This is a genomic window from Anoxybacillus sp. B2M1 (genome assembly GCF_001634265.1).
Classification (GTDB): Bacteria; Bacillota; Bacilli; order Bacillales; family Anoxybacillaceae; genus Anoxybacteroides; species Anoxybacteroides rupiense.
The window spans coordinates 3,483,187-3,540,857 of the sequence record NZ_CP015435.1; the positions used below are offsets into that span (position 1 = coordinate 3,483,187).

Here is a 57,671-nt window from a genome sequence, read left to right on the forward strand (position 1 = left end):
CAGCCTGTTCGTCTTCCTGGATATCAGCCAACCGTTTATCCTAACCATTTGCAAATTCGCAAGCTGGTTGAAGCAGTGAGCCAAGCCAAACGCCCAGTCATTTTAGCGGGAGCGGGCGTATTGCATGCCAATGCATCTCAAGAGCTGCAGCAATATGCGGAGCAGCAAAAAATCCCCGTCATCCATACGTTGCTGGGACTCGGAGGCTTTCCGGCAGACCATCCACTTTTTCTGGGCATGGCGGGGATGCACGGAACGTATACAGCGAATATGGCCTTATACGAATGTGATTTATTAATCAATATCGGCGCCCGTTTTGATGATCGTGTGACTGGAAATTTAAACTGTTTTGCTCCGAAAGCAACGGTGGCGCACATTGATATCGATCCAGCGGAAATCGGCAAAAATGTGCCAACAAAAATCCCGATTGTGAGCGACGCGAAAGAGGCACTAAAAGAGCTGATTCTTCAAGAAGGAAGGCCGGCTGATACAGATGAATGGCTTGCACAGTTAGCAGAATGGAAAAAAGGATTTCCGCTCGTTTATAAAAATGAGCCTAGAACGATGAAGCCGCAGAAGTTAATTGAGATGATTTATGAGCTCACAGATGGAGAAGCCATTGTGACCACGGATGTAGGGCAGCATCAAATGTGGACTGCGCAGTATTACAAGTTCAACCAGCCAAACCGTTGGGTTACTTCAGGAGGGCTCGGCACGATGGGGTTTGGGCTTCCGGCGGCGATTGGGGCACAGTTAGCCGATCGGCAAGCGACTGTTGTTTCGATTGTCGGCGATGGCGGATTTCAAATGACGTTGCAAGAGCTATCGGTTATTCAAGAATTGAAGCTGCCGATTAAAGTGGTGATTGTGAACAATCAATCGCTCGGCATGGTGCGGCAGTGGCAGCAGCTCTTTTACGAAAAGCGATACTCGCACTCGCTCATTCCGAACCAGCCGGATTTTGTCAAACTGGCCGAGGCTTACAATATAAAGGGATTGCGGGCGAAAACAGAAGCGGAAGCTGTCCGCGTATTACAGCAAGCTTTTTCCCTTCACGAACCAGTATTGCTCGATATTCACGTAGCGGCGGATGAAAATGTATATCCAATGGTGGCGCCAGGAAAGGGCCTGCATGAAATGGTGGGGGTGAAATTGTGCGAAGAATCATTACAATGACGGTTCATAATCGTCCAGGCGTGCTCAACCGGATTACGGGTTTATTTACAAAACGCCATTATAATATCGAAAGCATTACAGTCGGACACACAGAAACAGAAGGAATCTCCCGCATGACATTTGTTGTCAATGTGGAGGACGAACGTACAGCGGAACAAATTACGAAACAATTAAACAAGCAAATCGACGTGCTGAAGGTCCATGATATTACGGATCAAGCGATCGTAGCAAGAGAGCTGGCGCTTATTAAAGTAGCGGTCAATCCAGCCGCGCGTCAGGAAATTTATACCCTTATCGAGCCGTTCCGCGCTGCGGTTGTCGATGTGGGCAAGGAGAGCCTCGTCATTCAAGTAACAGGGGAACCAGAGAAAGTAGAGGCGCTTATTGATTTATTAAAGTCTTACGGAATTAAAGAAGTCGCCAGAACTGGTACAACCGCATTTACACGCGGCTCGCAAAAAGCAGCCGCTTCCTATAAAACTGCATTTATCATTTGAAAAAGGAGAGGGATTTAAAATGGCGAAAGTTTACTATAATGGGGATGCAAACGAACAATATTTACAATCGAAAAAAGTAGCGATTATTGGATATGGTTCTCAAGGGCATGCACATGCGCAAAATCTTCGCGACAGCGGGGTAGAAGTTGTTGTCGGTCTTCGTCCAGGAAGATCATGGAATCAAGCGGAGCAGGATGGTTTTCAAGTCCGCACGGTGCGGGAAGCAACACGAGAAGCCGATGTGATTATGATTTTGCTTCCAGATGAGAAACAGCCGTCTGTATATAAAGAAGAAATTGAGCCGGAATTGCAGCCAGGCAATGCTCTCGTATTTGCTCATGGGTTTAACATTCATTTCAATCAAATTGTTCCGCCGCAGGATGTGGATGTTTTCTTAGTGGCTCCAAAAGGTCCTGGACATTTAGTGCGCCGCACATATACAGAAGGAGCTGGAGTGCCAGCGTTGATTGCTGTGTATCAGGATGTCACAGGGGAAGCAAAGGAAACAGCGCTCGCCTATGCGAAAGCGATCGGAGCGGCACGAGCAGGAGTGTTGGAGACGACTTTCAAAGAAGAGACGGAAACCGATCTGTTCGGCGAACAAGCGGTATTATGCGGCGGATTGACATCGCTTGTGAAGGCTGGATTTGAAACGCTTATCGAAGCAGGATATCAGCCAGAAGTGGCCTACTTTGAATGTCTTCACGAGATGAAGCTGATCGTTGACCTTATGTATGAGGGAGGACTTGCATGGATGCGCCATTCCATTTCCGACACCGCGCAATGGGGAGATTTTATTTCTGGGCCGCGCATCATTAATGATTCAGTGAAAGACGAAATGAAAAAGGTGCTTGAAGATATTCAAACAGGAAAATTTGCTAAAGGCTGGATTTTGGAAAATCAAGCGAATCGCCCAGAATTCAATGCGATCAATAGAAGGGAAAATGAGCATCTAATCGAAACAGTCGGGCGCGAGTTGAGAAGCATGATGCCGTTTGTGAAAGCGAAACAGAAAGAAGTGGTGGTCACCAGTGCGAAAAATTAATATTTTTGACACAACCTTGCGTGATGGAGAGCAGTCAGCCGGCGTAAATTTAAATTTACAGGAAAAGCTAGAAATCGCTCGACAATTGGAAAGGCTTAAGGTGGATATTATTGAAGCAGGTTTTCCTGCCGCCTCCAAAGGAGATTTTCAATCGGTTAAACAAATTGCGGAAACGATTAAACATGCTTCTGTGACCGGGCTTTCTCGCTCGGTCCAGAGCGATATTGACACAGCATGGGAGGCATTAAAAGGAGGGGCAGAGCCGCGTTTGCACTTGTTTATTGCCACTTCACCGATTCATATGGCTCATAAACTGAGAATGACGCCGGAACAAGTCATTGAAGCAGCGGTTTCCTCTGTCAAGTATGCTAAACGTTACTTTCCGATTGTGCAATGGTCTGCAGAAGATGCTTGTCGAAGTGAGCTTCCTTTCCTAGCGGAAATTGTGGCCAAAGTCATTGAAGCGGGAGCGAGTGTGATCAACATTCCTGATACGGTAGGATACATCACGCCAAAAGAATATGGGGAGATCTTCGATTTTTTAAGAAAAAATGTTCCGAATATTGAAAAAATATCGTTGTCAGCTCATTGCCACGATGATTTAGGGATGGCTGTAGCAAACTCACTTGCTGCGATTGAGCACGGCGCAACGCAGATCGAAGGAACCATTAATGGCATCGGTGAACGGGCGGGGAATGCGGCATTAGAGGAAATCGCGGTTGCCCTTTATATCCGTAAAGATTATTACAAGGCAGAAACCGGCCTCAATCTTCAAGAAATTAAGCGAACAAGCAATTTAGTGAGCAAACTGACAGGAATGACGCTTCCAGCGAATAAAGCGATTGTCGGAAAAAATGCTTTTGCGCATGAATCTGGCATTCATCAAGACGGGGTGTTAAAAGAAAAGACAACGTATGAAATTATTTCTCCAGAGCTTGTTGGGGTTCAATCGAACTCGATGGTGTTAGGAAAGCATTCGGGCCGCCATGCGCTGCGTAATCGTGTCGTGGAGCTCGGCTACACGCTGTCAGAAGCGGAAATCAATAAGCTGTTTGTCCGTTTTAAAGAGTTGGCCGACAAGAAAAAAGATATTACCGATGATGATTTAGTTGCTTTAATCTTTGAAGAAAAATTTGATCTTTTTAAAGAATTTTATCAGCTGTCCTCCATTCAAGTCCAATATGGAACAAATCAAATTCCGACAGCTGTCGTCGTGTTGATGGATGGGCAAGGCAATGAAATTCAAGAGGCAGCAACAGGAGCCGGCAGTGTAGAATCGTTGTACAACACATTAGAGCGCTGCTTCAAAACAGAGGTCAAGTTGTTGGATTATCGGATTGAATCCGTCAGCGGCGGAAGAGATGCTCTTGCTCAGGTATTCGTAAAAGTTCGCGTCAACGAAATAGAAACAAGCGGGCGCGGGACTGCGCAAGACGTGCTTGAAGCATCCGCGAAAGCTTATATTAACGCGGTGAACAGGGTGTTTATGATTGAAAAAATGAGGGAAGAAAATCAAAAAGTAGTCATTAAAAACTAATCAAATAATATGGAGGGGTTCACTATGGGAACATATCGGATTGCTGTATTGCCAGGAGACGGAGTGGGAAAAGAAGTCACGTCAGGGGCTGTCGAAGTATTACAGGCAATCGCTTCTCGGTTTCATCATCAATTCATCTTTAAATACGGACTTATCGGTGGAGAAGCGATTGATCGGAAAGGCACGCCGCTTCCAGATGAAACGCTTCATATGTGCCGGCAAAGCGATGCCGTTCTTCTTGGGGCGGTTGGCGGTCCAAAGTGGGATAAAAACCCTCCACATTTGCGCCCGGAAAAAGGGTTGTTGGCCATTCGCAAAGAAATGAACTTATTTGCTAATTTGCGCCCGGTAAAGGTGTATCCAAGCTTAGCCGACTCATCCCCATTAAAAGCGCATATCATTCGCGAAGCGGATTTACTTATTGTAAGAGAGCTAACAGGTGGTTTATATTTTGGCAAGCCAAGCGGCCGGCGTGTAGAGAATGGAGAAGAGGCAGCCATTGATACCCTTCTTTATAAGCGAGAAGAGATTAAACGAATTTTAAAAACAGCGTTTGAATTAGCGAGAAAAAGAAGAAAAAAAGTCACATCTGTCGATAAAGCAAATGTGCTTGAATCAAGCAGAATGTGGCGTGAGATTGCCGAAGAGGTCGCTTGCGATTATCCTGATGTAGAGTTAGAGCACATGCTCGTGGACAATGCGGCGATGCAGTTGATTCGAAATCCAAAACAATTTGATGTATTAGTGACGGAAAATATGTTTGGTGATATTTTAAGCGATGAAGCTTCCATGCTAACCGGATCGTTAGGGATGCTCCCATCCGCGAGCTTGTCAACAACAGGCCCTAGCTTATATGAACCGATTCACGGATCAGCGCCTGATCTTGCTGGACAAAACAAAGCGAATCCGATTGCTGCTATTTTATCGGCGGCGATGATGCTTCGTTTATCATTTGGTCTCAACAAAGAAGCTGACGCTATCGAAAAGGCGGTTCAGCAAGTATTAACGTCAGGCTATCGAACAGTAGATGTAGCGAAAAAAGGACAGCATGTCGTTTCTACCAAAGACATGGTGGATGAAATTCGAGCGACCATTTTAGATGATGAAGCCATTTTTAATATTATGGCGGTATATGCCTAATGAACGGCGCTAAAGATGAATGGGTCCGATAGAATCGAAAGAGAATAGGGGATCAACAAGAACGCCAACGGACATATCTTTTTGTCCGTCAGGCGTTCAGCATTTTCATAGATAGCGATAAACGGAGTTGGCTAAGAACAGTTTTATTCCTTAGAGAGGGGGATCGTATGAAACCAAAAACAATTATTGAAAAAGTATGGGAACATCATGTGGTTTATCGGGAAGCGGGGAAGCCGGATTTATTATATATTGATTTACATTTAGTACATGAGGTTACCTCACCCCAAGCATTTGAAGGATTGAGACAGAAAGGGAGAAAAGTACGCCGCCCTGATTTGACTTTTGCGACCATGGATCATAATGTTCCAACTGTTAACCGCTTGGTCATTGAAGATGAGATTGCGAGAAATCAAATTGCTGCCTTGGAAAAAAATTGCCGTGAATTTTCGATTCCACTGGCTGATTTGCATAGTTCTGAGCAAGGAATCGTTCATGTCATCGGTCCGGAGCTAGGGTTGACTCAGCCGGGAAAAACGATTGTATGCGGCGATAGCCATACGTCGACACACGGGGCATTTGGAGCGCTTGCATTTGGAATTGGAACAAGTGAAGTAGAGCATGTTCTCGCGACACAAACTCTATGGCAGCATCGGCCGAAAACGCTTGAAATACGCATTAACGGTCGCTTATCCGATGGGGTGACAGCCAAAGATGTGATTTTAGCGATTATTCATCAATATGGGGTCGACGTAGGAACAGGGTACATTATTGAATTCACAGGAGATGTCATTCGCCAGATGTCGATGGAAGAAAGAATGACCATTTGCAATATGTCCATCGAAGCAGGGGCAAGAGCGGGGTTAATTAGTCCAGATGAAACGACCTTTGAGTATTTGCGAGGACGAAAATATGCTCCAAAAGGAGAGGATTATGAAAAAGCTGTTGAGCAATGGCGAATGCTTGCGACGGATGAGGGAGCAACCTATGATCGCACGTTAGAAATAGACGCTGCTTCGATTGCCCCAATGGTAACATGGGGAACGACACCGGGCATGAGCGCACCGATCGATGGAAAGGTTCCGTACCCAGAGGATTTTGCAGATGAAACAGAGCAAAAAGCGGTTCAGCTTGCCCTGCAATATATGGGATTGGAGCCGGGAACGCCAATCAGTGAAATGAAAATCCAGCACGTATTTATTGGCTCCTGTACGAATTCACGAATGAGCGATTTGCGGGCAGCGGCGGAAATTGTCAAAGGAAAGAGAGTAGCACCAGGCGTCAGAGCGCTTGTGGTTCCCGGTTCCCAGGAAGTGAAGCGGAGAGCGGAAGAAGAGGGATTAGCGCAAATTTTTATCGAGGCTGGATTTGAATGGCGCGATTCTGGCTGCAGCATGTGCTTAGGGATGAATCCGGACATTGTTCCGGAAGGAGAGCATTGTGCTTCAACATCCAATCGAAATTTTGAAGGACGGCAAGGCAAAGGAGCAAGGACTCATTTAGTCAGCCCAAAAATGGCAGCAGCAGCGGCGATTCACGGCCGATTTATCGATATTAGAAAGCTGCAAGCTGAATCGATTGGGGAAAGGAGATGAAAGAAAAGCATGCAGCCATTTACTGTCCATAAAGGAAAGGTTGTCGGAATAGATCGCGCGAACATTGATACCGATCAAATTATTCCAAAACAATTTTTAAAACGAATTGAAAGAACAGGGTTTGGAAAATTTTTATTTTATGATTGGCGCTATCTCGATGGCCAGATTCTCAATCCTCATTTTGAATTAAACCGGCCTGAAAACGAAGGAGCCACCATTCTTGTGGCAAATGAAAACTTCGGCTGCGGCTCCTCCCGCGAGCATGCTCCATGGGCGTTACAGGATTATGGATTTCAAGCGGTGGTGGCTCCTTCGTTTGCCGATATTTTTTATAATAACTGCCTGAAAAATGGATTGCTGCCGATTCGTCTTGCCAAACATGACGTCGAATATCTTTTGCATGAAAGCAAGCGCGCCGATTATGAATTAACCATTTCCTTAGAGGAACAACGCATATATGACGAAAGCGGATTTGATCGTACGTTTGAAATTGATTCGTATCGAAAGCAGCTATTATTAAAGGGATGGGATGAAATTGATTTGACTTTTATGTATGAATCGTATATCGAAGAATATGAAAAAAAAAAACGCTGGTCATTTGAATGAGTAGAGAAGCCGACTCTGTTACAGAGTTGGCTTTTTTGTGGAATATTGGTATACTGATAACCAAATTAAAAAACGGTGAGTGAAGATGGGGAATATTATTCCATTTCCAAATTTAAGAAAAAGGCTGCTAGAGAAGGGTCTAGAAGCATTGAAAGAAGAAAAATATCAGGATGCGCTTTATTTTCTTACTGAGGCTCAAAAATTAGGAACGAAGGAGTCTGAAGTAGAGCTGAGCATCATTCTCTGCCTGTTTGAAATGGGAGAATGGGAGGAAGCCAAGCAAAGATGCCAGCATTTGCTTTGGAAGAAGCAAGAGGTGACGGATATAGAGCTTCTTCAGCTTTATTTATCCATTTTAATTCATTTAGAGCAATATGCAGAGGCTGATGAAATGCTTGAGACAGCTCTGCAAGATAAAAAGCTCCATCCACATGAACGAGAGCAGCTGCTTCAATTATTGCGCTTTAGCCGAAAAATGAGATCATCTTTTTCCGCCAGTTCTAATGAAGAGATTGAGCAGCTGCTTCAATCCAAGCGTATCGAAGATCAGCTCAAAGCGATCCAACGGCTAGAAAACGAACATATCGTTCCGTTGCTCCCGATGTTAAAGCAATATTTAGCAAATGAAGACAATCATCCGATGGCCAAAACGATGTTGCTGCGTTTGCTTACGGCCAAAAAGGTGAGCGAGGAACTAGTCATTCATAAATTCGGAAAAATCATGACGATCATTCCCGAACAGCTAAACGAGGCGATAGAAACACAATTTGCAACCGATATATTGCAAAAGCTAGAACGAACATTAGGAAGCGATAGTCCGAGCTTATATGAGACGGCTTCGCATGTTTGGATGCGCTATATTTACACGCTGTATCCTTTTGCCCCTTTGCCGGTTTCTGAGGAGACGTGGATTGCGGCTTTGCATTTGTCAGCCTGTCGGCTTCAAGGAATCGAAATGACAATAACCGAAATCGCAGAACGTTATCATGTTTGTGAACAAGAAGTGACACAACTATGTGAAAAACTTTATGAAATAGAAGAAATTTCTTTCATTTAATCTATCGTTTATATTGAAACCTTATGATTGTATGTTATAATATAATGGTTGTATTACGTATATCTTTACATCTGTTGCTTACATACATGCTTATTTGATGGTGCTGACTTAGATGATTTTGTGTTGGAGGGAAAAGTATGGTAGCAAAATGGGAAAAATTAGAGGGGAACGAAGGCGTTCTTACTATTGAAGTAGATGCAGAAAAAGTAAACGAAGGATTAGATGCTGCATTTAAAAAAGTAGTGAAAAATGTGAGCATTCCAGGATTCCGCAAAGGCAAAGTTCCGCGTTCTCTATTTGAGAAGCGTTTTGGTGTTGAAGCGTTATATCAAGATGCTCTTGATATTTTATTACCTGAGGCTTATGCGAACGCAGTAGAAGAAACAGGAATTGAGCCTGTTGACTATCCGCATATTGATGTTGAACAAATTGAAAAAGGAAAAAGCTTAATTTTTAAAGCAAAAGTAACAGTAAAGCCGGAAGTGAAGTTAGGAGAATATAAAGGGCTTCAAGTAGAAAAGCAAGATGATACAGTGACAGAGGAAGATGTTGAAAATGAATTAAAACGTCTTCAAGAAAACTATGCTGAGCTTGTGATAAAAGAAGAAGGAAAAGTAGAAGACGGCGATACAGTGGTCATTGATTTTGAAGGATTTGTAAATGGAGAGCCGTTTGAAGGTGGAAAGGCTGAAAACTATTCACTTGTCATCGGTTCTGGCACATTCATTCCTGGTTTTGAAGACCAGTTAATCGGATTGGAAGCAGGAGCGGAAAAAGAAATCGAAGTGACGTTCCCTGAAGAGTATCATGCCGAAGAACTGGCTGGAAAACCAGCAGTCTTCAAAATCAAGGTGCATGAAGTGAAAACAAAGCAATTGCCAGCGTTAGATGATGAATTTGCTAAAGATGTCGATGAGGAAGTAGAAACGCTAGAGCAATTGAAAGAGAAAACACGCAACAGATTAGAGGAAACAAAAAAGAACGAAGCAGAAGCAGCGCTTCGTGACGCAGTGGTCGAAAAGGCAGCAGAAAATGCAGAAATCGACATCCCTGAAGCGATGATTAAAACAGAAACAGATCGCATGTTACGCGAATTTGATCAACGCCTGCAAATGCAAGGATTAAATCTCAACCTTTACTATCAATTCTCTGGACAAGATGAAGCAGCGCTTCGCGAACAAATGAAAGAGGACGCAGAAAAGCGCGTACGCATTTCTTTAACGTTAGAAGCGATTGCGAAAGCTGAAAACATTGAAGCAACGGAAGAAGAAGTAAATGCAGAGCTTGAAAAAATGGCTGAAGCTTATAATTTGACGGTTGACAAAATTAAAGAGCTGCTAGGAAATCTTGAAGTTGTCAAGGAAGATGTGAAATTCCGCAAAGTGGTCGATTTGCTTGTGGAACATAGCACAGCTGCTCAATAAAAAAGCGAAGAAGCCTATTGCTCTCTGCGCATTCATAAGAACAAGGCGCGATGCAGTTCGTGCCTTGTTCTTTCATAAATGAATACGATATATCATAGTTGAGAATTTTCTAATTTTTCAAATATGTAATGATTTTTTATTAGCGTTTGTATAATGATTTATGATAAAATGACGAATACATAAGCTGATAATACAGAATAAATTGTGGAAAGTTAAACAAATGTAGTACATACCAGCGATGTGAATTCTAGAGCAAGGGGTGAAAGCATGTTTAAATTTAATGATGAGAAAGGGCAATTGAAATGTTCTTTCTGCGGAAAGACACAGGATCAAGTCCGCAAGCTAGTAGCAGGTCCTGGAGTATACATATGTGATGAGTGTATTGAGCTTTGCACTGAAATTGTCGAGGAAGAGCTTGGCAATGAAGAGGAATTTGAATTTAAAGATGTTCCGAAGCCAAAAGAAATTCAAGAGATTTTAGACGAGTACGTCATCGGCCAGGATCGAGCGAAAAAATCGCTGGCAGTTGCTGTTTATAATCATTATAAACGGATCAACTCCAACAGCAAGGTCGACGATGTTGAGCTATCAAAAAGCAATATTTTGATGATTGGTCCGACCGGAAGCGGGAAAACATTGCTTGCTCAGACGTTAGCGCGCATCTTAAATGTGCCGTTTGCTATTGCTGATGCCACCTCGTTAACAGAGGCCGGTTATGTCGGTGAAGATGTCGAAAACATTCTTCTAAAATTGATTCAAGCTGCTGACTATGATGTGGAAAAGGCGGAAAAAGGGATCATTTACATTGATGAAATTGACAAAATTGCCCGCAAATCGGAGAATCCATCCATTACGCGTGATGTATCCGGAGAAGGAGTGCAGCAAGCGCTTTTAAAAATTTTAGAAGGCACGATTGCCAGCGTTCCGCCACAAGGCGGCCGGAAGCATCCGCATCAAGAGTTTATTCAAATTGATACAACGAACATTTTATTCATTTGCGGCGGTGCGTTTGACGGAATTGAGCCGATTATTAAACGTCGTCTTGGCAAAAAAGTAATCGGATTTGGCGCAGAAACGCAGCAAAACGATGTAGATGAAAAGAATTTGCTATCAAAAGTATTGCCGGAGGACTTGCTGAAATTTGGATTAATTCCGGAGTTTGTGGGACGCTTGCCTGTTATTACAAGCCTAGAGCCGCTTGATGAGGCGGCGTTAATCGAAATCTTGACGAAGCCGAAAAATGCGATTGTCAAGCAATACCAAAAAATGCTTGAACTTGATAATGTGGAACTTGAATTTGAAAAAGAAGCACTTTCTGAGATTGCGAAAAAAGCGATCGAGCGAAAAACGGGTGCTCGTGGTCTTCGCTCCATCATTGAAGGAATCATGCTTGATGTGATGTTTGAGCTTCCTTCCCGCGAAGATGTGCAAAAATGTGTGATTACAGCAGAGACCGTGCGTGATGCGAAAGCGCCGAAATTAATCCGTCACGATGGTACGGTTGTGGAGCAGGAGCGCAAAACGTCTGCTTAACGGCATATGAAGCGGTTCTTGAGAGAAAACAGCTTCCAAGCTTGTAGCCAAAGTCAAAAGGACTTTGGCTACAAGCGCTTGAATACCATCCACCGAGAAGTCCCCCCTCTCTAAGCGAAGTGGAAGAGAGGAGAGGTTCATGCAACCGTTTATTTCGCGTTTTCTTGCCTCAGGCAGTCGAAAATGCTTGTGGCAGATGAATCGAGCCGAGCGAAAACGCAGATTGAACCAAGGTGTTCATCAGCGCGGATGAGCGAGGACGGTGACGCAGGATCGAAGCGTTTGTGAACAGTCTGAAGCTGTCTTGAGAGAAGGCAGCTTCTTTTTTGTTTATTCCTGCTTCCAAGAGGAGATACTATACGTACTACATACTTATTGGAGCAGGAGGATTTAAGCTAATGAACTGGACAAACATCGCTTTATTTGTGCAACTATTTTTTGGGGTCATTATCGGTCTCTACTTTTGGAATTTGCTCAAAAATCAACGTACCCAGAAGGTTTCGATTGATAAAGAATCGCGAAAAGAAATGGAGCAGCTTCGAAAGCTCCGTTCAATTTCTTTAACAGAACCGCTTGCCGAAAAGGTGAGACCAAAGCATTTCAGCGATATTGTCGGACAAGAGGATGGCATTAAGGCATTGAAAGCGGCATTGTGCGGGCCCAATCCCCAGCATGTCATCATTTACGGGCCTCCGGGAGTTGGAAAAACAGCGGCTGCTCGCCTTGTATTAGAAGAAGCGAAAAAAAATCCGGTTTCGCCGTTTAAAAAAAATGCGGTATTTGTGGAACTAGATGCGACCACCGCTCGATTTGATGAACGAGGCATTGCCGATCCGCTTATCGGCTCTGTCCACGATCCGATTTATCAAGGGGCGGGGGCGATGGGACAAGCTGGCATTCCACAGCCAAAGCAGGGAGCTGTTACACACGCGCATGGAGGAATTCTTTTTATTGATGAAATTGGTGAGCTGCATCCTATTCAGATGAATAAACTGCTTAAAGTGCTTGAGGATCGAAAAGTGTTTTTCGAAAGCGCCTATTATAGTGAAGAAAATCCACAAATCCCGACTCATATTCACGACATTTTCCAAAATGGTCTTCCTGCCGATTTTCGTCTTGTCGGGGCAACGACGAGGACGCCAAATGAAATTCCTCCGGCCATTCGTTCTCGTTGCCTTGAAGTATTTTTCCGTGAGCTTGATCAAGAGGAAGTGGCGCTCATTGCTCGGAAGGCGGCGGAGAAGATTCACTTGAATGTTTCAGAAAACGGCATCCGCCTTTTGGCAACGCATGCGCGAAATGGTCGCGAAGCGGTTAATTTAATGCAAATTGCCGCAGGGATTGCTATTTCTGAAAAACGCGATACGATTCTCGATAAAGATATCGAATGGGTCATTCATTCGAGCCAGCTTTCGCCAAGGTATGAAAAGAAAATTCACGAAACCTCAACGGTCGGCTTCGTCAATGGTCTAGCCGTGTACGGGCCGAATACCGGGGCGTTGTTGGAGATTGAAGTGACCGCCCTGCCGACAAAAGAAAAGGGAACACTCAATATTACAGGGATTGTGGAAGAAGAAAGCATCGGCAGCGGAGAAAAATCGATTCGTCGAAAAAGTATGGCACGCGGCTCGATTGAAAACGTGATTACGGCATTAAGGGCGATGGGGGTCCCAGCCGATCGCTATGATATCCACGTAAATTTCCCAGGCGGTATTCCGGTTGATGGTCCATCCGCAGGAATTGCAATGGCAGTAGGCATTTATTCCGCCATTTATCGTCTGCCGGTAGACCCGACGATCGCCATGACGGGAGAAATTAGCATTCATGGCCATGTTAAGCCCGTGGGGGGAATTTTTCCGAAAGTAAAGGCAGCCAAACAAGCGGGAGCGAAAAAAGTGATCATTCCATTTGAAAACATGCAATCCATGCTCAATGAAATCAACGGTATTGAAATCATCCCTGTCCGCCGTTTAGAAAACGTCCTCTCTGTTCTATTCGGACAGGAAAGAGATGGCTCGATTCCAGCTGCTGCCGATCAATCTGAGACGAAGTTCGTGTAGTGAAATGACGGCTTTGGCGCGCTGTATGTTCGCGGCGTCAAAGTCGGCTTTTCTTTGTTGAAAGAAATTCGCCGCGAAACTCTGATCGATCTTATCACGGTTCATGATTCGGCATTCGATCCATGAGCGAATGGTCTCCCAACAAAAATCGATGCTCATTCAAAAGCAACATTTGCTGCTTTCGGCGGTCGGACCGTCATATACGGAGGAATGTTGGCGCATCCAATGAGAGTTCTATCGTTACGTTGCTTAAATAAACAAGCGCAAGATTCACTCGTTTCTATATCGAGGAAGAATAGCGTTAGTCTATTATAGGGAAAGCGGAGCCTTGCCCATGTAGCTCTGGACTATGCACCGATCGGACGCTTAAACAATGAATCGTTTAGTCTGAAAGAGGCATGGCTCGAAGCTTGGTTACACGCTTGTGCGGTTTATCTGCGACGGTCGGAAGAATTTGTTTTCCTTTCTCCATAAAATCAAGTTGTTCCATCTTTGGGGTGCGCTTGTAGATAGGAGAAATAGGGAGCATGAATTTTATAGATGAATCCATGTACTTCTGATTTTACAAACATATGATGGTGCTATACAATAGACGAATAGAAAGTGAAGTGTGGAGGTGTTTGCCGTGGCGAAAAAGAAAGAGACCATCGTTCCCCTCCTCCCATTGCGGGGATTGCTCGTATTCCCGACGATGGTGTTGCATCTTGATGTCGGCCGAGAAAAGTCGGTTCAAGCGTTGGAAAAGGCAATGGTCGAGGATCATATCGTTTTGCTTACATCACAAAAAGATGTTTCGATTGATGAACCGAGTGTGGACGAGCTATATGAGATGGGAACGCTGGCGCGTGTGAAGCAGCTGTTAAAGCTTCCGAACGGAACGTTCAGAGTATTAGTGGAAGGGATTTGCCGGGCGAAAATCATAGCAACGGTTCATGAAGAGCCTTGCTTTATCGTCAAGGCCGAAAAATTTGTTGATCCCGAAGTGAAAGATTTAGAAGACGAAGCTCTTAAACGGACCATGCTTGAATATTTTGAGCAATACATAAATTTATCGAAAAAACTCTCTGCTGATATTTTTGCTTCTGTAGCTGACATTGATGAACCAGGGCGGATGGCTGATATTATTGCTTCACATTTGCCGCTGAAGCTTGAAGGAAAACAAGAAATCTTAGAAACAGTAGATATTAAGGAACGAGTTCATAAAATTATTCAAGTGCTTCACAACGAAAAAGAAGTGCTGCAGCTGGAGAAAAAAATTAGTATGCGTGTGAAGCAGTCGATGGAACGGACCCAAAAGGAATACTATTTGCGCGAGCAAATGAAGGCCATTCAAAAAGAGCTTGGCGAAAAGGAAGGAAAAACAGGAGAGGTTGAAACACTTAAAGACAAAATCGAAGCGGCTGGAATGCCGGATCATGTAAAGGAAACAGCCTTAAAAGAGCTGGACCGTTATGAGAAGGTCCCGTCTACTTCAGCGGAAAGCTCGGTAATCCGCAACTATCTTGATTGGCTCCTTGCCCTTCCGTGGAAAAAACAAACGGAGGATATTCATGACATTAAGCGAGCGGAAGCGATTCTGCATGAAGAGCATTACGGGTTGGACAAGGTGAAAGAACGGGTGCTCGAATATTTATCTGTACAGCAATTGACCCAATCACTAAAAGGTCCGATTCTTTGTTTAGCTGGTCCGCCGGGAGTCGGAAAAACATCGCTTGCTCGTTCTATCGCTAAATCGCTGAACCGTCATTTTGTTCGCATCTCGTTAGGAGGAGTGCGCGATGAATCAGAAATTCGCGGACATCGCCGCACATACGTGGGAGCGATGCCGGGACGAATTATTCAAGGAATGAAAAAAGCGGGCACCATTAATCCCGTTTTTCTGCTTGATGAAATTGATAAAATGTCGAGTGACTTCCGCGGCGATCCATCAGCAGCGCTTCTGGAGGTCCTTGATCCAGAGCAAAACCATACATTCAGCGACCACTATATTGAAGAGCCGTATGATTTATCAAAAGTCATGTTTATTGCAACAGCTAACAATCTCGCTACCATTCCGCAGCCGCTATTGGATCGTATGGAAATTATTACGATACCTGGTTATACAGAGGTTGAGAAGCTTCATATCGCGCGGCAGCATTTGCTTCCAAAGCAACTGAAGGAACATGGCTTGAAAAAAGCGAGCTTGCAAATGCGCGATGAAGCCATTTTACACATCATTCGCTATTATACGCGCGAAGCTGGCGTGCGCGAGCTAGAACGTCAGCTGGCCGCCATTTGCCGAAAAGCGGCCCGCTTCATTGTATCTGAAGAGAAGAAACGAGTAGTATTGACGGAAAAGAACCTTGAAGAATTTTTAGGAAAGCGGAAGTATCGTTACGGCCAGGCGGAGCTGCAAGATCAAATTGGAGTAGCAACAGGGCTTGCCTATACGCCATTTGGCGGGGATACGTTATCCATTGAAGTTTCCGTTACTCCTGGAAAAGGAAAATTAGTGCTGACAGGAAAATTGGGAGACGTCATGAAAGAATCGGCGCAGGCCGCCTTCAGCTATATCCGTTCTCGTGCTGAAGAGCTTGGAGTCAGTCCGGATTTTCATGAGAAAAATGATATTCATATTCATGTTCCCGAAGGGGCGGTCCCAAAAGACGGGCCTTCAGCGGGAATTACCATTGCCACGGCTTTGATTTCTGCTCTGACAGGACGGCCAGTCAGCCGTTTTGTCGGGATGACGGGCGAAATTACTTTGCGTGGCCGTGTGTTGCCGATCGGCGGATTAAAAGAGAAAACATTAAGCGCCCACCGCGCGGGATTGAAAACCATTATTTTGCCAAAAGAGAATGAAAAAGACTTAGAGGATATTCCAAATATCGTGAAAAAAGATTTGGAATTTATCCTTGTCTCTCACTTAGACGAAGTATTACAACATGCATTAGTAGGGGATAAGCTATGAAGGTAACAGCAGCTGAAATTACGATAAGCGCAGTCAAGCCGGAGCAATATCCGGCTGGCATGCTTCCAGAGTTTGCATTGGCAGGGCGTTCGAATGTTGGAAAATCGTCCTTTATCAATAAAATGATTAACCGTAAAAATTTGGCGCGTACTTCTTCGAAACCCGGAAAGACGCAGACGCTGAATTTCTATCTTATTAATGAAGCGTTTTATTTTGTCGATGTTCCAGGCTATGGATTTGCTAAAGTCTCAAAGCAGGAAAGGCAAGCTTGGGGAAAAATGATGGAAACGTACTTTACAACAAGAGAACAGCTCAAAGCCGTGATATTAGTGATCGATTTGCGTCATCCGCCAACGAAGGATGATGTGATGATGTACGAATTTTTAAAATATCATCAGCTCCCAACCATTGTGGTTGCGACGAAAGCCGATAAAGTGCCAAAAGGAAAATGGCCGAAGCACCAAAAAGTCGTTCGGGAAACATTAAAAATGGCGAAAGAGGATGAATTGATTCTTTTCTCAGCAGAAACCGGGCAAGGAAAAGAAGAAGCGTGGTCCGCTTTATTGCGCAGAATGTAATGAAGTCCAAACACAAGAAGGTAGACGAAATCCTTTTACTTCGTCTACCTTCTTTTTTAAGCATCATCCATTCTTACGGTTTTTTCGGCTCGGATAAGAGCGAAGACAGCTTCTTATGCCGGGTACCGCATGAATTATTTCTTTTTAACAAATAATATGTATAAACCAAAAAGAATCAGCAACAACGGCCAAAATCTCCAAATCGAAGAAATGCTTGTTTGAAAAAGGAGAAAGAAATCGCTAAACCGATCAGAAAACAGCATAAAACAAGCTAAAATAAAAAAAAGCAAGCTTTGGACAAATCCGGTTTTCGTTTTTCGAGCACTGAGAAAAAAAGCCAGTGAAGTAATCAAAAACAAGACGCCGATATGCTTCGGCCAGATTGGCAATAGCTGAGAAAGAAGAAAATGAAGACCAAAGCCTAATAGTACCGTACCGGGAAAGATGTGCTGGTATTCACGGGCATAGTATGCTTGTCCAAGCAAAGCCATTCCAAAAATAACAAGCAAAGCCGGCCAGCCTTGAAACACTTTTAAAAACGCAAGCTGCAACTGTCCTCCTAAAAAATAGATTCCTAAGCCAACCAGCACAATCCCGGAAAAAATTCCGTGTTTTTTCATCCGTCTCTCCTCATTTCTATATATGATGGCGCAACTTGATGATGTTCCTATTTGCAGCGATAGGGAGTTTGGCCGTTTTTCGACAGTCAGGTGATTGAGCTAAGCCGCTTCACAAGCTGAAAGCGGTATGGCTTTCACCTTCGTCACAAAGATGTATAATAAACAAGCGAGCATGTGTTTACAAGTCGCGTTCGTTCCAGCTTGAAGTTGTATAGCCTTAAAGGCTGGAACATATCGCTCATTCCAAAGCAGAGCCGCCATTTCCTTGACGGTAGGAGGTGAACAAGAGCCCAACAAATCCGCTCCTAGACCAATGAATTTATTCAGAAACGATACTGTTCGGTCGCCCGACCGGTGCAATGAGCTCCTTACTGGCGCTTATGCTGTTTTTCGGCGCGCGTACGCTTTGGGTTGCGAAGCCGCTATTTTATTTGCTAGCGGCACTTATACAATAAACGTAGCTTGATGAATGCCGCTTTTTTTGTTAAGGTACATATGGGAGAAACATGATCTCGGGTCAGTCAAACATCTGGTGTGATTCTGTATAAAAGTTTATCATAGACTTTCAAATTGTGTTCAAATTTTTTTTCGGTATCCTGTCCATAGACATGCTATAATATATGGAGATGTCATGTACTTTCGTTGAGGGGGTATAGGAAAAGTGCATATTCTTGTTGTTGGCATAAATTATAAAACGGCCCCTGTAGAAATTCGTGAAAAGCTTGCATTTAGCGAATCGGAATTGGTCGAAGCGATGAAGCTTTTGCAGCAGCAAAAGGGCATTTTAGAAAACGTCATCATTTCGACGTGCAATCGCACAGAAATTTATGCTGTTGTCGACCAAGTGCATACTGGGCGCTATTATATAAAAACGTTTTTAGCAAACTGGTTTCAGCTTGAAAAAGAAATATTGACGCCATATTTGACGATTTTGGAGCATGAAGCGGCGATCGAGCATCTATTTCGTGTCGCCTGCGGCTTAGATTCGATGATTTTAGGCGAGACGCAAATACTGGGACAAGTGCGTGCTAGCTTTTTGCTTGCTCAAGAGGAACACACGATTGGCACGATTTTTAAACAGCTATTTAAGCAAGCCATTACGCTCGCCAAACGTGCCCATTCTGAGACAGAAATCGGTTCAAATGCCGTGTCTGTAAGCTATGCGGCCGTAGAATTAGCGAAAAAGATTTTTGGAGATTTATCGACTAAGCGCGTTCTGATTATTGGAGCCGGAAAAATGGGGGAACTGGCTCTGCAAAATCTTTATGGAAGCGGCGTGCAGCAAGTGACGGTTATTAACCGCACATTTGAAAAGGCCAAGCATTTAGCTGAGAAATTTTCCGGGAATGCGAAGCCGCTTTCTGAGCTGCAGTGCGCCTTGATTGATGCGGACATTTTAATCAGCTCCACAGGCGCAAAAGGTTATGTCATTACGAAGGAAGTGATGACGCATGTAGAAAGAATGCGGAAAGGCCGTCCGCTTTTTATGGTGGATATCGCTGTGCCGCGCGACTTGGATCCGGCGCTTTCGGAGCTTGACAGCGTCTTCTTGTACGATATTGATGATTTAGAGGGAATTGTTCAAGCGAATTTGGCGGAACGCAAAAAAGCAGCAGAACAAATTGAAATGATGATTGAAGCTGAATTGGTGGAATTTCAGCATTGGCTCCATACATTGGGCGTTGTGCCGGTGATTGCCGCGCTTCGCGAAAAAGCATTGGCCATTCAAGAGGAAACGATGCAAAGCATCGAACGGAAGCTGCCGCATTTGTCGGAGCGTGACCGGAAAGTGTTAAATAAGCATACGAAAAGCATTATCAATCAATTGTTGCGCGACCCGATTTTGCGTGCCAAGGAATTAGCGGCTGAACCGAACGCAGAAGAGGCGCTTCAGCTGTTTGCGAAAATTTTTAATATTGAAGATGCCTTGCAAGTGCCCAAACCATCTCGCGATCCTCGCGTAGATGCTGAACGCTCGGTTGTACCATCTCTACAGCCATAAGAGAGGAATTTTGCGAATGCTAGAGATGAATGTGACAAGGTTGTACGAAATGTCCGTACTTTTGTACGCATTATCTGTGTCTTTATATTTTATAGATTTTTTGCATCATAACCGGAAGGCAAACCGCACGGCCTTCTGGTTACTTTCTATTGTCTGGGTTTTTCAAACCGCCTTTTTCTTGCTGCGCATCGTCGAAACGAAGCGTTTTCCGATTTTGACGATGTCGGAAGGCCTTTATTTTTATGCGTGGGTGTTGATCACGCTGTCGCTTGTTATCAACCGTTTGCTGCGTGTGGATTTTATCGTGTTTTTTACAAACGTACTCGCCTTTTTTATGTTGGCGCTGCATACGTTTGCGCCTGCTCATTATCAATCGGAAGCGACGGCGGAAAAGCTTATTTCTGAATTGCTGATTATTCATATTACGATGGCCATTCTCGCTTATGTGGCGTTTTCTCTATCGTTTGTTTTTTCTGTTTTATACATGATTCAGTATCATTTATTAAAGCAGAAAAAATGGGGGAAACGCTTGTTGAGAATGACGGACTTAACCAAATTGGAGGAAATGTCCCATATTTTAAATTTAATCGGATTGCCCATGTTGCTTCTTGGACTTATTTTAGGGCTCATTTGGGCTTATATTAAAATTGAACATTTTCACTGGTATGATGCAAAAGTGCTTGGTTCGTTTTTGGTGCTTGCAGTGTACAGCTTTTATTTTTACAAGAGAATTGTTCAAGGAATTCGCGGCAAAACGATCGCATTGTGGAATATCGGATCATTTTTCTTTTTACTGATCAACTTTTTCTTATTTGGTAGCTTATCGAAGTTCCATCTTTGGTATTCATAATGGAGGAAGAACATATGCGGAAAATTATTGTCGGTTCGCGCCGCAGCAAGCTTGCTTTAACGCAAACAAACTGGGTCATTTCACAGCTGAAGGAGCTTGGTGCGCCGTTCGAATTTGAAGTTAGGGAAATGGTAACAAAGGGCGATCAAATTTTACATGTGACGTTGTCCAAGGTTGGTGGAAAAGGACTATTTGTGAAAGAAATTGAACAAGCCATGCTGAATAAGGAGATTGATATGGCCGTTCATAGCATGAAAGATATGCCGGCTATCTTGCCGCATGGACTAACCATTGGCTGCGTTCCGAAGCGGGAAAATCCTCGCGATGTCATGATTAGCAAACAGCGGCTTTCATTTGCAGAGCTTCCAAGCGGAGCGGTGGTTGGAACGAGCAGTCTGCGCCGTTCTGCTCAACTGTTGGCAAGGCGCCCTGACATTCAAATAAAATGGATTCGCGGCAATATTGATACAAGGCTAGCCAAATTACAAACAGATGAATATGATGCCATCATTTTGGCTGCGGCAGGCCTTTTGCGGATGGGATGGGCTGAGGAGGTTGTGACGGAATATTTATCGACGGATATTTGCCTTCCGGCTGTCGGCCAAGGAGCGCTAGGGATTGAATGCCGTGAAGACGATGAAGAGCTGCTAGAATGGCTGCAAAAATTAAATGATCGTGAAACGGAACGCGCTGTTCTTGCAGAACGCGCCTTTTTGCGGGAAATGGAAGGAGGCTGCCAAGTTCCGATTGCCGGATACGGTTATGTGAACAAGCGAGATGAAGTCGTGTTTACAGGTCTTGTTGCTTCTCCTGATGGAAAGGAAGTCTATAAAGATATGGCTGTCGGAACCGACCCGGAGGAAGTAGGAAGAAAAACAGCCGAGGTGCTTGCGGAATTTGGAGCCAAAGCATTGATTGATCGGCTGAAAGAGGAGTTAGATCAATCATGAAAACACTTCCTTTGCAAGGGAAAAGCATCCTTGTCACAAGAGGGAAGGAGCAGGCAAATGAATTTTCAGACAAGCTGAGAAAAGCAGGAGCTTGTCCGATAGAAATTCCATTAATTTCTATTTCAGCTGTAACGGAACGGGAGCATGTAGAGAAATGCCTTAGCCGTTTATCAAGCTATCGTTGGCTTGTGTTTACAAGCGCAAACGGTGTCCGCTTTTTCTTTTCATTTATAACCGATAAGACGACGCTTCCTCATGTAGCGGTAGTCGGCAAAAAAACGGCTCACGCTTTAGAAAAAAGGGGCATTCATCCCGATATCATACCAGATCGGTTTGTTGCCGAGGGGCTGGCAGAGGCGATGAAAGCAGCGATTAAGCCCGGCGACCGAATCTTGCTTGTCAGAGGAAACCTGGCGCGACAGAAGCTGAAGGAAGAGCTGGCCGAGCTTGGAGCGGAGGTTACCGATCTCGTCGTTTATGAAACACATCTTAATGAAAGCGGCAAGGAAGAACTGTTTCATTTATTGAGCAAGCGAGCGATAGATATTATGACCTTTACAAGCTCGTCAACGGTCCAAAGTTTCATGCAAATGGTGGAAGGGGAGAACTGGCAGGAATTAATCGAATCTTGCGTTATTGCCTGCATCGGACCGATTACTAAGCATACGGCCGAACAATTCGGTTTGACGGTACATATTTGTCCTGATCAATATACAATTGATGATATGATAAAAGCGATGGAAAAATTTTTTATAAACCGTTGATTTATTGGAGGGAAAACGATGGACGCATTACAATTTCACCGCCACCGCCGTTTGCGGCAAACGGAGAATTTACGGGCGATGGTGCGAGAAACACATCTTCATGTAGAAGATTTCATTTATCCGGTTTTTGCGATCGAAGGAGAAAATGTAAAACAAGAAGTTCCATCAATGCCTGGAGTGTACCAATTTTCATTGGATCGTTTAAACGACGAAATTGCGGAAGCGGTAGAGCTTGGAATTAAATCTGTCATTATCTTCGGCATTCCGAACGAAAAAGATGAAGTAGGATCTCAAGCATATTGTGAGCATGGCATTGTGCAGAAGGCCATTCGCCAAGTAAAACAATCCTTTCCTGATCTTGTGGTAATTGCCGACACATGTTTGTGCGAATATACAAGCCACGGACATTGCGGCGTTGTCGAACAGGAGGAAGTATTGAACGACCCATCGCTTGAACTGCTTGTAAAAACAGCGGTGAGCCAAGCAAGTGCCGGGGCAGATATTATCGCGCCATCCAATATGATGGACGGCTTTGTGGCGGCCATTCGCCGTGGGCTGGATGAAGCGGGCTTTGCTCACGTGCCGATTATGTCTTATGCTGTGAAATATGCCTCTGCTTTTTATGGACCGTTTCGTGATGCCGCTAATAGCACACCGCAATTTGGAGACCGCAAGACCTATCAAATGGATCCAGCCAACAGGCTTGAAGCGTTTCGCGAAGCTGAGTCCGATGTGGCTGAAGGCGCCGATTTTATTATGGTAAAACCGGCTCTTGCCTATTTAGATATTATCCGCGATATGAAAAACCGTTTTCACCTTCCGATTGTGGCATACAATGTGAGCGGGGAGTACGCGATGATCAAAGCTGCAGCGCAAAACGGTTGGGTGAACGAAAAACAAATTGTGCTGGAAATGCTGCTTGGCATGAAGCGGGCCGGCGCTGACTTAATTTTAACTTACTTCGCAAAAGATGTAGCCCGCTGGCTCAAAGAATAGGGGGCGAAGGAAGATGAGAAGCTACGAACGTTCAAAACAGGCCTATCAAGAAGCGGTGCAGCTGCTGCCCGGAGGGGTGAACAGCCCCGTTCGCGCCTTTCGATCCGTAAACATGGACCCGATTTTCATGGCGCACGGAAAAGGCTCCAAGATTTATGATATCGATGGAAACGAATATATTGACTATGTTTTGTCATGGGGACCGCTTATTCTCGGACATGCAAATGAACGGGTGGTCGAAGCGCTGAAAAAAGTAGCGGAAAACGGTACAAGTTTTGGCGCGCCAACATTAATGGAAAATGAGCTAGCAAAGCTTGTGATCGAGCGTGTGCCATCGATAGACATTGTGCGCATGGTCAATTCCGGAACAGAAGCGACGATGAGCGCCTTGCGTCTAGCTCGTGGTTACACAGGACGAAACAAAATTCTCAAATTTGAAGGCTGTTATCATGGGCATGGCGACTCGTTATTAATCAAAGCCGGATCAGGAGTAGCGACACTTGGTTTACCTGACAGCCCGGGCGTGCCGGAATCCGTCGCGCAAAATACCATCACGGTGCCTTATAATGATTTAGAAAGCGTCCAATATGCTTTCGAACAATTTGGTGAAGACATTGCTGCGATCATTGTTGAACCGGTTGCCGGAAATATGGGAGTCGTTCCGCCGCTGCCTCGGTTTTTACAAGGATTGCGGGACATTACGAATGAATATGGGGCATTGCTTATTTTTGATGAGGTAATGACAGGTTTTCGTGTTGACTATCACTGTGCCCAAGGCTATTTTGGCATTACTCCGGATCTAACCTGTCTTGGTAAAGTCATCGGCGGCGGTCTTCCGGTTGGCGCATATGGCGGCAAAGCGGAGATCATGGAACGTATTGCTCCGAGCGGTCCGATCTATCAGGCTGGTACGTTATCGGGCAATCCGCTTGCGATGACAGCTGGATATGAAACATTAATTCAGCTCACTCCAGAAACATATGAACAATTTAAGAAAAAAGCGGATCGTTTAGAGGAAGGATTGCGAAAAGCGGCAGAAGCGTACGATATTCCTCATGCGATCAATCGCGCTGGCTCCATGATTGGCTTCTTCTTTACAAATGAAAAAGTCGTGAATTATGAAAAAGCGAAAACCTCCGATCTTGAGATGTTTGCTGCTTATTACCGCGAAATGGTTGAGCAAGGCGTATTCCTGCCACCGTCTCAATTTGAGGGCATGTTCTTATCGACTGCGCATACGGATGAAGATATTGAAAAAACGATTGAAGCAGCGGAAAAAGCGTTTGCTAAGCTGAAGGAAAAACGATAATGGAGAAAAACGGACTGTGTACTTTCGTTAGGCACAGTCCATTTTTTTATTCATATTCTTTTTTTCACGCTCATAAATTGATAATGTCATTATAAAAAAGTTTGGACGAAAGAAACGGAAGGAGGAGTACGTTTGGATCAATCATATTTGCGCTTTTCGCTTGAGGAAGCGATCTGGTTTAAAAAGGGACAGGAAGTCCAAGAGTTTCTCTCAGTGTCTTTAGATCCGGTCATTTCCGTTGACGAATACGAGCATTACATTACCATTCGCGGAGCGCTTGAACTTAGCGGAGAATATCGTATGGCAGATGATGAAGAGGGAGAAGATGTAGAATTATACGACTTTGGTACGCATCGGTTTATTCAGCACATTGAAACACGTGAAGATGGAATCACGGAGCTGTTTCATCGATTTCCTGTCGATATTACCATTCCGAAGAACCGGATTGTGAATTTGGAAGATGTTTATGTCACGATTGAATCATTTGATTATGATTTAGGGCAAGATGGCCGTCTCTCGTTAATGGCGGATATTTCGATAAGCGGAATCAGTGAAGACACGGATGATGAAGCCGAGGATGAAGATGGGGAACCATGGTTCGAGCCGTTTGAAACAGTGGCGCGCAAGGAACTTTATGATGAAGAATATGAAGATGAATATGGCCGCTTTGAATCCAGCATCCATGCGGAAAACGAAGAGAATCTCGAAAACCATGGATGGAGTAATGAAAATGCTGAACAAGACAACGAGCATTGGAATCCTATTTTCGACCAAGCTGAAGAAAATGAAGAGACAGAGCCGGAGTTTGAAAATCACGGTCCGTTGATCGCCAACAACGAAAACAATGAAGCGCCAGAGCATGAAACAAAAGTATCAATTGGAGCATCCAAGCATAAGGATCAGGAAAACCATCAAGCTGTCGAGGGCGAAGAAACAAAAAAACAGAGAAAAGAAAATGCTCTCTATTTAACACAGTTGTTTTCAAAGGATCAAGCAGAAGATTTTTCAAGACTAAAAATTTGCATTGTTCAGCAAGGCGATTCGATGGACAAGATTGCACAGCGTTACGATTTAAGCATCCAACAAATATTAAGGGCCAACCAGCTTGACTTTGAAGCTGAGCTTCGTGAAGGACAGCTATTATATATCCCCGTGCCGGCCAATAGCCGCCCGTAAGCCTAAAAATCTCCCACTTTCACGTCTTATCACAGCGAAAAAGTGGGAGATTTCTTTTCGAATGCAAGGAAAGGGGGATTTTTTTGAATACACAATTGGATGATCATGTCATTTTAAGACAATATCATTTGCAGCCTTCCCATATTGTGAATGATGGAAAGGTGAAAAAAATATATACAAATGAAGGGGTTTTTGTGCTCAAGGAAATCAAAAGCCAAAAAAGCCTTCAGGCAGTGGAGCAAGCGTATCGGTTTTACGGACCGCATATCGTGCCCATTTACGTCGCGAGAAATGGGGCGCCATTTGTCGCAGAAGCCGGCCGCTATTATTATTTAATGCCGTGGATATCTGGCGAGGAAAAGCGTGAGGAGAACCGCTTTCTTTCGTTTTTTCGCGATCTTGCGTGGCTGCATCGCCAGACGCTGCAAGAGGTTCCAATCAACCAAGAAGAAGTGAAAAAATATTACGAGGCACAGAAGCAGGAATGGGAAAAGCAGCGCTCATTTTTGCAAGCTTATGCGGAGCAATGCGAGAAAGAGTGGTATATGTCCCCCTTTCAGCTGCACTTTTGTACGTATTTTCATGAAACGATGCAGGCATACTGGTTTGCGGAGACACAGCTCGAAACTTGGTATGAACGAATAAAAGAACAAAAAAAGTGGCGGATTTCTTTCATCCATGGAAAGCCGGCGTTATCTCATTATATTCCTAACCATCATCAGGAAAAACGGTATTTTTTAAGCTGGGAACGGGCGCGCTGGGCTTCGCCGCTTGCCGATGTATGGCTATCTTTACAAGACTACGTGCGGATCGCGCCGCCAATGGATGAGAGCTGGATTCAGGGATTCAGCGAATATGAAGGACAATTGATGATTCAGGAGGAAGAGAGGGCTTTTTTTTTGAGCCACGCCGCTCCTCCGTCTCACTTCTATCGATTGATTTCCCGATATGGAGAGCAAAAGCAGGAAAAGAGCGAATATGATAGCGTTGTGCAGCTGCATCGGGAATATTGGAGAATGAAGCAGATAGAATATATCATGATGCGGCTTGTCCAGATCAATGAAAAAAAGGGGGAAGAGCAAACCCTAAATCCACTCGAGCCGGAAAGCGATCGCCAGCAAGATGAAGATCGCCAATAAGATGACATCGAAGGTCGTTGGCAAGAAAATCGTTCGAACCGCCTGAAAAATCGTAATCGGAATAATGATTTGCACACAAACGATGCGAATTTGCCGAAGCCATGGCGGCCAAGAATATGGATTAAACCTTTTCATGGATGCTCCCTCCTTTCCATCAGCCATTACTATTACAGTATGAAACCAAACGTTTTTTGTCACCGGAAATCAAAGATAAGAATAAACCGATAAAAAGATGGAAAAGATGATTGACGATGAAATTGGTTTTTCGGTAGTATGTATAGTGAACAGATGAAAAGCGAAGACAGGGAAGAGTACAACGAATAACCCTTTCAGAGAGGGAAATCAATAGCTGCGAGATTTCCTAGGACGTTATCGTTGGAAGGTCGCCCTTGAGCTGCTTCTTTGAACAGCGCTTAGCTTAGTAAAAGAAGCCGGTTGCAGCCGTTAATGCCTGAGGTGCCTAAGCGTTTTTTGGTTTGCTTAGGAAAAAAGGTGGTACCGCGAAAGAGATCTCCTTTCGTCCTTTTCGGATGAAGGGAGTTTTTTATTTTGCCAAAACATCATTAGGAGGGATAAACAGATGGATACAAAAGAGTTGACGATGCCGACGAAGTACGATCATAAAGCGGTTGAAACGAATCGCTATCAATGGTGGCTTGAAGGCAAATTTTTTGAAGCGGCTGGCGGAGAAGACAAGCAGCCGTTTACCATCGTCATTCCGCCGCCGAACGTAACAGGAAAACTGCATTTAGGACATGCGTGGGATACGACGCTGCAAGACATTATCACACGCATTAAGCGAATGCAAGGCTATGATGTGTTATGGCTTCCGGGAATGGACCATGCAGGTATTGCGACGCAGGCAAAGGTGGAAGAAAAACTGCGCAATCAGGGACTTTCTCGTTACGATTTAGGGAGAGAAAAATTTGTGGAGGAAACATGGAAGTGGAAAGAGGAATATGCGAGCCATATTCGTGCGCAATGGGCAAAATTAGGCCTTGGGCTTGATTACACACGCGAGCGCTTTACCTTAGATGAAGGGTTATCAAAGGCGGTGCGTGAAGTATTTGTGTCCCTTTACCGAAAAGGGTTGATTTATCGCGGAGAATATATTATCAACTGGGATCCAGTGACAAAAACCGCTTTATCAGATATTGAAGTGATTTACAAAGACGTGCAAGGTGCGCTCTATCATATGCGCTATCCGCTCGCCGACGGCTCAGGATATATTGAGGTAGCGACAACGCGTCCAGAAACCATGCTTGGTGACACAGCAGTGGCCGTGCATCCAGAAGATGAACGCTATCAACATTTAATTGGCAAAACGGTGATTCTGCCGATTACCGGTCGGGAAATCCCGATTATTGGCGATGAATACGTCGATATGGAGTTTGGCTCTGGAGCTGTCAAAATTACTCCTGCACATGATCCGAACGACTTTGAAATCGGCAATCGCCATAATCTGCCGCGCATTCTCGTCATGAACGAAGACGGAACAATGAACGATCACGCGATGCAGTATAAAGGATTGGACCGTTTTGAATGCCGCAAGAAAATTGTCAAGGATCTCCAAGAGCAAGGCGTCTTATTTAAAATTGAAGAGCATTTGCATTCTGTGGGCCATAGCGAGCGCAGCGGAGCTGTTGTCGAGCCGTATTTATCAACACAATGGTTCGTGAACATGAAGCCGCTTGCTGAAGCCGCGATTGAATGGCAAAAAAGAGAGGACAAAGTCAACTTTGTGCCAGAGCGATTTGAGAAAACGTATTTACATTGGATGGAAAATATCCGCGATTGGTGTATTTCACGGCAATTATGGTGGGGACACCGCATCCCGGCTTGGTATCACAAAGAAACGGGTGACATCTATGTGGATCATGAACCGCCGGCCGATATTGAAAACTGGGAACAAGATCCAGATGTATTAGATACATGGTTCAGCTCGGCATTGTGGCCATTTTCAACAATGGGCTGGCCAAATAAAGAGTCAGGTGATTATCAGCGCTACTATCCAACGGATGTGCTTGTAACAGGCTACGACATCATTTTCTTCTGGGTATCGCGCATGATTTTCCAAGCTCTTGAATTTACCGGCACTCGTCCGTTTAAAGATGTATTGATCCATGGCTTGGTACGCGATGCTCAAGGACGAAAAATGAGTAAATCGCTCGGCAATGGCGTGGACCCGATGGACGTCATCGACCAATATGGCGCTGATTCGCTGCGTTATTTCTTAGCGACAGGCAGCTCGCCGGGCCAAGACCTACGCTTCAGCACGGAAAAGGTAGAAGCAACGTGGAATTTTGCCAATAAAGTATGGAATGCTTCGCGTTTCGCCCTGATGAATATGGGCGGTTTAACGTATGAAGAGATTGATTTGGACGGTGAAAAATCCGTTGCTGATAAATGGATTTTAACTCGCTTAAATGAAACGATTGAAACGGTCACAAAGCTTGTAGAAAAATATGAGTTTGGCGAAGTCGGACGCGTTCTTTATAGCTTTATTTGGGACGATCTATGCGACTGGTACATTGAAATGGCGAAACTGCCGCTATATGGCGATGATGAAGCGGCCAAAAAAACTACTCGTTCGGTGCTTGCTTATGTACTTGATCAAACGATGCGCCTGCTGCATCCATTTATGCCGTTCATTACCGAGGAAATTTGGCAGCATTTGCCTCATGAAGGCCAATCCATTACGGTCGCATCTTGGCCAAAGGTGCGTTCTGAATGGACAGATCGTGAAGCGGCCGAAGAAATGCGTCTGCTTGTTGATATCATCCGTGCCGTGCGCAACATTCGCGCGGAAGTGAATACTCCGTTAAGCAAGCCCATTAAACTGCATATTAAAGCAAAGGATGCTGCTATTCAAGCAACGCTTGAGCGAAACCGCGCTTACATGGAACGCTTCTGCAATCCTAGCGAGCTGGTGATTGGTACAGATATAGCTGCAGCTGAAAAAGCGATGACAGCGGTCGTTACCGGCGCAGAGCTCAGCTTGCCGCTTGAGGGCCTTATCAATATTGAAGAAGAATTAAAGCGTTTAGAAAAAGAACTTGAAAAGCTCGATAAAGAGGTAGAACGGGTTCAGAAGAAACTAAGCAACGAAGGCTTCATCAGCAAAGCGCCAGCGCATGTCATTGAGGAAGAACGCAAAAAAGAACAAGACTACATGGAAAAACGCGATGCTGTGCGGGCGCGCATCGCTGAATTAAAAGGATAGACCACAAGTGTTGATGATGCATGCCCAGTCGGCAAGCGAATGGCTTGCCGACTATGGCAGAAAAGCTAGGAATTAAGCAATGTCAATAGGCTTTTATTGGATCATCAACACACCTGAGGATAGACAATAGCTGAATCGGTCATATATGATGAAGACGGGTCCATACGTAGGATTCCGTCTTCCTTTTGCTTGCCGCAAAAAATCCGTGAGGAGGAGAGAACATGATCCAAACATATGATGAGGCACTCAAATGGATTCATCAACGGTTACGCTTGGGAATTAAGCCAGGATTAAAGCGGATGGAATGGATGATGGACAAGCTTGGCCATCCAGAACGCCGAGTAAAAGCTGTTCATATTGCAGGAACAAACGGAAAAGGGTCGACGCTTTGCTATTTACGACAAATTTTACAGGAAGCGGGCTATTCAGTCGGAACGTTCACGTCTCCTTATGTTGAACAATTCAACGAACGGATAAGTGTGAACGGTCAGCCGATTTCCGATGCGGAGCTGCTTCAGCTTGCGCAAACCATCGAGCCGCTTGCTGAAGAGTTAGGGAAAACGGAGCTTGGAGAGCCGACCGAATTTGAAATCATTACAGCCATGATGTTTTATTACTTTGGCAAAGTGAACATTCAAGATGTGGTTGTGATAGAAACAGGCCTTGGAGGGCGATTCGATTCCACGAATATCATTTATCCATTGCTATCGATTATTACAAACATCGGGTATGACCATATGCATATATTAGGGGAAACGCTTGAAGCAATCGCATTTGAAAAAGCGGGCATTATCAAGCCGGGAGTTCCCGTGATCACGGCTGTTGAGCAACCAGAGGCGCTTCAGGTTATAAAAGAGAGAGCAGCTGAGGCAAAAGCGAAGGCCTATATTCTTGACCGTGATTTTGCCGCAGCAGACTTTGAGCCAATAGAGACAGGAGAGCAATTTTCCGTCGAAACACCGTTTGCCCAATATCCTCGTTTAGCAACGACGATGTTTGGAGCGCACCAAGTGAAAAATGCGGCGCTTGCCGTCATGGCCGCTGATTATTTGCGGACCTATTATTCTTTTATTATTGAAGAATCTCATATTCGCAGTGGAATTGAACAGGCGCAATGGCTGGGGCGCTTTGAAAGGATTTCTAATGAACCGCTCATGATTATTGATGGAGCTCATAATGAGGAAGGGATTCAGAGCTTGATTGAAACGGTAAAAACACATTATGCGGATAAAGCTGTGCATATCTTGTTTGCCGCTTTAACAGATAAACCGCTCAACAAAATGATTCAGCCACTTGCGAATATGGCTGCTTCGATCACGTTCACATCGTTCGATTTTCCGCGGGCAGCGACGGCTAAACAGCTCGAGGAGCTATGCTCACATCCAAATAAAGCATGTACGGAGAATTGGCAAGAATGGCTGACTGAAAAACAAGAAAAATATACAGAACAAGATCTTTTTTTAATTACGGGATCGCTTTATTATATTTCAGAAGTACGAAAGTTTTTAAAAAATTAATATATTTATAGCTATGATTGCTGTTATAATAAAGAAAATGGGACTTTGGGAGGGGGGATTGCTGTGAAAAGGTCATTTTTGGTACTTTTGTCGGTGTTGCTGCTGCTTCCGTTTTTTCCGGCAAGCTTTGTAAAACATGCTGCCGCAAGCACCAATTCGTTTGAAGTGTTGGAGATTGTAAGTCAATTATCTTCTCCATCGCCTTTACAGCAGGAAATCGGCAGTCGCCAAGATATTAACATCACGACGATGACGATGAAGCGATTTGTGGCGCTGCGCGATGAACTGGATGGCAAATACGACGCGATTGTGATTTCAAAAGGAGATTATAGTCCTGCTTCCGTCAAGTCATCACCAGACTCCAGTTCTTCGCAGCGAGCCCGTGCCCATGATACGAGAGACGTGATGAACGATATAACCAATTTACGCGCGCAGCAAATCAAACAGTTTTATATTGATAAAGGGTTGCCCGTGTTTCTGCATCAAGACGTATTCAAATATACCGACAGTAAGTTGTACCAACAGTTTAAGCAGTATCGAGCAAACACGGCCAGCAACGTGATTGTGTTCCAAAATCAAACCGGTCTCGCCAATTATTTAGCGAACCGGGCGGGCCGTCCGCGCGTCCAGGTGACAAGCGCCCCATCATCCACGCAAGTATTTAAAAAAGGAGACAGCATCACCTTTTCTTACCAGATTGTCAATTACCAACGCTTTTCAAATAAGCTGCTTACCGTTAATTTGTATATTGATTCTGATTTTAACGATCAATATACGAATGAAGAAATTGTGGCTTCTAAGGAAGTCAAGAGTCAGTCAGGCACGATTTCTTACACGTTTCCAGCCGGATTTTCCGGCGTGCGCTACTGGAAGCTGGAAGTCGTTGACGAGGCTACAGCACTGAAGGACTATGAAAAAGGATATGTCAAATTTCAGGATGTCGTCCCTAAAATTAACGTGCTGCAAATCCGCAGCGGAAATGATGCCAGCTCGCTTCTAAACAGCAAAAACATGAACCAGTCCTATTTAAAGCGGACGAATGAATATGAAATTTCGATCGATGTGACAACATTAAGCGACTTTCAAAAAAGCCGGCAATATGAACCGAATTACTCTCATGAAGTGATCAATGGCAAGTACGATATGATTATTTTCGGATTTGCCGATTGTTATAACGGCTGTAACAATCCCATCAACTTAAACGCGAATGCGGTCCAGTCTGTGAAGAATTTTATTGCGACAGGACAAAGTGTCATGTTTACTCATGATATTATGTTTGGAAAAAATAACGTTTGGGTGAATGAATTCGGACCCATTGTCGGCCAAATTCAGCCGCAAACGGATTTAGGAAACGGAGCGCCGAATACGTCGACAAGCACGAAAAGGGTGAACAGCGGCTTAATCACCGACTATCCGTTTCAGCTTGCTGACAACATTACAGTGGCCACGACGCACAATCAATATTATACGCTCGATCTCGAAGACAGCTCGGTCATTCCTTGGTATAACATCGTCGGGTCCAATCGCGATGTGTATGACAGCTGGAACCATTACTATACGTATTCGAAAGGAAATGTGACCTATTCGGGAACGGGGCATGTCGGCACATCGGCTGGCTTCCCAGACGATGAGCAAAAGCTGTTCGTCAATACAATGTATCGCGCCTTTTTCGGTTCCAATCATGCACCGCAGCTGACCGTGTTTACCCCACGGGAGACGGAGGAAATTCCGAGCAATCAAAAGATTGAGCTGTCTTATAAGGTGGAAGATTTGGATTTAACGGACCGCACGCTGGCCACAAAAGTATGGCTGAACGGAAACGAAGTATATTCGAACAGCCTTGTGCCAAACGGAACGACAGTCATTCAGTCGATTCCTCATCAAATGCCGAACGGTGGGAAAGCGACTATCAAAATTGAAGTAACAGACGCAAAAGGAGCCAAAGTGACGAAGGAGTTTCAAGTAACCATTCAAAGGGTGACCGCCAATCTTGAGGTGAGCCGCTCCATTACAGCGACGCTGACTCCTGTTGATCGCAGCGTGACAGTGGAGTATACGCTGAACCCAAAACAGCTTTCCTTAACGACTAACTCGCCGTTAACCGTCACCAATATTCAGTTTCAAGAAAAGCTGCCGGCTGGCGTGGAGGTGACCTCGCTTCCAAACGGCTTTACGAAACAAGGAAGCATCGATCAGGGGTATACGATTACAGGAAAATTGCCGGACATTTCGTATCAGCAGAATGGCTCGCTCTTTACAGCGCCTCAGCAGACCTTTGCCATTCAGCTGACGCCGACGAAAAAAGGGGAGTTTTCGCTGCAGCAAGCTACTTTATCGTATCAAGATTTGAATGGCCAGACAGCGAATTTGTCCTTTAATCCGCTGCGCTTTGTGTCTGATTATGAAATCACCAGTGTCTCACTTCCTGATACCGTCTTTATCAATCGCGGCGTACCGAAAAATTTAAACCTGCTTTTGAGCATTTCGCCGCAAAACGCTACCGTCGCATCGATAGAATGGAGCGAAGCTAGCAATGGATCGATCGTATCAGTGGACAAAATGGGAGTGCTTACCGCGATCAATAAAGGAAGTGCGGAAGTAACGGTGAAAGTGAAAGACGCATTTGGCAATGAACGAACGGCAAAAACAAAAGCGATCGTCCGCATTCCGGTCGATTCGATCGAGATGAGCGATTTTACGGTTAGGGTCGGAGAGACCATACCAATTCCGATCACCGTTACACCAGCGGATGCGAGGGAAAGCGTTGCGTATTCCATTGGCGATAATCGATATGCCGATCTCGATCAAATCAATGGGACGATAACCGGAAAAACAGAAGGAGTGACCACATTGACCGCGAAAGCCTTTGATGCGGACGATCAGCTGGTGGAGAAAACGGTCAATGTCACAGTTCGAGCCGTTCCGGTCGAGAGCGTCACTGTTTTTCCAGCGACGGCCTCCATCCATCTTCATGACAAGCTTTCTTTGAAGGTGACGATTTTGCCGGAAAACGCGACAAATAAGCAGGTTCAATGGAGATCATCCGATGCCAGCATTGCCACAGTGGATGAAAACGGAACAGTGGTTGGTGTGGGTACAGGAACAGCGGTGATTACGGCGACCGCCCACAATGGAGTTCAAGGAACCGCTGTCATTCATGTGGGAGTGCCGTTGACCGGAATTTCGCTTCCGTCAACGATAACGGTCGAAAAAGGAAAAACGTTCAGCGTGCGAGCTTATTTGGCGAAAATACCAGCCAATGCGACCACTTCAATTACAAGCTATGAATATCATGTAGAGGACAGTTATTATGCGGTCGTCGATGACAGCGGAGAAGTTACTGGCAAACGACTAGGACAGACGGTGCTTACCGTTCAAGTGACGGATGAAAACAGTAAGGTTTGGACGGCGACGACCACGATTCGCATCGTCGAGCACACGGATCATTCAAATGGCGGCGAAAATGGCTGGCTGTATTAGATAAGGATGTGAAGCAGCGTGAAAAAACTATGGATCATCATGCTCATAGCATTGTTATTAGGCGGCTGCTTTCCATCGAAGGAAGAAAAGCGGCAGCAATTGATTCAAGCGATTCAAAAGGGCGATATCCAAGCAGTCAGGCAATATATTGCCGAGGAAAAGGATGTCAATTTTAAGACAAAAAACGGGTCCCCTCTCGATATCGCGATGCAGCAAAACAAGAAACAGGTGGCTCTTGAGCTTTTGCAGGCGGGGGCGAAGTCGGCTTACATGCCGCTTCCTCCGCTTAGTTTTGTGATTGTTGCGGCCTCTTCGCAAGGAGCTGAGCAAAACGGCGAGCTTGTCGAGAAGATGGCCAATCAGCGCACGGCAAAAGAGCGCGATCGCGATGGCAATACGCCGCTTCATTATGCCGCTGGCAGCGGCGAATTAGAATGGGTTCGGCTTCTTTATCAACAAGGAGCGGACGTCAATGCCGCCAATCAAAGCGGAACGACACCGTTAATGGTCGCCGCGCAAAGCGGACAGACGGAAATCGTTCAATTTTTACATAAGCACGGGGCGGACATTGACCATGCAGACAAAGAAGGGGAAACCGCTTTATTTCAAGCGGTGGCCGGAAATTACTTAGAAACGGTTCGCTATTTGCTAAAGGCACGGGCCGATGTCAATGCCCAAACGAAAATTGGCAAAACGGCGCTTATGATCGCAGCGGAGTACGGTTATGAACCGCTTGTATCCCTGCTTTTAGAGCACGGAGCCGATGTGCGCGTCAAAGATCAAACCGGAAACACCGCTTTATCGTTAGCCACCTATTGGCATCATGAGAAAATTATTCAGCAATTAAAGCGAAAAGGAGCTCAGTAACCGAGCTCCTTTTATTTAACTTCAAGCTGATCGGGAATAACGGCTAGTTTTTTCACAAGCGGCAGCCCTAAGCCGCGATGAATAAAGACATTCATATCGTGATGAATCACAAATCTTGCTTGTTCCGCTCGCAGGTTCTCTGGCAGCGAAGGTTGGGTGAAGTCGATATTATGGCCGGTGTCTGACGTAGAGCCGCGGTAGGCGTTAATAACAAGGCCATTCGCATCGGTATTAGGAATGAGAGAGGATGTTCCCCGCGCAAAGATCCCGCCTTGAATATGAATATAAGAGCCGACAGCATATAAAATCGCATTGGAGTCCGTATAGAAGTACCCTTTTAAATTGGGCTTTGTCAATGAAAATTCATTTTGAAACTCGTTAATGCGGGCAATTTCCAACTCGCCTTTGGTCAATAAGACGACTTCTTTATCATTGATTCCAGAAATGGTAGCATTATAAATCGAAGTGTTTCCCATAACATAAATCGTTGAATCGAAGGCGACCGCTCCGCGAACAGCCAAATTTCCTAAAATAATCAGATTCCCTTTTATGGTAAGCGGTGTGGAGCCGCTGTTTTCTAAATAAGCGTCCCCATTGATAACCAGCCATTGATTCTCCTTCAAATCCAGGGTACTAAGATCCAAATATTCAGAAGAATATCCGTCGAGCAAAATCGACGGGTCTTTTTCGATAGCATCTGGAAGCTGTTGGATGTCATAAATAACGGTAAAACGATTTTTTAATTCGCTTAATAGACGTGAAACCGGAAGCTGGATAAGCGATTGATATTGTGCCTGGGCAGTTAGATCCGGATCAAAGGCGTTAATGCCGGCGGCGCTTAATAGCTTATCTTTTAATGTAAAATCGAAGTCCACATCGATAAACTCCCCATCTTCTGTTTGGACGGATGGGCTTGTGTACTGGAACGGAAGGGAAGGATTAGCCGCAAAAAGCTCGCTTTTCGTAAATCCTGTTGAGGATGGCTGATAGCAGGCTGGCGCACTGTTTGACTGTTCGCACACATAGCGGTTTCCGTTGGCAAATAAAATGCTTGTTGGGCTCGTCGTTGGAAACGAAGTAAGCTGGCTGTACATTTGCGAGTTGTAAATATAATTGGCGACATTCGCCATATAAAAATCGCGTCCGGCATAAATGTTTCCGTCAATATAGGCTCCGCCATTTAATGTCACATCCTGCCGCGAACCGATCGCATATTTTAAAAAACTAGGCGTATTGGTGATAATGACCTGGCGCGATACCGTCCGCTTCCCTGCTGTTTTGGAAATGACGTATACTCGCGTAAATAGCTTGCTGCGATCAATTTCTTTCATTTCTGTCAGATCTTGAATGGATACTTTATACCGTCCGCTTACCTGGTGAATAAATCCAGCTTGGGCATTGCCTAAATCCATGTCAAGCTGTGCAGGGGTAGACAGTTGAAGATTTTCCACCTTTACTTTTATTTCGGCGATCGCTTCTTGAATGGACTTGGTCGCCTCATGAAGCGATTCGACATCCTCCACACGAATTTTCGTAAAGTTCGCTTGATACAAGCTGACAGATAGAATCGTCAAGCCAAGCATAAAAAAAATCGTGACAACGAGCATCGTGAGCACTAAGCTATAGCCTTTCTCGTTCATGGTTTCACTTCCTTATCAAAATCCAAATTCCGTTTTCAAGGTAAAGGGCTTGATGTAAAGCCTATCGCTAGGATCGGCGTGGTCATGATCCTGAACGGCAAGCATCAATGTGACAACACCGCTTCGGCAAATGCTTCCCTCTTCTTTCACACAGCTGTATGAAACGCGGGATTGGTTTGTAATAATGCGAAGCTGGTCGGAGCTGATTTTCGTGCCGTTTATAAACAGCGCATCATTTTTCAACTCAATATTCAATAAGGCTCCTTGGTCTGTTGTGTGATCCTCGACCCAACCAACCTCTGAATTAATATTTTTTTGTTTATTATTGACAAATACAAGCTGGCCGTTTACGGTACTGCTCTCAATCGTATCAATGCCATCAGGAGAAAATTGGTAGAGCTGATTCATCATCATGGCCACGACATAGTCGGCTTCGCTGCGCAGCTCGTTTTCGATGCCGATCCGCTTATAGGCGTTGATTCCGCTTAGCAGCACACCATAAATCGAAGCAAGGATGAAAGAAGAGATCGCCACTGCAGCTAGCACTTCGACTAACGATAATCCCCTGCTGTTTTTAACGAATGGTTTCATTTGCCACCACTCCTTCAAGCCACTCCGACTGCTCCCAGCTGTCTCCCCAGCGGACAATGACAACGATTTTTAATAAATAGTTTTGGAGATTGGAATCGTCATTTTCAATGGTTTCCTCTTGAAGCTTTTGCCGCAATGAGGGGGGGAACTCAGGTGGCGGCGCTTTTTTTAAGGCCTCCCATTGGTTGCTGTCATTATAAGGCATAAGAAATACACGAATGCGTTGTTCATTATATTGAACATTATTAATCATCGGCTGCAGCAACGCGCGGCAAACTTGTTGATCTTCAAAGAGCGATAGTTGGCATTTGGATCCATCAATGGTCGCATATGGTTCATTTGTACTATTTTGTTCTTCTTGCACATATTGTTTAAGCGAAGAAAAATCAAGGTGCTCCATATATACTAGCACGCCGCGGGCGACGTTAATGGCTACCGTTTTATCTTGGTTGTATGCGGTATATTTCATCGCATGGGTAAAAAATAAAAAAATACCTGTGGCGGCTGCGGACAAAATGACAATGGATGCCAACACCTCAATTAAGGTGAATCCTTCCGAGTGACAGGGTGGAATGAATTTCTTTTTTCCCATTTGGCACACCCTTCTTTTAAAATATATAACTTTATTATACAATATGTTAGAGTAAAATATTGTTTTATTTTTAGGAAATTTGTCGTAGCTTGTATCGAGAAACGGGGTGAAACATTGAAGTCGGTTTTCTTTATATTGATTGCGTTTGTCGTGGCTGTTCCCTTGTTATTGATGCTCCCCGTTGGTTTAAGCAGGAGCGGCAAAACAGCAGCGCTTGTCGTTTCTTTGTCGCTCGCGCTTTTGGCCGCCGCTGCTGCACCTATGTTTCCGTTCTGGCAGCTGTGCTTGCTGCTGTTGCTGCTTGCTTTAGCAGCGACCTATCTACTTGACCGGCGCTTTGGCCACCTTCTTTACGCCGTTGCGAAGGAAGAGGATGAAGACGAGTTATTTGCATTCGAGACGGAAAGAGAAAGGATGGCCAAAGCCCCAGCTGTCGATGAGAGAGAGAATGGGAAGAAAGAACTTTTGATGTCAACAGATCGTGAACAAGAATTTTCCATTTGGCCGCCTGCTGATAGAGAAATAGAAGAGGGGCTGATAACGGGCAAAGAGACTGCAAGCAGCACAGAGGCGGAGCTGGATCGTTGGCTGTTTGACGATGAGGAACCAAAAGAGGGCCTTGAGGGGGAGGCAAATAAAAAAGAGAAATCGAGGGAAACAGCAAGCGAATTACCAGAGTGGCCATTGGAAAATGACCAAGTCGAGACTCGGCTGCCGATGGAATCAGAGCCGCTCGATTCATGGGCTTTGGCTGATCAAGAGGCAAGCTCACAAGAAGGGGCCGCTCGGCCTGTTTGGAAAGACGGAGAGCTGGAAGAATGGATGGGGGCAGCTGAACAGCCATCAAAGGAAACAGTGGAGAATGTGGAGCTAGATGATCGGGACGGCTGGCTGTTTCCCGATGAGGTAGAAGAAGAGCGAGCGATTGAAGAAGCCGGGAAGCTGGAAAAGGGAATATTTTCCGTTGAGGAAGCGGAAAAAGAGAGAGCAACAGATTGGCTAAACCCGCTGGATACAACGTGGGAGGATGAATGGCTCGTTGCTGATCTCACAACAGTAGAAGACATGATCGAGGATGGGGGGCAACTGGAAAAACATCCAAGCACAGGCGATGCGTGGCTACATATGTCCCAAAATCAGCCAGAAGCGATCATGAACGATGAAACGGAGAGAGTGGCGGCGGAAAAAGAGCCGCTTGACGATGAGTCGTTTTTACGAGAAAAAAGTCCAGATTTTGCAGGCGGCTGGTCTTCTGCTTATGAACAGCAAGGCTTGCAAGAGGAAGCGGAGCGGTCTTCACAAGACAAAGAAGAGCGAGCATTTGCTGAAGATTTCCCAATGATCCAAGAAGAATGGGGAAAAGCCCATCCGCATACAGAGCCGCTTGATCCTGCATCCCTAGAGGCATCGGATGCACGAAAGGTAAGCAGCCGCATCATCCAGACGCTGGCGGACGAATGGCTGCTCATTCGCCATCAAATGAACAAGGATGAGTATGAACAGCAAATTTTGCAATGCCTGCAGCGGCCGCTCGCGGATCAAGAGTATTATTTGTTGGCGCGTCTGCTCGTGGAGCATTATCTTCAAGAAAAGGAATACGAGAAACTAGCCTCGTGGCTTGACCATTTGCGGGAGAGATTTTCCTCTTACCCGATTTTACTGGAGGAAATTCGCTTTTTTGCTCAGAAAATGAACGATTATAAATGAACAGGTGTGGTGAAGAGAAGAGATGAAAACTAGTGCTCAAATCATAGGACTGCCGATTATAAGCATTGCAGATGGAGGACAAATCGGAACGGTCAAATTGCTCATCATCAATCCTGAAAAAGGATCTGTCGACTTTTTAACGATTGAACAAGAGGATGTGGCGTTTGGCTTAAAGGCGATTCCGTTTAAAAAAATCGTCGGCATCGGCGAATTTGCGGTAACAGTAGAGGATGATCGCGCGGTGATTGATCTGGCGGAAATCCCGATTGCCAACCAGCTCGTCAACAAACAAATCCGAATTAAAAATACAAAGGCCATGACCAGAAAAGGAGAATTGCTTGGCGAGGTAACGGAATTTTTCATCAATGACGAAACGGGAGAAATTATGGGCATCCACTTGCAAACAGAGGGGCGTCAGGCGATTCTGTCTTCTGAATGGGTACTCACGTATGGAAAGGATATTTTAATTGTCAGCGAAACTGCTCCGGATTCTTTGCTTGATGATGCGGGCATGCTGGCTGAAAAAATAGAAGCGCCGATCCATGAGGCAAACGAGGCCGAGGCGGAAACAGCCGCAATAGAAGAAATAAAGGAACAGAATGCGCTAAAAGCGCTGCGGGAAAAACAAATGGAGCTATTGCAGGGCAAGCGTGTGAAAAAGGATATTTTCGATCTTAATGGCCACATTTTAATCAAAGCCGGAACGATTTTAACCGCTGAGCATATTGTCAAGGCACAAACGGAAGGGCCAAGTGTGATGATCGATTTATCAATGAATGTGGATGCATAAGAAAAGGAGGCTTTCGATTGTGCGGCCATTAGCTGGGGTTAAGCTGTTTTTCGTCATCGGCGCTTGCACGGTCTATTTCATTAGTTTTGCACAAGCGGCTCCGTTTGTCTATTCATCCTATTTTGTCAAAGAAACGTTTGCTGCGAATACGATGGTTGGACCAGTGCTACTTGCCAATTTATCCAAAGAAGAGGCGGTTCAGCGAATCGCGGAGAAAGTGAATCAGTGGAGAGATTCTGCCAATATAAAAATCGCGTATCAAGAAAAGACAGAAACGATTCCTTTGTCATTATTTTCATTCCAAGTTGAAAAAAGCGTCGATCAAGCTGTGGACGGACAAGCGTCACCACTTATTGTACAAATGAACGGCGAGTCGCTTTCACCCTTTATTGAGAAACTTGTAGCCCCGGCCTTATTGTCTTCGCTCAATCGCAAACAATTGGAGAAAGATATCGCTGCTGTGGCCTCCCAACTGCTGGCCAATCCTCCGGCAATCGATCTGGCCCGCTATGTAGATTCTCAGAAAACGGCGGAAACTATGCAGGTGAGCGAAGCGGTGATAAGCGACTTAGGCAAGCAACGCGCGGAAATAACCGCATGGATTGCCGACCATCCAACCATCGAAGTGAAAGGGAAAAGTGTTTTTTCACTCACGGCTTATTTACAAGGAAGCCTATCTCCAGATGGAATGAGTCTTCTTGCTTCCGCTATTTATCAGGCGGTTTTGCCGACGAACTTTACCATTGTCGAGCGCCATACGAGCCGCAGCTTGCCAAACGGCATTCCGATTGGCTATGAAGCAAAAGTAGATAAAGAGAACCGTGACTTCTCCTTTTATAATCCGAATATCAATTCGTATACTTTGAAATTTCAGCAAACGGGCAGCGGCTTTCGCGTGACGCTGATGGGGCTTCCATTTGCTTATAAATATGTGATAAAAGTGGGGGACATCGAATATTTTGCACCGAAAACCATTGTGCAATATAGCTCGCGTTTCAAACCAAATGAACGTCAAATGAAACAGCAAGGCCAGCAAGGAATGCTTGTTAAAGTGAAAAAGGAAGTATATGACGAAACCAATCAATTGATCGAAGCAAAAGAGGTTTCCGAAGATTTTTATCCGCCGGTTTATGCCATTGAAGTCCGCGGGTTGGAGCTTGGAGATGATTTACCGCAAGATGCAGCCGATCAAGGGGCAAATGGCGCTCTACAAAGCGGACAGCAACAGCAGCCAGCAAACGAAAAGGAACAAGAACAAACGGAAAACAGCCAAAATCCAAGTGAACAAACTCCAAAAACGGCCGATGAGCAAAATGAGAGCACGCCGTATGAAAAGTAGGGATGATGAGCATGAAAAAGCAGGAACGGAAGCGACTAGGAGATTTATTAGTAGAAGCCGGGCTAATTACCCAAGCGCAGCTGGAGGAAGCATTAAAGGAAAAGGCGCCTGGCCAGAAGCTGGGAGATGCGCTGCTGCAGCGCGGCTATATTACCGAACAGCAGCTCATCGAAGTGTTGGAATTCCAGCTCGGCATTCCGCATGTCAGTTTATATCGCTATCCGATTGATCCGAAGCTGACGAATCTCGTGGCGAAGGAGTTTGCGAAGCGCCATATGGTCATGCCTCTTAAGATTGATGGGGATCGTCTGCTTGTGGCAATGGCTGATCCGATGGACTTTTTTGTGATTGATGATTTGCGGCTCTCAACAGGATTTCATATTGAAACCGCCATTGCCTCCAAGGACGATATTTTGCGGGCTATCAATAAATATTATGATATGGATGAATCGATTGAAGATTTTTTGCAGCTGGCCTCCACTCAAGATGCAATGGAAGAGGAGCGAGCGGCTGAAGAAGATTCGCCGATCGTCCGGCTTGTCAATCAAATATTGCAGCTGGCCGTTGAGCAGCGGGCGAGCGATATTCATATCGATCCTCAAGAAACGAAAGTGCTAATCCGCTATCGGATCGATGGAGTGCTGCGCACCGACCGCGCGCTTCCGAAACATATGCAGAGCGTCTTAACAGCGAGAATAAAAATATTGGCAAATATGGATATAACCGAGCATCGCGTTCCACAGGACGGACGGATTAAAATGAATATAGATTTTCACCCCGTTGATTTGCGTGTTTCAACGCTGCCGACCGTCTATGGCGAAAAAATGGTCATGCGCGTTCTTGATTTAGGTGCAGCGTTAAACGATATTCATAAGCTTGGATTTAATCGGCTGAATTTGCAGCGCTTTATTGAACTGATTGAACGGCCGACAGGCATCGTGTTAATTACAGGGCCGACAGGATCAGGAAAATCTTCGACTTTGTATGCGGCGTTAAATCGCTTAAACAATGAGGAGGTCAATATTATCACGATTGAGGACCCGGTTGAATATCAGCTTGAAGGGATCAATCAAATCCAAGTGAACCCGAATGTCGGGCTCACCTTTGCCAACGGACTGCGCTCCATTTTGCGCCAAGACCCAAACATCATTATGGTGGGCGAAATTCGCGACCGCGAAACGGCCGAAGTAGCGATTCGTGCTTCATTAACAGGACATCTCGTATTAAGCACCTTGCATACAAATGACGCGCTAAGTACCATCACTCGGCTTATCGATATGGGAATTGAACCGTTTCTTGTTGCGACATCGCTTGCGGGCGTGGTTTCGCAGCGGCTTGTCCGCCGCGTTTGCCGCGACTGCCAAGAGGAACAGGCGCCGACGAAGCGGGAAGTCGAGATTTTTGCGCGGCGCGGCATGAAAATCGAAAAATTAGTTCGCGGCTGCGGCTGTCCAACATGCAATATGACAGGCTATAAAGGAAGAATGGCCATTCATGAATTATTGGTCATGACCGATGACATGCGGCGGGTCATTTTAAATCATGAACCGTTATCCAAGCTGCGTGAGCTGGCGGTCAAAAATAAGATGATTTTTTTGATTGACGACGGTTTATTCAAAGTGAAGCAAGGATGGACGACACTGGAAGAAGTTCTGAAAGTGGCGATTTTAAGTTAAAGGTGAGAAGGATGAAGCAACGATTAGACCGTTTATTGCGGACGGCTTTTGAAGCGAAGGCCTCCGATGTTCATTTAACGGTGGGCGTTCCACCCATTATACGCATAAATGGAGAGTTAAAGCGATACGGACAGGAAGCGCTGCGTCCCGAGGATACGGAAGGAATAGCGAAAGCGATCATTTCCGAAACATTATGGCCGCGGTTTGAAGAACAAGGGGAGTTGGATTTTTCTTATGGAATTCCCGGGGTTTCCCGCTTTCGCGTGAATGTATTTAAACAGCGCTCCTGTATTTCGCTGGCGATTCGCATCATTCCAACAAGAATTCCAACGATTGATGAATTAAAGCTTCCCGAGGTGCTCAAGCAGGTTGCCGCCAAGCCTCAAGGGCTCGTCCTGGTCACGGGACCGACCGGCAGCGGAAAATCGACAACGCTAGCGGCGATGATTGACTACATGAACAAAACGATGAGGAAGCACATTATTACGCTTGAAGATCCGATTGAATATTTGCATAAGCATGGCGGCTGCATTATTGACCAGCGCGAGGTCGGATTTGATACGAACAGTTTTGCCAACGGATTGCGCGCAGCGCTGCGCCAAGATCCGGATGTGATTTTAGTCGGCGAAATGCGCGATCTCGAAACGATCCACACGGCGATTACCGCAGCGGAAACGGGCCATCTTGTTCTCGGCACGCTTCATACGTCGAATGCTCCGGCGACGATTGACCGCATCATCGATGTCTTTCCGCCTGCGCAGCAGGCGCAAATCCGCATTCAGCTTGCGTCCGTTCTAGTGGCAGTGATTTCACAGCGTCTGTTTCCGAATGTGCAAAAAACGGGGCGGGTGGCTGTGACAGAAGTGTTGCTGAACAGCGCGGCGGTGGCGAATTTAATTCGCAATGAGAAGGTCCACCAAATCGTCAATGTGATGCAGACAAGCCGGGCATTAGGAATGCATACGCTCGCAGCGAGCATTAGAGAGCGGCTGCAGGCGGGAATGATTGCGAAGGAGGCCGCCGAGCCGTATTTGAGAGAGGAGCGGGGCGAATAACATGCCGCAATTTCAATATCAAGGCCGCGATATCAAAGGGAAGCGGCAAAGTGGAACCATTACGAGCCCGTCGAAGCGAGAGGCTGTGATGAAACTTCGGCAAAAGGGCGTGAAGGTCGTTGAAATTCAAGAAGTGCCGGCGACGCTTTGGACAAAGGAAATCACCTTTGGCCAAAAAGTGAAGCTGCAGGATTTTTCCCTTTACTTGCGGCAATTTGCGACCCTGCTCAAAGCAGGGGTGTCGGTCGTCGATTCCACGAACATTTTGGCGAACCAAACAGACAGCAAATTATTAAAAAAAGCGCTCCTTGATGTGGAGGAAGAGCTGCGCGCCGGCAACCCGTTATCAGCGGCAACGGCCAAGCATCCGCGCGTGTTTCCGCCGATGTTTGTCAATATGATGAGAGCGGGCGAAGCGGGCGGAAACATGGACGAGACGCTGGAACGGCTTGCTGATCATTTCGAAAAAATGCATCGGACGCGGCAAAAAATGATATCGGCTTTAGCCTATCCGATTGCGGTCGCCATCATCGCCCTAGCGGTTGTCATTTTTTTGCTGATCGGCGTTGTGCCGACATTTGTGCAAATGTTTGCCGATTTTCATGCCGAGCTGCCGGCGATCACCAAATTTGTGCTCAAAGCGAGCGAGGTTATGCAAGTGTATTGGTGGCTTGTCGCGCTTGCGCTTGTCGGAGTATATGTGCTTTTTTCCGCGCTAAACAAGCGAAAAACAAGCAAATATTATCTCGATTATGCGCTGCTTCGGCTGCCGATTTTCGGGAAGCTCATGCAAAAGGCGGCGCTGGCGCGGATGACGCGCACGCTCAGCTCGCTGTTTTCAAGCTCTGTGCCCATTTTGCAGGCGCTGTCGATCGTGGAAAAGGTGATTGAAAACGAGGTCATTGCGAAGGTCGTCAAAGAAGCGCGCGATGCGTTGGAGCGCGGGCAATCGCTGACGGAACCGATGAAAAATCATTGGGCGTTTCCGCCGCTGGTTACTCAAATGATTGCGATCGGCGAACAAACCGGGGCTCTTGATGCCATGCTCAGCAAAGTCGCTGATTTTTACGAAGCGGAGGTCGATGTCGGGACCGACCGTCTCAAATCGCTGATTGAGCCGCTGATGATCGTTCTTTTGGCGGGTATCGTTGGAACGATTGTCACCTCCATTATCGTCCCAATGTATGATATTTTCAATCATATCCAGCAATAAACATAAGAATTTGTTTCCATTGAACTTATAAATCCTGTAAAATAGTAGATAGAAAGACTTATACATTGAAAGAAAGGGAGAGGTAAATATGTTAAAGCGGTGGTTAAAAAACGAGCGCGGGTTAACGCTTATCGAATTGCTGGCGGTCATCGTCATTTTAGGAATTATCGCAGCGATTGCGATTCCGGCGATTGGAGGCCTCATTGATAACTCGAAAAAAGATGCCCATGTAGCAAATGCCCAGCAAATGATTAATGCGGCAAAAATTGCGGTAACATCGGATAAGTCATTATTGCCTCCAAAAGGACAAAGCCTGTATATTAATTTGAAATATCTGGAGGATAATGGATATTTAGAAACTGTGAAGGATCCAGATGGATTAGAGTATAAAAACCTAGAAGCTAACACACCTACACCAGCTGCTTCTGCTTCATTGACTGAACCTTCTAATGACTCTTATGTTGTAATCATTAATAACAATAACAAATTAACTTATAAAGTAAAACTAGTGAATTCGTCACGTGGAGTTCAAACCGGCGGTACGGGCGAAGCAGCAGGAAAAGCTGTTGCAGAAGATCAATTAAGTCGTCAAAATGTAAGATAATAGTTGACAAGGAAAGTACCCATGTCTATCGTACTTTCATATCTAATTTTTATAGTAGGGTTACTCCTCGGCTCTTTCTTTAACGTTGTCGGTCTTCGCGTGCCGGTGGGGGAATCGATTGTGAAGCCCCGTTCGCATTGTCCGAGCTGCCAGCGCACGCTGACGGCTTGGGAGCTGATTCCGGTCGTTTCTTATCTTGTGCAGGTGGGAAGATGCCGCGGCTGCGGCGCGCGCATTTCGCCGCTTTATCCGCTGATGGAATGGCTGACCGCTTGTCTTTTTACGCTTTCACCGCTTGTTTTAGGATGGTCGGCCGAATTGTTGGTGAGCTGGACGCTCATTTCTCTGTTTATGATTATCATCGTTTCCGATCTTCGCTATATGATGATTCCTGATCGCATTTTACTGGTGTTTGCCGTTCTTTTTCTTATCGAGCGCGCCCTGCTCCCGCTTTCGCCGTGGTGGGATTCGCTGGTTGGCGCGTTCACCGGCTTTGTTGTTCTGCTGCTTGTCGCCGTTGCCAGCCGTGGCGGGATGGGCGGCGGCGATATTAAGCTATTTGCTTTGATCGGCTTTGTTGTCGGATGGAAAATGGTGCTTTTGGCGTTTTTCATCTCAACGCTTTATGGGACGGTATTCGGTTTAATTGGAATGGCGCTCGGCAAAGTCCGCCGCGGCCAGCCGATGCCATTTGGCCCTTATATTGCGCTCGGAACGTTGACGGTTTATTTTTTTGGACACGAAATCGTGGAATGGTATAAGCAATTGATTTTCTTTTAAGTGATGAGGGGAACAGCATGGATATGTTAAAGCTTTTAAAATGGCGCCATAAAATCGCGAATATGATCATCAAGGATCATGTGATCCGCTACGTGGAAGCGAAGCCTTCCGATCCGTTTTCCATTCATAAATGGGGCGAACGCGAGCTTCCAAGCGGGCTGATTCAGGACGGAAAAATACAAGATGAGGAAACACTTGAAATGATTTTGGAAGAATGCGTGCAGGAATGGAAGCTGAAAAACCGCCGCATCCGCTTTGTTGTCCCCGATGCCGTTGCCGTCATTCGGCGCATTTTTCTGCCGCATGATTTGCAGGAGGATGAAATTCGTGGCTATTTATTTATGGAGCTTGGAACGACGATTCATTTGCCGTTTGAGGATCCGGTGTTTGACTTCACGATTTTAGAGCATACGGATGAAAAGTGGACCATTTTATTGTTTGCCGCCCCTGAGGAGCTTGTGGCCCATTATGCCCGGCTTTTAGAAAAGGTCAAGCTTCAGCCGATTGCGGCGGATGTTTCTCCGCTGTGTGTTTACCGCTTGTTTTATGCGGCGGATCAGGTGGAGGAGAACGATCATTTGCTCATCGTGCAAATGGATGAAACCGCCGTGAATGTTAGCGCCTTTCACCGCCATATTCCGATTTTTATGCGCCAGCTGCTATTTGAGCCGCTTGAGGAAGCTGCGTCCGCTTCTCCAGTGCATATAGAGGAAATGTTTCAGCCGTTTGAGGACGTATATAAAGAAATTGAACGTGTTATGAGCTTTTATCACTTTTCGATTCAGCAAGGAAAGGAACAAATTAACCGGCTGCTATTGACAGGGGATCATCGTTATTTACCGCAAATTTATCAGTCGATGCAGGAACGTTTTGATGTTCCTGTCGAGCAGCTGTCGCCATCGCTCGCGGCAGCCGTTGACTCGCGCTATCATTTGGCGTGGGGACTTGGATTAAAAGAGGGAACGAACTATGCTCATCGACGTTAATTTATTGCCAAAGAAAGAACCGAAAAATGCCGTATTTCTGATTGTGGCGATATTGCTGCTTGCGGTGCTCGCGGCGGCAGGCGCGTTTTTTTATTGGTCCGTGCAAAAAGCGGAGTCGGAAATGAATCAGCTTACGCAGGAATTAAAGCAAACGCGCGCTCTTGAAGCGGCCGAGCAGCAAAAGCTTGCTGATGCAGAACCGGTGCAAGAGGTGGAAGAATTGCAAAAGACGGTGGAGTGGGCAAAGCAATATCCATTGAAAACGGTCCTTCTTTTGCAAAATATGGCCAAGCTTTTGCCGGAGCGCGGGTTTCTCATGAATTTCTCCTATGCGGAGGACACAACCGTATCGATCACCGTGCAGTTCGATACGAGTGAAGATGCGGCTTATTATTTAAAGCGTTTGTCGGATGCGCCGTTTGTGGCAAACGTGCAACTCAAAAGCGTTGCGGCCGCCAATCAAGGAGACAATGGATCGGCAGACAGCAGTCCAGAGGAGGCTGCGGATGCAGCCGAAGGAAAGAAAATCGCGCCTCGCTATCTTGCGCAATATGAGCTGCGAATCAATAAAGAGGCTCTAAAAGACGAAAAGGAGAAACAACCATGATCGTCCGTTTTTCGAAACGCCAGCTGCTAGGTTCGCTTTTGGCACTGGTGCTTGTCGGCACATCTGTCGTCCTGCTTTATTTTTACACGCTGAAGCCGCTTTACAGCCGCCTCGAGGAGTTAAGAACGACGGTTGAAAATGAAAAGAAGCTGCTCGCGACGATGCAGACGCAAGCGGAGCAGCAACAGACGGACCGGACAGCCAGCGTGGTTGAACTGCAAAAAAAAGTGCCCGTCAAACCGCTCGTGGAGCAGCTGATCCTTGATTTAGAAAAAGCGGAGGTTCTGTCGGACAGTTTGATTTCTAGCATGTCTTTTAATGAAGAAGCGGATGTCAATGGGCAGCCACCAGCCGATAGCGCACAGGGGCAAGAAAATGGAACACAGGCCCGTACAGAGGAGCAAGCGGCAGCTCAAAAAACGGATTCTGCTGCCCCTTCTTTGCCGCAAGGATTAAAAAAAGTAACGGTTCAGCTTACGGTGCAATCCCCGTCTTACTATCATTTGGAAAGATTTTTACAAACGCTTGAGAAGCTTGACCGCATCGTTTCTGTTGAAACGCTATCTTTTTCGGGAAATCCAGAGCTGACATCGATTGACACACAGACCGAGCCGTTAACCTACTCATTGACGATCAGCGCTTTTTACCATCCTGGATTAGCGAAACTGCAAAAACAAACACCGCCGCTTGACGTTCCTTCCCCAAGCGGAAAGCGGAATCCATTGACTGAACTGCTGCCGGATGATGGCGATGAGGAACGATAAGCCTTTGCGCCTGCTGCGGGCAAACCGGGGAATGACGTTAATAGAATTGCTGGCAGTGATCGTGATTTTAGGAATCATTGCGTCCATTGCTGTCATTGTCATGTTTCATATCATTGAGAAATCGCGGCAGCAGGCGTTCGTTTCGAACGCGTTTGCTCTTTATGAAGCCGCCCGTCTTCGTGTCAGCGCAGGAAATGTCGAATTTTTAGCGCCTGAAACTTCTGAAATGCTGACGTATAAGCAACTTGTCGCAGACGGTGTGCTTGAGCCGGTTCGCGATCCGTTTACCGGCCGCGTGCTGTCAACAGACCATAATCCTTCCTATGTGCTCGTCCGAAAAAGCGCGGATGGCCATCTTCAGTACGCGGTTTGTTTAAAGGGGGAAACAAAGCAGCTTTGCTCTTACAGCGATACGCAAGAGGAAATACCGGTGAAGGAGCTGTCTGTCTCGCTCATTACCGATATTCGATAGAACGAAATTTGGCGAAAACCTTCGAGAACAAGACGACAAATGTCTTGTTCTTTTTTGTTTCCAGTATGATAAGATGGGCAAAGAATGGAAGAAACGGGGATGATAGAATCATGGACAAGCACGACAAAGAAATAAAAGTCAAGATCAATGGAAAAGAGCAGTCATTTATGATGGAAAAATCGACAAGCCTCCCATTGCCGGAAGCGGAGGTCAGTGCAACGAAGGAGGAATTCTCCATTTCTCCGATTGTCTCTTTCGCCGGCGAAAACAGCAAACCGAAACGGGCGGCATGGGGACGCTTCACTCATGGGCGCGCCAAATCAGCCATTTTGGCGATTTTATTAGCTGTCATCGTCGGGACAAGCTTTGGCTTGGTCGTTCTTTATGCCATTCCTAAACCAAAAGAAACCGCTTCGGTGGACGATAATGGCTCGGCTATTTCGCTAGAGCAAACACAACCTCAAGAAAAGACAGCCCCTTCTTCAACGGAACCGACGTCAACATCGTCAGCCTCATTGACCGTGAGCGTCATTCAGGCAGGGGTGTTTAGTGACGAAAAAGCGGCAAAGGCCTATGCTCAAAAGCTGCAATCTTCTAATCTCCCAGCTGTTTTAATTGGAAAAAATCCGACATCCGTATTCATTGGTGTGGGAAAAGACAAGCCGTCACTTAGCCCTCTGAATGACCTGTACAAGCAAAAGGGAGCCGATACGTATATCAAGTCGATGTCTGTTCAGCGAGTGAAACACTCCTCATGGCAATCATTTTATCAAGAGCTGGCGACGTTATCTGTGCAATTGCTAGAGAAAAAAGAAGCGAGTGCTGGACAGTGGGAATCATTGCAAAAAAAATATAAACAGCTGCAAGCTTCTGATGCCTCCAGTAATCCAGTATGGAAGTCGATCGAGAATGCGTATTTGTCGTTAATCGCCTATCGCGAGAAAAAGGATGATGCTTTGTTATGGAAGACGCAGCAGCAATTGCTGGATCTATTAAAATGACAGAAAAGCGGACGGGTCAGCCTCTCCGCTTTTTTTGCTTGAAAATAGTTCTGCCATGATTGGCAGTCACTGTTCTATGAGCGAATAAAATAAAACAAAGACTTGCCTGGCTTCCGACTTTTCATACGAATAGGCGACAAATGTCGCCAGACCGCTTTGGCCGCCGATTTTCCAGGCGTCTTTTAGGCTGCATTAATGATTGATGGAAGCTCCCCCATCTTTTTAAATAAAAAAATTGTGTCGAATTGTGAATTTTGGTACGATACAGGTGTATCTTCCGATTTGAAACGAAGAAAAAGGATGGGATGGTAGATGAAGCTGATACTTGCCTCAAGTTCTCCTCGGCGCAAACAACTGCTGAATATGGCGGGCCTCCATTTTGATATCCTCGCTAGCGAAATCGATGAGCACATCCAAGCCAACCCAACACCAGAGGAAATGGTTCAATCGCTTGCTTATCAAAAAGCGAAAGAAGTGCAGCGAAAGCATCCAGATGCCTATGTCATCGGTGCAGATACGATTGTCGTGCATGAAGGACAGGCGCTGGGCAAGCCAAAAACAAAGCAAGAAGCATTTGAGATGCTGAATAGGCTATCTGGGCAAACTCATGAAGTGTTTACAGGAGTAGCGATTCTTTCACCAGAAAAAGAAACGGTTTTTGCTGAGCGCACAGCCGTCACGTTTTGGGATATGACAAAAGAAGAAATTTGGGAGTACATCGAAACAGGAGAGCCGATGGATAAAGCAGGTGCATACGGCATTCAAGGGAAGGGAGCTTTGTTTGTGAAACAGATCGTAGGAGATTATTTTTCTGTTGTGGGACTTCCGCTTTCCCGAACGATTCGTGAGCTGAAAAAGCTTGACTGGAAACAAGAAGAAAGGAATGGTGAGTAAAAAGCAATGACGCTGATGATTCGTGACGTTCCAAAGGAGGCGCGTCCGCGCGAACGCCTTCTATTTAACGGCCCGGAAAGCCTGTCTAATCAGGAGCTGCTGGCGCTCTTACTGCGTACCGGAACAAAGTCTGAATCGGTGCTTGAGCTTGCCCAACGGCTGCTCCATCGTTTTGAAGGGCTGCGTCTGCTGAAAGAGGCAACAGTTGAAGAAATCACCAACATTAAAGGAATCGGCAAAGCAAAGGCGGTGCAAATTTTAGCCGCCATTGAATTGGGCCGCCGGATAGGACGGCTCAGCTACGATGAACGATATGTGATTCGTTCGCCGGAAGATGGGGCAAAATACCTCATGGATGATCTGCGCTTTTTATCACAAGAGCATTTTGTCGCCATTTACTTAAATACCAAAAACCAAGTGATCCATCGAAAAACCGTGTTTATCGGCAGTTTGAATGCCTCTATTGTCCATCCCCGCGAAGTGTTTAAAGAAGCGATCAAACGATCTGCCGCTTCTATTATTTGCGCCCATAATCATCCTTCAGGAGACCCAACTCCGAGCCGCGAAGATGTGGAAGTGACAAAACGCCTTGTCGAATGCGGCCGAATCATGGGAATCGAACTTTTAGACCACTTAATCATTGGCGATCAAAAGTTCATCAGTTTGAAAGAAAAAGGATATATGTAAGTAGTTCTCTTTTTTTGTCGAATGAGTTATAATAACAGTTATGAGTTTTTCCTCGCCATGCTGTACAAATTTGGAATGACGAATAAAATCGAAAAATGAGTATAAAAATTAGCATTTCGTTTCAGAAAGGAAGATACAAATTATGTTTGGATTAGGAACAAGAGATCTTGGAATCGACTTAGGAACAGCCAATACTCTTGTATATGTGAAAGGCAAAGGCATTGTTGTCAGAGAACCGTCAGTCGTTGCATTGCAAAAGGACACAAAACAAATTGTAGCAGTCGGAAATGAAGCGAAAAACATGATCGGCCGGACTCCGGGCAACGTTGTCGCTTTGCGTCCAATGAAGGACGGAGTCATCGCTGATTATGAAACGACCGCGATTATGATGAAATACTACATTAACCAAGCAACCAAAAATAAAGGATTTTTGGCTGGAAAACCTTATGTGATGGTATGTGTGCCCTACGGCATCACAGCTGTTGAGGAGCGGGCGGTGATTGATGCCACGCGTCAAGCTGGGGCACGTGATGCGTATACCATTGAAGAGCCATTTGCCGCAGCGATCGGCGCCAACTTGCCGGTATGGGAGCCGACTGGAAGCATGGTCGTCGACATTGGCGGCGGTACAACAGAGGTTGCGGTCATTTCTCTCGGCGGGATCGTGACGAGCCAATCGATCCGAATTGCTGGAGACGAGATGGATGAGTCGATTATTCAATATATCCGCAAAACATACAATCTCATGATCGGGGAGCGGACGGCGGAAGCGATTAAAGTCGAAATAGGGTCCGCCGGAACCCCAGAAGGAATTGGCACGATGGAAATCCGTGGGCGCGATTTGCTAACAGGATTGCCAAAAACGATTGAAATCAGCGCGGAAGAAATTGCGGAAGCGCTACGCGACACGGTCTATGCCATTGTGGATTCGGTGAAAAATACATTGGAGAAAACGCCGCCGGAGCTGGCTGCTGATATTATGGACCGCGGAATTGTGCTGACAGGGGGCGGTGCCTTGCTGCGCAATCTTGACAAAGTCATCAGCAAGGAAACGGAGATGCCTGTGATTGTAGCGGAAAATCCGCTTGATTGTGTTGCGATCGGAACAGGAAAAGCGTTAGACCATATTCATCTATTTAAAAACAAAGCGAAAAGCCATCGCTAATTGCAAGAGGTGTAAATCATGCCACAATTCTTTTTAAACAAACGACTGATTTTATTGCTTGTCAGCATTATTTTTCTCGTGGCATTGATTGGTTTTTCCTTGAAAGACCGGAAAGAGTTGACATGGTCTGAGCAATTCGTAAAAGATACAACCGGTTTTGTCCAGCTTTTGTTCCATAAGCCCGCACAGCTCGTTGCGGGCTTCTTTGAGAATGTTCAAGACATCAAGAATACATACAAGGAAAACAAGATACTCAAAGAGCGGCTTGAAGAATATGTGATGCTGGAAGCAGAAGTTCAAACTTTAAAGAAGGAAAACGAGGAGCTTCGTGCGATCTTAAAGAAAAAAGAAAGCTTGCGTGATTTTGTTGCCATTCACGCGACCGTTATCGGGCGGAATCCTGAGCGCTGGCAGGAAACAATTATTATCAATAAGGGCGAGCAGCAAGGCGTGAAAAAGGATATGGCTGTCATTACGCCTGGAGGATTGATCGGAAAAGTCCAGCATGCTGCACAATTTACAGCTACCGTTCAACTTTTAAGCTCTATTGATCGGAAAAACTTTATTTCCGCGTACGTCCAAACGAAGAATGAAAGTGTGTTCGGATTGATTGAAGGCTATGATGAAAAACGCAAGTCCTTGCTTTTAAAACGAGTGCCATTTGATGCGAAAATTGAGAAAAAGCAATTGGTCATGACATCAGGGCTTGGCGGCATTTTTCCAGAAGGTCTCCCGATCGGCGAAGTGGAAGAGGTCGTGCCGGACCAATACGGTTTAACCAAAATGGTGTATGTCAAACCGGCTGCAAACTTTTATGATATTGACGATGTCATTGTCGTCAAACGAAAAATAGACGCTGCGCAAGAAGAGGAGGAAGCAAAGTGAAAAAGCTGTTTCTTCCTTTTCTCGCCATTGTGATTTTTATGAGCGAAAGCATTTTAGTCGATTTATGGCCGAAAAATGAATGGTATCAAGATTATTTATTTGCTCCCCGTTTTCTGTTTGTTTTTATTTTATTGATTACCGTGTATGTCACGCGAACTTATGGAATGATTTATGGTTTTATCTTCGGACTGCTGTATGATGTTGTTTATACAGAAATTCTTGGAGTGTACGCGTTCGCGTTTACTTTAATGGCCTATGTGATGGAAAAAGCTATGAAAATCTTTCATAATCATCTAGCCGTTACTTGTTTTCTCAGTATGCTGGCCATTATGATGCTGGAATTTTATGTTTATGGTATTCAACTGCTAATTGGAAAAACCGATATGCCGATTGACCAATTTAATTCACACCGCCTTTTGCCAACGTTGCTGATCAATGTCATTTTTCTTTTTCTTTTTTCTTATCCGCTGAAGCAATGGCTGCTGAAATTTGGACGTGACGAGCGGGAAGAATGAAAAGGAAAATAGGCGGGGGTTGTAGAATTATTCGTTGAGGTGAACGTTGTGAATAGGCAAAAACAACCATATGTCACGATGAAGGGAACGAAAGATGGGCTGACGTTGCATCTCGATGATATGTGCTCCTATGATGATTTAATTGCGGAGTTGGATGAAAAGCTAATGATCAATGAGAATAAGGATTTTGACGGACCGCTCGTTTCTGTTCATCTTAAGCTTGGAAACCGCTATTTAACGCCGGAGCAGGAGGAAGAATTGCGCGCGCTTATCCGGGCGAAAAAGAATTTAGTCGTTGCTTCGATTGACAGCAATGTCATGACGAAGGAAGAAGCGATTGAATGGAAGCAGAAAACAGAAATCGTTTCTGTTGCCAAAATCGTCCGTTCCGGGCAAGTGCTTCATGTGCATGGCGATTTACTGCTAATAGGCGATGTCAATCCAGGGGGAACGGTTATTGCTGGAGGCAATATTTTTATTCTTGGAGCGTTAAGAGGCATTGCACATGCGGGATGCTACGGCAATAAGGAGGCTGTGATTGCGGCGTCTGTGATGAAGCCGATGCAGCTGCGCATTAGCGATGTGATGAATCGCGCTCCGGATTATAAAGTCGACGAACAAAATGAAATGGAATGTGCCTACATTGACGACAATGACCAAATTGTTGTCGATCGCTTACAGCTACTTATGCATCTTCGACCGACTTTAACACGGTTAGAAAGGAGATTTTAGCAGTGGGAGAAGCTATCGTCATTACATCAGGAAAAGGCGGCGTTGGGAAAACAACGACAACCGCTAACTTGGGAACGGCCCTTGCGCTATTAGGAAAACGTGTCTGCCTTGTTGATACGGATATCGGACTGCGCAATCTTGATGTTGTCATGGGTCTTGAAAACCGGATTATCTATGATTTAGTGGATGTTGTAGAAGGGCGCTGCACGGTGCAAAAAGCGCTTGTAAAGGATAAGCGGTTTGACGATAAGCTGTATTTGTTACCTGCGGCACAAACAAGCGATAAAACAGCAGTGGCGCCGGAGCAGATGAAGCAGCTTGTGGAAGAGCTTAAGCAAGATTATGATTATGTGCTGATCGATTGTCCGGCTGGTATTGAGCAGGGATTTAAAAATGCGGTGGCCGGAGCAGATGAAGCGATTGTGGTGACAACTCCAGAAGTATCATCCGTTCGCGATGCCGACCGCATCATCGGATTGCTGGAAAAAGAAGAGCATGTGAAGTCGCCGCGGCTTGTCATCAACCGCATTCGCGGCCATATGGTCAAAAGCGGCGATATGCTGGATATTGATGAAATTGTGATGCACCTATCCATCGATTTGCTCGGCATTATCGCCGATGATGAAAACGTCATCAAAGCGTCCAACAATGGGGAACCGATTGTTCTTGATCCAACCAGCAAGGCCTCGATTGCCTATCGAAATATTGCGCGCAGAATTCTTGGCGAATCTGTGCCGCTGCAATCGCTCGAATCAGAACAAAAAAGCATGTTTACACGAATCAAGCGTTTTTTTGGTGTTCGTTAAAGGGAAAGCTAGTTTGAAAGCTGAATCATTCAGCTTTTAAACTAGCTTTTTTAAGCATAACCCCATAGGTTGTCTCATACAT

The 57,671-nt window shown here is 45.4% G+C and carries 50 protein-coding genes and 1 other annotated feature (1 of these 51 running past the window's edge); of the genes, 45 read left to right on the top strand and 5 right to left on the bottom strand.

The genetic code is table 11. The annotated features are described in order from the left end of the window. The 13 genes from ilvB to yihA all read left to right on the top strand — a co-directional run. Nucleotides 1–1,176, top strand: the 3' portion of a protein-coding gene (gene ilvB / locus GFC28_RS16930) for an acetolactate synthase large subunit (RefSeq protein WP_044742957.1). It extends 558 nt beyond the left edge of the window; 1,176 of the gene's 1,734 nt are visible here — the last part of the coding sequence; its start codon lies beyond the left edge, outside the window; its stop codon occupies nucleotides 1,174–1,176. Beyond that, on the top strand, nucleotides 1,155–1,673 hold the full coding sequence (gene ilvN, locus GFC28_RS16935; protein WP_044742956.1) for an acetolactate synthase small subunit: 519 nt from the start codon (nucleotides 1,155–1,157) through the stop codon (nucleotides 1,671–1,673). The genes ilvB and ilvN overlap by 22 nt, the downstream gene beginning before the upstream one ends. 19 nt (nucleotides 1,674–1,692) lie before the next feature. After that, nucleotides 1,693–2,718 carry a ketol-acid reductoisomerase gene (ilvC, locus tag GFC28_RS16940; RefSeq protein WP_044742955.1) on the top strand — a complete coding sequence of 342 codons (1,026 nt, stop codon included), beginning with the start codon at nucleotides 1,693–1,695 and terminating at the stop codon, nucleotides 2,716–2,718. Beyond that, nucleotides 2,705–4,255: a 2-isopropylmalate synthase gene (locus GFC28_RS16945; RefSeq protein WP_044742954.1), complete on the top strand. Its 1,551-nt coding sequence runs from the start codon at nucleotides 2,705–2,707 to the stop codon at nucleotides 4,253–4,255. Before ilvC ends, GFC28_RS16945 begins: the two co-directional genes overlap by 14 nt. Before the next feature lie 24 nt (nucleotides 4,256–4,279). Beyond that, entirely contained in the window at nucleotides 4,280–5,395 is a 1,116-nt protein-coding gene (gene leuB, locus GFC28_RS16950; protein ID WP_044742953.1) for a 3-isopropylmalate dehydrogenase, read from the top strand. A 167-nt stretch (nucleotides 5,396–5,562) separates the two neighbouring features. After that, a complete protein-coding gene (leuC, locus tag GFC28_RS16955; protein WP_044742952.1) occupies nucleotides 5,563–6,987 on the top strand; it encodes a 3-isopropylmalate dehydratase large subunit in 1,425 nt (474 codons plus the stop codon). A gap of 9 nt (nucleotides 6,988–6,996) precedes the next feature. Further along, nucleotides 6,997–7,593, top strand: a complete 597-nt coding sequence (gene leuD, locus GFC28_RS16960) for a 3-isopropylmalate dehydratase small subunit (protein WP_044742951.1) — start codon at nucleotides 6,997–6,999, stop codon at nucleotides 7,591–7,593. An 85-nt stretch (nucleotides 7,594–7,678) separates the two neighbouring features. Next, nucleotides 7,679–8,650, top strand: coding sequence for a tetratricopeptide repeat protein (locus GFC28_RS16965; RefSeq protein ID WP_044742950.1), 972 nt, complete (start codon nucleotides 7,679–7,681; stop codon nucleotides 8,648–8,650). A gap of 137 nt (nucleotides 8,651–8,787) precedes the next feature. Further along, on the top strand, nucleotides 8,788–10,074 hold the full coding sequence (gene tig, locus GFC28_RS16970) for a trigger factor (protein WP_044742949.1): 1,287 nt from the start codon (nucleotides 8,788–8,790) through the stop codon (nucleotides 10,072–10,074). Nucleotides 10,075–10,341: 267 nt separating this feature from the next. Then, complete coding sequence (clpX, locus tag GFC28_RS16975) at nucleotides 10,342–11,607, top strand: ATP-dependent protease ATP-binding subunit ClpX (protein WP_044742948.1); 1,266 nt, start codon at nucleotides 10,342–10,344, stop codon at nucleotides 11,605–11,607. A 398-nt stretch (nucleotides 11,608–12,005) separates the two neighbouring features. Beyond that, entirely contained in the window at nucleotides 12,006–13,667 is a 1,662-nt protein-coding gene (lonB, locus tag GFC28_RS16980) for an ATP-dependent protease LonB (RefSeq protein ID WP_044742947.1), read from the top strand. A 625-nt stretch (nucleotides 13,668–14,292) separates the two neighbouring features. Next, the gene (gene lon / locus GFC28_RS16985; RefSeq protein WP_044742946.1) at nucleotides 14,293–16,617 is read left to right on the top strand and encodes an endopeptidase La; all 2,325 of its coding nucleotides are present in this window, start codon (nucleotides 14,293–14,295) and stop codon (nucleotides 16,615–16,617) included. Further along, a complete protein-coding gene (gene yihA, locus GFC28_RS16990; protein WP_044742945.1) occupies nucleotides 16,614–17,195 on the top strand; it encodes a ribosome biogenesis GTP-binding protein YihA/YsxC in 582 nt (193 codons plus the stop codon). Before lon ends, yihA begins: the two co-directional genes overlap by 4 nt. 134 nt (nucleotides 17,196–17,329) lie before the next feature. Here the strand turns inward: yihA and GFC28_RS16995 are convergent, their stop codons facing one another. Continuing rightward, nucleotides 17,330–17,815 carry a LiaI-LiaF-like domain-containing protein gene (locus GFC28_RS16995; protein WP_044742944.1) on the bottom strand — a complete coding sequence of 162 codons (486 nt, stop codon included), beginning with the start codon at nucleotides 17,813–17,815 and terminating at the stop codon, nucleotides 17,330–17,332. A 661-nt stretch (nucleotides 17,816–18,476) separates the two neighbouring features. Here GFC28_RS16995 and hemA point away from each other — a divergent pair. The 8 genes from hemA to ysxE all read left to right on the top strand — a co-directional run bounded on the left by hemA (nucleotide 18,477) and on the right by ysxE (nucleotide 27,001). After that, the gene (gene hemA / locus GFC28_RS17005; protein WP_044742942.1) at nucleotides 18,477–19,817 is read left to right on the top strand and encodes a glutamyl-tRNA reductase; all 1,341 of its coding nucleotides are present in this window, start codon (nucleotides 18,477–18,479) and stop codon (nucleotides 19,815–19,817) included. Nucleotides 19,818–19,833: 16 nt separating this feature from the next. Beyond that, the gene (locus GFC28_RS17010; RefSeq protein ID WP_044742941.1) at nucleotides 19,834–20,667 is read left to right on the top strand and encodes a cytochrome C assembly family protein; all 834 of its coding nucleotides are present in this window, start codon (nucleotides 19,834–19,836) and stop codon (nucleotides 20,665–20,667) included. A 14-nt stretch (nucleotides 20,668–20,681) separates the two neighbouring features. Beyond that, nucleotides 20,682–21,617, top strand: a complete 936-nt coding sequence (gene hemC, locus GFC28_RS17015) for a hydroxymethylbilane synthase (RefSeq protein WP_044742940.1) — start codon at nucleotides 20,682–20,684, stop codon at nucleotides 21,615–21,617. Next, the gene (locus GFC28_RS17020) at nucleotides 21,614–22,381 is read left to right on the top strand and encodes a uroporphyrinogen-III synthase (RefSeq protein ID WP_044742939.1); all 768 of its coding nucleotides are present in this window, start codon (nucleotides 21,614–21,616) and stop codon (nucleotides 22,379–22,381) included. Before hemC ends, GFC28_RS17020 begins: the two co-directional genes overlap by 4 nt. A gap of 18 nt (nucleotides 22,382–22,399) precedes the next feature. Next, complete coding sequence (hemB, locus tag GFC28_RS17025) at nucleotides 22,400–23,377, top strand: porphobilinogen synthase (protein WP_044742938.1); 978 nt, start codon at nucleotides 22,400–22,402, stop codon at nucleotides 23,375–23,377. A 13-nt stretch (nucleotides 23,378–23,390) separates the two neighbouring features. After that, complete coding sequence (hemL, locus tag GFC28_RS17030) at nucleotides 23,391–24,686, top strand: glutamate-1-semialdehyde 2,1-aminomutase (protein WP_044742937.1); 1,296 nt, start codon at nucleotides 23,391–23,393, stop codon at nucleotides 24,684–24,686. A gap of 132 nt (nucleotides 24,687–24,818) precedes the next feature. Further along, a complete protein-coding gene (gene spoVID / locus GFC28_RS17035) occupies nucleotides 24,819–25,862 on the top strand; it encodes a stage VI sporulation protein D (protein ID WP_044742936.1) in 1,044 nt (347 codons plus the stop codon). 83 nt (nucleotides 25,863–25,945) lie between these two features. Continuing rightward, nucleotides 25,946–27,001, top strand: a complete 1,056-nt coding sequence (gene ysxE, locus GFC28_RS17040) for a spore coat protein YsxE (RefSeq protein WP_044742935.1) — start codon at nucleotides 25,946–25,948, stop codon at nucleotides 26,999–27,001. Here the strand turns inward: ysxE and GFC28_RS17045 are convergent. After that, nucleotides 26,948–27,136, bottom strand: a complete 189-nt coding sequence (locus tag GFC28_RS17045) for a hypothetical protein (RefSeq protein WP_044742934.1) — start codon at nucleotides 27,134–27,136, stop codon at nucleotides 26,948–26,950. The genes ysxE and GFC28_RS17045 overlap by 54 nt on opposite strands. A gap of 154 nt (nucleotides 27,137–27,290) precedes the next feature. Further along, nucleotides 27,291–27,529, top strand: a binding site (T-box leader). A 52-nt stretch (nucleotides 27,530–27,581) separates the two neighbouring features. Between GFC28_RS17045 and GFC28_RS17050 the strand changes: the two genes are divergently transcribed. The 4 genes from GFC28_RS17050 (at nucleotide 27,582) to GFC28_RS17065 (ending at nucleotide 36,088) form a co-directional block, all read left to right on the top strand. Continuing rightward, entirely contained in the window at nucleotides 27,582–30,224 is a 2,643-nt protein-coding gene (locus GFC28_RS17050) for a valine--tRNA ligase (RefSeq protein ID WP_044742933.1), read from the top strand. Nucleotides 30,225–30,445: 221 nt separating this feature from the next. Then, nucleotides 30,446–31,741, top strand: a complete 1,296-nt coding sequence (locus GFC28_RS17055) for a bifunctional folylpolyglutamate synthase/dihydrofolate synthase (RefSeq protein ID WP_044742932.1) — start codon at nucleotides 30,446–30,448, stop codon at nucleotides 31,739–31,741. A 63-nt stretch (nucleotides 31,742–31,804) separates the two neighbouring features. Further along, a complete protein-coding gene (locus GFC28_RS17060; RefSeq protein WP_044742931.1) occupies nucleotides 31,805–35,221 on the top strand; it encodes an Ig-like domain-containing protein in 3,417 nt (1,138 codons plus the stop codon). Nucleotides 35,222–35,239: 18 nt separating this feature from the next. Beyond that, nucleotides 35,240–36,088, top strand: a complete 849-nt coding sequence (locus tag GFC28_RS17065) for an ankyrin repeat domain-containing protein (RefSeq protein ID WP_044742930.1) — start codon at nucleotides 35,240–35,242, stop codon at nucleotides 36,086–36,088. Between the two features lie 11 nt (nucleotides 36,089–36,099). On the opposite strand, the gene GFC28_RS17070 is transcribed toward GFC28_RS17065, so the two are convergent. From GFC28_RS17070 to GFC28_RS17080, 3 genes are read right to left on the bottom strand one after another with little or no spacing between them, the layout of a single operon-like run. Further along, nucleotides 36,100–37,728: a hypothetical protein gene (locus GFC28_RS17070; protein WP_044742929.1), complete on the bottom strand. Its 1,629-nt coding sequence runs from the start codon at nucleotides 37,726–37,728 to the stop codon at nucleotides 36,100–36,102. Between the two features lie 15 nt (nucleotides 37,729–37,743). Beyond that, nucleotides 37,744–38,319, bottom strand: a complete 576-nt coding sequence (locus tag GFC28_RS17075) for a PulJ/GspJ family protein (RefSeq protein ID WP_044742928.1) — start codon at nucleotides 38,317–38,319, stop codon at nucleotides 37,744–37,746. Further along, nucleotides 38,303–38,911, bottom strand: coding sequence for a type IV pilus modification PilV family protein (locus tag GFC28_RS17080; protein ID WP_044742927.1), 609 nt, complete (start codon nucleotides 38,909–38,911; stop codon nucleotides 38,303–38,305). The genes GFC28_RS17075 and GFC28_RS17080 overlap by 17 nt, the downstream gene beginning before the upstream one ends. Before the next feature lie 114 nt (nucleotides 38,912–39,025). Between GFC28_RS17080 and GFC28_RS17085 the strand changes: the two genes are divergently transcribed. The 20 genes from GFC28_RS17085 to minD all read left to right on the top strand — a co-directional run bounded on the left by GFC28_RS17085 (nucleotide 39,026) and on the right by minD (nucleotide 57,589). Further along, a complete protein-coding gene (locus tag GFC28_RS17085) occupies nucleotides 39,026–40,618 on the top strand; it encodes a hypothetical protein (protein ID WP_044742926.1) in 1,593 nt (530 codons plus the stop codon). A 22-nt stretch (nucleotides 40,619–40,640) separates the two neighbouring features. Further along, entirely contained in the window at nucleotides 40,641–41,408 is a 768-nt protein-coding gene (locus GFC28_RS17090; protein WP_044742925.1) for a PRC-barrel domain-containing protein, read from the top strand. Nucleotides 41,409–41,427: 19 nt separating this feature from the next. Further along, a complete protein-coding gene (locus tag GFC28_RS17095; protein WP_044742924.1) occupies nucleotides 41,428–42,747 on the top strand; it encodes a VanW family protein in 1,320 nt (439 codons plus the stop codon). A gap of 11 nt (nucleotides 42,748–42,758) precedes the next feature. Then, on the top strand, nucleotides 42,759–44,423 hold the full coding sequence (locus GFC28_RS17100) for a GspE/PulE family protein (protein WP_044742923.1): 1,665 nt from the start codon (nucleotides 42,759–42,761) through the stop codon (nucleotides 44,421–44,423). Nucleotides 44,424–44,434: 11 nt separating this feature from the next. Beyond that, nucleotides 44,435–45,478 (top strand): type IV pilus twitching motility protein PilT, encoded by a 1,044-nt coding sequence (locus GFC28_RS17105; protein WP_044742922.1) that lies wholly within the window; start codon nucleotides 44,435–44,437, stop codon nucleotides 45,476–45,478. A gap of 1 nt (nucleotide 45,479) precedes the next feature. Further along, the gene (locus GFC28_RS17110; protein ID WP_044742921.1) at nucleotides 45,480–46,691 is read left to right on the top strand and encodes a type II secretion system F family protein; all 1,212 of its coding nucleotides are present in this window, start codon (nucleotides 45,480–45,482) and stop codon (nucleotides 46,689–46,691) included. A gap of 88 nt (nucleotides 46,692–46,779) precedes the next feature. Continuing rightward, a complete protein-coding gene (locus GFC28_RS17115; RefSeq protein WP_044742920.1) occupies nucleotides 46,780–47,295 on the top strand; it encodes a prepilin-type N-terminal cleavage/methylation domain-containing protein in 516 nt (171 codons plus the stop codon). Nucleotides 47,296–47,316: 21 nt separating this feature from the next. Beyond that, a complete protein-coding gene (locus tag GFC28_RS17120; RefSeq protein WP_044742919.1) occupies nucleotides 47,317–48,075 on the top strand; it encodes a prepilin peptidase in 759 nt (252 codons plus the stop codon). Nucleotides 48,076–48,092: 17 nt separating this feature from the next. Next, a complete protein-coding gene (pilM, locus tag GFC28_RS17125) occupies nucleotides 48,093–49,061 on the top strand; it encodes a type IV pilus biogenesis protein PilM (protein ID WP_044742918.1) in 969 nt (322 codons plus the stop codon). Further along, nucleotides 49,045–49,668 (top strand): PilN domain-containing protein, encoded by a 624-nt coding sequence (locus GFC28_RS17130; RefSeq protein WP_044742917.1) that lies wholly within the window; start codon nucleotides 49,045–49,047, stop codon nucleotides 49,666–49,668. Before pilM ends, GFC28_RS17130 begins: the two co-directional genes overlap by 17 nt. Then, complete coding sequence (gene gspM, locus GFC28_RS17135; RefSeq protein ID WP_044742916.1) at nucleotides 49,665–50,432, top strand: type II secretion system protein GspM; 768 nt, start codon at nucleotides 49,665–49,667, stop codon at nucleotides 50,430–50,432. Before GFC28_RS17130 ends, gspM begins: the two co-directional genes overlap by 4 nt. After that, complete coding sequence (locus GFC28_RS17140) at nucleotides 50,419–50,904, top strand: type II secretion system protein (protein WP_044742915.1); 486 nt, start codon at nucleotides 50,419–50,421, stop codon at nucleotides 50,902–50,904. Before gspM ends, GFC28_RS17140 begins: the two co-directional genes overlap by 14 nt. A gap of 110 nt (nucleotides 50,905–51,014) precedes the next feature. Beyond that, nucleotides 51,015–51,905 (top strand): hypothetical protein, encoded by an 891-nt coding sequence (locus GFC28_RS17145; RefSeq protein ID WP_044742914.1) that lies wholly within the window; start codon nucleotides 51,015–51,017, stop codon nucleotides 51,903–51,905. A gap of 312 nt (nucleotides 51,906–52,217) precedes the next feature. Further along, the gene (locus GFC28_RS17150) at nucleotides 52,218–52,799 is read left to right on the top strand and encodes a Maf family protein (RefSeq protein ID WP_044742913.1); all 582 of its coding nucleotides are present in this window, start codon (nucleotides 52,218–52,220) and stop codon (nucleotides 52,797–52,799) included. Between the two features lie 6 nt (nucleotides 52,800–52,805). Continuing rightward, complete coding sequence (gene radC / locus GFC28_RS17155; RefSeq protein WP_044742912.1) at nucleotides 52,806–53,486, top strand: RadC family protein; 681 nt, start codon at nucleotides 52,806–52,808, stop codon at nucleotides 53,484–53,486. 142 nt (nucleotides 53,487–53,628) lie between these two features. Then, nucleotides 53,629–54,651 carry a rod shape-determining protein gene (locus GFC28_RS17160; RefSeq protein WP_044742911.1) on the top strand — a complete coding sequence of 341 codons (1,023 nt, stop codon included), beginning with the start codon at nucleotides 53,629–53,631 and terminating at the stop codon, nucleotides 54,649–54,651. Nucleotides 54,652–54,669: 18 nt separating this feature from the next. After that, nucleotides 54,670–55,536: a rod shape-determining protein MreC gene (gene mreC / locus GFC28_RS17165; RefSeq protein ID WP_044742910.1), complete on the top strand. Its 867-nt coding sequence runs from the start codon at nucleotides 54,670–54,672 to the stop codon at nucleotides 55,534–55,536. Then, complete coding sequence (mreD, locus tag GFC28_RS17170) at nucleotides 55,533–56,051, top strand: rod shape-determining protein MreD (protein WP_044742909.1); 519 nt, start codon at nucleotides 55,533–55,535, stop codon at nucleotides 56,049–56,051. Before mreC ends, mreD begins: the two co-directional genes overlap by 4 nt. Before the next feature lie 78 nt (nucleotides 56,052–56,129). Then, a complete protein-coding gene (minC, locus tag GFC28_RS17175; protein ID WP_221212047.1) occupies nucleotides 56,130–56,783 on the top strand; it encodes a septum site-determining protein MinC in 654 nt (217 codons plus the stop codon). A 2-nt stretch (nucleotides 56,784–56,785) separates the two neighbouring features. Then, nucleotides 56,786–57,589: a septum site-determining protein MinD gene (minD, locus tag GFC28_RS17180; RefSeq protein ID WP_044742907.1), complete on the top strand. Its 804-nt coding sequence runs from the start codon at nucleotides 56,786–56,788 to the stop codon at nucleotides 57,587–57,589. The last annotated feature ends 82 nt before the right edge of the window (nucleotides 57,590–57,671 follow it).

Coding starts and splice junctions, on each gene's coding strand:
- ilvC (WP_044742955.1), top strand. CDS start 1,693: ATGGCGAAAGTTTACTATAATGGGGATGCAAACGAACAATATTTACAA.
- leuB (WP_044742953.1), top strand. CDS start 4,280: ATGGGAACATATCGGATTGCTGTATTGCCAGGAGACGGAGTGGGAAAA.
- leuC (WP_044742952.1), top strand. CDS start 5,563: ATGAAACCAAAAACAATTATTGAAAAAGTATGGGAACATCATGTGGTT.
- leuD (WP_044742951.1), top strand. CDS start 6,997: ATGCAGCCATTTACTGTCCATAAAGGAAAGGTTGTCGGAATAGATCGC.
- GFC28_RS16965 (WP_044742950.1), top strand. CDS start 7,679: ATGGGGAATATTATTCCATTTCCAAATTTAAGAAAAAGGCTGCTAGAG.
- tig (WP_044742949.1), top strand. CDS start 8,788: ATGGTAGCAAAATGGGAAAAATTAGAGGGGAACGAAGGCGTTCTTACT.
- clpX (WP_044742948.1), top strand. CDS start 10,342: ATGTTTAAATTTAATGATGAGAAAGGGCAATTGAAATGTTCTTTCTGC.
- lonB (WP_044742947.1), top strand. CDS start 12,006: ATGAACTGGACAAACATCGCTTTATTTGTGCAACTATTTTTTGGGGTC.
- yihA (WP_044742945.1), top strand. CDS start 16,614: ATGAAGGTAACAGCAGCTGAAATTACGATAAGCGCAGTCAAGCCGGAG.
- GFC28_RS16995 (WP_044742944.1), bottom strand. CDS start 17,815: ATGAAAAAACACGGAATTTTTTCCGGGATTGTGCTGGTTGGCTTAGGA.
- GFC28_RS17010 (WP_044742941.1), top strand. CDS start 19,834: ATGCTAGAGATGAATGTGACAAGGTTGTACGAAATGTCCGTACTTTTG.
- hemC (WP_044742940.1), top strand. CDS start 20,682: ATGCGGAAAATTATTGTCGGTTCGCGCCGCAGCAAGCTTGCTTTAACG.
- GFC28_RS17020 (WP_044742939.1), top strand. CDS start 21,614: ATGAAAACACTTCCTTTGCAAGGGAAAAGCATCCTTGTCACAAGAGGG.
- hemB (WP_044742938.1), top strand. CDS start 22,400: ATGGACGCATTACAATTTCACCGCCACCGCCGTTTGCGGCAAACGGAG.
- hemL (WP_044742937.1), top strand. CDS start 23,391: ATGAGAAGCTACGAACGTTCAAAACAGGCCTATCAAGAAGCGGTGCAG.
- GFC28_RS17045 (WP_044742934.1), bottom strand. CDS start 27,136: ATGAAAAGGTTTAATCCATATTCTTGGCCGCCATGGCTTCGGCAAATT.
- GFC28_RS17050 (WP_044742933.1), top strand. CDS start 27,582: ATGGATACAAAAGAGTTGACGATGCCGACGAAGTACGATCATAAAGCG.
- GFC28_RS17055 (WP_044742932.1), top strand. CDS start 30,446: ATGATCCAAACATATGATGAGGCACTCAAATGGATTCATCAACGGTTA.
- GFC28_RS17070 (WP_044742929.1), bottom strand. CDS start 37,728: ATGAACGAGAAAGGCTATAGCTTAGTGCTCACGATGCTCGTTGTCACG.
- GFC28_RS17075 (WP_044742928.1), bottom strand. CDS start 38,319: ATGAAACCATTCGTTAAAAACAGCAGGGGATTATCGTTAGTCGAAGTG.
- GFC28_RS17080 (WP_044742927.1), bottom strand. CDS start 38,911: ATGGGAAAAAAGAAATTCATTCCACCCTGTCACTCGGAAGGATTCACC.
- GFC28_RS17090 (WP_044742925.1), top strand. CDS start 40,641: ATGAAAACTAGTGCTCAAATCATAGGACTGCCGATTATAAGCATTGCA.
- GFC28_RS17100 (WP_044742923.1), top strand. CDS start 42,759: ATGAAAAAGCAGGAACGGAAGCGACTAGGAGATTTATTAGTAGAAGCC.
- GFC28_RS17105 (WP_044742922.1), top strand. CDS start 44,435: ATGAAGCAACGATTAGACCGTTTATTGCGGACGGCTTTTGAAGCGAAG.
- GFC28_RS17110 (WP_044742921.1), top strand. CDS start 45,480: ATGCCGCAATTTCAATATCAAGGCCGCGATATCAAAGGGAAGCGGCAA.
- GFC28_RS17115 (WP_044742920.1), top strand. CDS start 46,780: ATGTTAAAGCGGTGGTTAAAAAACGAGCGCGGGTTAACGCTTATCGAA.
- GFC28_RS17120 (WP_044742919.1), top strand. CDS start 47,317: ATGTCTATCGTACTTTCATATCTAATTTTTATAGTAGGGTTACTCCTC.
- pilM (WP_044742918.1), top strand. CDS start 48,093: ATGGATATGTTAAAGCTTTTAAAATGGCGCCATAAAATCGCGAATATG.
- GFC28_RS17130 (WP_044742917.1), top strand. CDS start 49,045: ATGCTCATCGACGTTAATTTATTGCCAAAGAAAGAACCGAAAAATGCC.
- gspM (WP_044742916.1), top strand. CDS start 49,665: ATGATCGTCCGTTTTTCGAAACGCCAGCTGCTAGGTTCGCTTTTGGCA.
- GFC28_RS17140 (WP_044742915.1), top strand. CDS start 50,419: ATGAGGAACGATAAGCCTTTGCGCCTGCTGCGGGCAAACCGGGGAATG.
- GFC28_RS17145 (WP_044742914.1), top strand. CDS start 51,015: ATGGACAAGCACGACAAAGAAATAAAAGTCAAGATCAATGGAAAAGAG.
- GFC28_RS17150 (WP_044742913.1), top strand. CDS start 52,218: ATGAAGCTGATACTTGCCTCAAGTTCTCCTCGGCGCAAACAACTGCTG.
- radC (WP_044742912.1), top strand. CDS start 52,806: ATGACGCTGATGATTCGTGACGTTCCAAAGGAGGCGCGTCCGCGCGAA.
- GFC28_RS17160 (WP_044742911.1), top strand. CDS start 53,629: ATGTTTGGATTAGGAACAAGAGATCTTGGAATCGACTTAGGAACAGCC.
- mreC (WP_044742910.1), top strand. CDS start 54,670: ATGCCACAATTCTTTTTAAACAAACGACTGATTTTATTGCTTGTCAGC.
- minC (WP_221212047.1), top strand. CDS start 56,130: ATGAAGGGAACGAAAGATGGGCTGACGTTGCATCTCGATGATATGTGC.